44 protein-coding genes, 2 tRNA genes and 1 riboswitch are annotated in these 57,671 nt (G+C 40.8%); of the genes, 23 read left to right on the top strand and 23 right to left on the bottom strand.

Going from position 1 to position 57,671, the window contains the following annotated elements:
* Positions 1-1,395: tetratricopeptide repeat protein (locus tag M23134_RS25050; protein ID WP_045114307.1), on the bottom strand; the 1,395-nt coding region annotated here is incomplete at its 3' end.
* Positions 1,396-1,557: 162 nt separating this feature from the next.
* Positions 1,558-1,707, bottom strand: a complete 150-nt coding sequence (locus tag M23134_RS41340; RefSeq protein ID WP_002700884.1) for a hypothetical protein — start codon at positions 1,705-1,707, stop codon at positions 1,558-1,560.
* 346 nt (positions 1,708-2,053) lie between these two features.
* On the opposite strand from M23134_RS41340, the gene M23134_RS25055 reads away from it, so the two are divergent.
* A complete protein-coding gene (locus tag M23134_RS25055; protein ID WP_002700886.1) occupies positions 2,054-2,509 on the top strand; it encodes a lipocalin-like domain-containing protein in 456 nt (151 codons plus the stop codon).
* An 85-nt stretch (positions 2,510-2,594) separates the two neighbouring features.
* On the opposite strand, the gene M23134_RS25060 is transcribed toward M23134_RS25055, so the two are convergent.
* The gene (locus tag M23134_RS25060) at positions 2,595-3,176 is read right to left on the bottom strand and encodes a SiaB family protein kinase (protein ID WP_002700887.1); all 582 of its coding nucleotides are present in this window, start codon (positions 3,174-3,176) and stop codon (positions 2,595-2,597) included.
* 181 nt (positions 3,177-3,357) lie between these two features.
* Here M23134_RS25060 and M23134_RS41345 point away from each other — a divergent pair, with 181 nt between their 5' ends.
* The 4 genes from M23134_RS41345 (at position 3,358) to M23134_RS25075 (ending at position 9,065) form a co-directional block, all read left to right on the top strand.
* Positions 3,358-3,501, top strand: coding sequence for a hypothetical protein (locus M23134_RS41345; RefSeq protein ID WP_002700889.1), 144 nt, complete (start codon positions 3,358-3,360; stop codon positions 3,499-3,501).
* Positions 3,502-4,828: 1,327 nt separating this feature from the next.
* Complete coding sequence (locus tag M23134_RS25065; protein WP_157558635.1) at positions 4,829-5,218, top strand: hypothetical protein; 390 nt, start codon at positions 4,829-4,831, stop codon at positions 5,216-5,218.
* 907 nt (positions 5,219-6,125) lie between these two features.
* On the top strand, positions 6,126-6,959 hold the full coding sequence (locus tag M23134_RS25070; protein ID WP_002700896.1) for a M57 family metalloprotease: 834 nt from the start codon (positions 6,126-6,128) through the stop codon (positions 6,957-6,959).
* A gap of 462 nt (positions 6,960-7,421) precedes the next feature.
* Positions 7,422-9,065 carry a M1 family metallopeptidase gene (locus M23134_RS25075; protein ID WP_157558636.1) on the top strand — a complete coding sequence of 548 codons (1,644 nt, stop codon included), beginning with the start codon at positions 7,422-7,424 and terminating at the stop codon, positions 9,063-9,065.
* 419 nt (positions 9,066-9,484) lie between these two features.
* Here the strand turns inward: M23134_RS25075 and M23134_RS25080 are convergent.
* Positions 9,485-9,558 (bottom strand) — tRNA-His (locus M23134_RS25080).
* Positions 9,559-9,722: 164 nt separating this feature from the next.
* Positions 9,723-9,796: transfer RNA gene (locus M23134_RS25085), tRNA-His, on the bottom strand.
* A gap of 289 nt (positions 9,797-10,085) precedes the next feature.
* Here M23134_RS25085 and M23134_RS25095 point away from each other — a divergent pair.
* Entirely contained in the window at positions 10,086-10,670 is a 585-nt protein-coding gene (locus M23134_RS25095) for a tetratricopeptide repeat protein (RefSeq protein WP_002700904.1), read from the top strand.
* On the opposite strand, the gene M23134_RS25100 is transcribed toward M23134_RS25095, so the two are convergent.
* A complete protein-coding gene (locus M23134_RS25100) occupies positions 10,667-12,388 on the bottom strand; it encodes a sodium:solute symporter (RefSeq protein WP_002700906.1) in 1,722 nt (573 codons plus the stop codon). The two genes, M23134_RS25095 and M23134_RS25100, sit on opposite strands and share 4 nt — an antisense overlap.
* Before the next feature lie 429 nt (positions 12,389-12,817).
* On the opposite strand from M23134_RS25100, the gene M23134_RS25105 reads away from it, so the two are divergent.
* From M23134_RS25105 to hisF, 4 genes are all read left to right on the top strand, one after another.
* Positions 12,818-13,945 carry a leucine-rich repeat domain-containing protein gene (locus M23134_RS25105; protein WP_002700917.1) on the top strand — a complete coding sequence of 376 codons (1,128 nt, stop codon included), beginning with the start codon at positions 12,818-12,820 and terminating at the stop codon, positions 13,943-13,945.
* 104 nt (positions 13,946-14,049) lie between these two features.
* A complete protein-coding gene (gene hisH / locus M23134_RS25110; RefSeq protein ID WP_002700919.1) occupies positions 14,050-14,655 on the top strand; it encodes an imidazole glycerol phosphate synthase subunit HisH in 606 nt (201 codons plus the stop codon).
* An 86-nt stretch (positions 14,656-14,741) separates the two neighbouring features.
* Complete coding sequence (gene hisA, locus M23134_RS25115) at positions 14,742-15,461, top strand: 1-(5-phosphoribosyl)-5-[(5-phosphoribosylamino)methylideneamino]imidazole-4-carboxamide isomerase (RefSeq protein ID WP_002700921.1); 720 nt, start codon at positions 14,742-14,744, stop codon at positions 15,459-15,461.
* Between the two features lie 185 nt (positions 15,462-15,646).
* The gene (gene hisF / locus M23134_RS25120; protein ID WP_002700922.1) at positions 15,647-16,402 is read left to right on the top strand and encodes an imidazole glycerol phosphate synthase subunit HisF; all 756 of its coding nucleotides are present in this window, start codon (positions 15,647-15,649) and stop codon (positions 16,400-16,402) included.
* A gap of 76 nt (positions 16,403-16,478) precedes the next feature.
* On the opposite strand, the gene M23134_RS25125 is transcribed toward hisF, so the two are convergent.
* From M23134_RS25125 to M23134_RS25135, 3 genes are all read right to left on the bottom strand, one after another.
* A complete protein-coding gene (locus M23134_RS25125) occupies positions 16,479-16,832 on the bottom strand; it encodes an arsenate reductase family protein (protein WP_002700924.1) in 354 nt (117 codons plus the stop codon).
* A 208-nt stretch (positions 16,833-17,040) separates the two neighbouring features.
* Complete coding sequence (locus M23134_RS25130; protein ID WP_002700926.1) at positions 17,041-18,138, bottom strand: alkene reductase; 1,098 nt, start codon at positions 18,136-18,138, stop codon at positions 17,041-17,043.
* 77 nt (positions 18,139-18,215) lie between these two features.
* A complete protein-coding gene (locus M23134_RS25135; protein WP_002700928.1) occupies positions 18,216-18,641 on the bottom strand; it encodes a MarR family winged helix-turn-helix transcriptional regulator in 426 nt (141 codons plus the stop codon).
* Positions 18,642-19,102: 461 nt separating this feature from the next.
* Between M23134_RS25135 and M23134_RS25140 the strand changes: the two genes are divergently transcribed.
* Both M23134_RS25140 and M23134_RS25145 read left to right on the top strand, forming a co-directional pair.
* Positions 19,103-19,966, top strand: coding sequence for an ABC transporter permease subunit (locus M23134_RS25140; protein ID WP_002700931.1), 864 nt, complete (start codon positions 19,103-19,105; stop codon positions 19,964-19,966).
* Positions 19,963-20,760 carry an ABC transporter permease gene (locus tag M23134_RS25145; RefSeq protein ID WP_002700933.1) on the top strand — a complete coding sequence of 266 codons (798 nt, stop codon included), beginning with the start codon at positions 19,963-19,965 and terminating at the stop codon, positions 20,758-20,760. The genes M23134_RS25140 and M23134_RS25145 overlap by 4 nt, the downstream gene beginning before the upstream one ends.
* An 84-nt stretch (positions 20,761-20,844) precedes the next feature.
* On the opposite strand, the gene M23134_RS25150 is transcribed toward M23134_RS25145, so the two are convergent.
* Positions 20,845-21,432 carry a plasmid pRiA4b ORF-3 family protein gene (locus M23134_RS25150; protein WP_002700935.1) on the bottom strand — a complete coding sequence of 196 codons (588 nt, stop codon included), beginning with the start codon at positions 21,430-21,432 and terminating at the stop codon, positions 20,845-20,847.
* A gap of 385 nt (positions 21,433-21,817) precedes the next feature.
* A riboswitch (SAM riboswitch) is annotated at positions 21,818-21,928 on the top strand.
* 133 nt (positions 21,929-22,061) lie between these two features.
* Between M23134_RS25150 and metH the strand changes: the two genes are divergently transcribed.
* On the top strand, positions 22,062-25,868 hold the full coding sequence (gene metH / locus M23134_RS25155; protein WP_262492919.1) for a methionine synthase: 3,807 nt from the start codon (positions 22,062-22,064) through the stop codon (positions 25,866-25,868).
* A 284-nt stretch (positions 25,869-26,152) separates the two neighbouring features.
* On the opposite strand, the gene M23134_RS25160 is transcribed toward metH, so the two are convergent.
* The 3 genes from M23134_RS25160 to M23134_RS25170 all read right to left on the bottom strand — a co-directional run bounded on the left by M23134_RS25160 (position 26,153) and on the right by M23134_RS25170 (position 31,492).
* Positions 26,153-26,518 carry a DUF3244 domain-containing protein gene (locus M23134_RS25160; protein ID WP_045114309.1) on the bottom strand — a complete coding sequence of 122 codons (366 nt, stop codon included), beginning with the start codon at positions 26,516-26,518 and terminating at the stop codon, positions 26,153-26,155.
* Between the two features lie 109 nt (positions 26,519-26,627).
* A complete protein-coding gene (locus M23134_RS25165; RefSeq protein ID WP_002700941.1) occupies positions 26,628-27,314 on the bottom strand; it encodes a DUF2461 domain-containing protein in 687 nt (228 codons plus the stop codon).
* A gap of 257 nt (positions 27,315-27,571) precedes the next feature.
* Positions 27,572-31,492 carry a SpoIIE family protein phosphatase gene (locus tag M23134_RS25170; RefSeq protein WP_002700942.1) on the bottom strand — a complete coding sequence of 1,307 codons (3,921 nt, stop codon included), beginning with the start codon at positions 31,490-31,492 and terminating at the stop codon, positions 27,572-27,574.
* Between the two features lie 559 nt (positions 31,493-32,051).
* On the opposite strand from M23134_RS25170, the gene M23134_RS25175 reads away from it, so the two are divergent.
* Together M23134_RS25175 and M23134_RS25180 are read left to right on the top strand one after the other, a co-directional pair.
* The gene (locus tag M23134_RS25175; RefSeq protein WP_002700946.1) at positions 32,052-33,077 is read left to right on the top strand and encodes an SPFH domain-containing protein; all 1,026 of its coding nucleotides are present in this window, start codon (positions 32,052-32,054) and stop codon (positions 33,075-33,077) included.
* Positions 33,078-33,174: 97 nt separating this feature from the next.
* Positions 33,175-34,200 carry a diacylglycerol kinase catalytic domain-containing protein gene (locus M23134_RS25180; RefSeq protein ID WP_002700948.1) on the top strand — a complete coding sequence of 342 codons (1,026 nt, stop codon included), beginning with the start codon at positions 33,175-33,177 and terminating at the stop codon, positions 34,198-34,200.
* A 128-nt stretch (positions 34,201-34,328) separates the two neighbouring features.
* On the opposite strand, the gene M23134_RS25185 is transcribed toward M23134_RS25180, so the two are convergent.
* From M23134_RS25185 to folP, 4 genes are all read right to left on the bottom strand, one after another.
* A complete protein-coding gene (locus M23134_RS25185; RefSeq protein ID WP_002700951.1) occupies positions 34,329-35,201 on the bottom strand; it encodes a substrate-binding periplasmic protein in 873 nt (290 codons plus the stop codon).
* A gap of 164 nt (positions 35,202-35,365) precedes the next feature.
* Entirely contained in the window at positions 35,366-35,851 is a 486-nt protein-coding gene (locus M23134_RS25190; protein ID WP_002700957.1) for a shikimate kinase, read from the bottom strand.
* A 125-nt stretch (positions 35,852-35,976) separates the two neighbouring features.
* Positions 35,977-36,867 carry a diadenylate cyclase CdaA gene (gene cdaA, locus M23134_RS25195; RefSeq protein ID WP_002700960.1) on the bottom strand — a complete coding sequence of 297 codons (891 nt, stop codon included), beginning with the start codon at positions 36,865-36,867 and terminating at the stop codon, positions 35,977-35,979.
* 322 nt (positions 36,868-37,189) lie between these two features.
* Complete coding sequence (folP, locus tag M23134_RS25200; RefSeq protein WP_045114310.1) at positions 37,190-38,068, bottom strand: dihydropteroate synthase; 879 nt, start codon at positions 38,066-38,068, stop codon at positions 37,190-37,192.
* A 371-nt stretch (positions 38,069-38,439) separates the two neighbouring features.
* On the opposite strand from folP, the gene M23134_RS25205 reads away from it, so the two are divergent.
* Positions 38,440-39,627, top strand: coding sequence for a BT_3928 family protein (locus M23134_RS25205; protein ID WP_045114311.1), 1,188 nt, complete (start codon positions 38,440-38,442; stop codon positions 39,625-39,627).
* A 190-nt stretch (positions 39,628-39,817) separates the two neighbouring features.
* On the top strand, positions 39,818-40,870 hold the full coding sequence (locus tag M23134_RS25210; protein WP_002700965.1) for an ABC transporter permease: 1,053 nt from the start codon (positions 39,818-39,820) through the stop codon (positions 40,868-40,870).
* 113 nt (positions 40,871-40,983) lie between these two features.
* On the opposite strand, the gene M23134_RS25215 is transcribed toward M23134_RS25210, so the two are convergent.
* The gene (locus M23134_RS25215; RefSeq protein WP_002700966.1) at positions 40,984-41,997 is read right to left on the bottom strand and encodes a threonine aldolase family protein; all 1,014 of its coding nucleotides are present in this window, start codon (positions 41,995-41,997) and stop codon (positions 40,984-40,986) included.
* A gap of 161 nt (positions 41,998-42,158) precedes the next feature.
* Entirely contained in the window at positions 42,159-42,290 is a 132-nt protein-coding gene (locus M23134_RS42545) for a hypothetical protein (protein ID WP_002700969.1), read from the bottom strand.
* A 44-nt stretch (positions 42,291-42,334) separates the two neighbouring features.
* On the opposite strand from M23134_RS42545, the gene M23134_RS25220 reads away from it, so the two are divergent.
* From M23134_RS25220 to M23134_RS25235, 4 genes are all read left to right on the top strand, one after another.
* Positions 42,335-42,982 (top strand): leucine-rich repeat domain-containing protein, encoded by a 648-nt coding sequence (locus M23134_RS25220; RefSeq protein WP_002700970.1) that lies wholly within the window; start codon positions 42,335-42,337, stop codon positions 42,980-42,982.
* Between the two features lie 212 nt (positions 42,983-43,194).
* Entirely contained in the window at positions 43,195-43,890 is a 696-nt protein-coding gene (locus tag M23134_RS25225) for a hypothetical protein (protein WP_002700972.1), read from the top strand.
* A gap of 24 nt (positions 43,891-43,914) precedes the next feature.
* Positions 43,915-44,886, top strand: a complete 972-nt coding sequence (locus M23134_RS38875) for a FecR family protein (RefSeq protein ID WP_002700974.1) — start codon at positions 43,915-43,917, stop codon at positions 44,884-44,886.
* 53 nt (positions 44,887-44,939) lie between these two features.
* The gene (locus M23134_RS25235) at positions 44,940-47,591 is read left to right on the top strand and encodes a TonB-dependent receptor (protein ID WP_232296834.1); all 2,652 of its coding nucleotides are present in this window, start codon (positions 44,940-44,942) and stop codon (positions 47,589-47,591) included.
* A 487-nt stretch (positions 47,592-48,078) separates the two neighbouring features.
* Here M23134_RS25235 and M23134_RS25240 read toward each other — a convergent pair whose 3' ends face one another.
* The 3 genes from M23134_RS25240 to M23134_RS25250 all read right to left on the bottom strand — a co-directional run bounded on the left by M23134_RS25240 (position 48,079) and on the right by M23134_RS25250 (position 51,793).
* Positions 48,079-48,420 carry a hypothetical protein gene (locus tag M23134_RS25240; RefSeq protein ID WP_045114312.1) on the bottom strand — a complete coding sequence of 114 codons (342 nt, stop codon included), beginning with the start codon at positions 48,418-48,420 and terminating at the stop codon, positions 48,079-48,081.
* A 326-nt stretch (positions 48,421-48,746) separates the two neighbouring features.
* Positions 48,747-51,350 (bottom strand): PspC domain-containing protein, encoded by a 2,604-nt coding sequence (locus M23134_RS25245; RefSeq protein ID WP_002700985.1) that lies wholly within the window; start codon positions 51,348-51,350, stop codon positions 48,747-48,749.
* Between the two features lie 62 nt (positions 51,351-51,412).
* Positions 51,413-51,793 (bottom strand): PadR family transcriptional regulator, encoded by a 381-nt coding sequence (locus tag M23134_RS25250; protein ID WP_002700986.1) that lies wholly within the window; start codon positions 51,791-51,793, stop codon positions 51,413-51,415.
* An 848-nt stretch (positions 51,794-52,641) separates the two neighbouring features.
* Between M23134_RS25250 and dnaB the strand changes: the two genes are divergently transcribed.
* Together dnaB and M23134_RS25260 are read left to right on the top strand one after the other, a co-directional pair.
* Positions 52,642-54,261, top strand: coding sequence for a replicative DNA helicase (gene dnaB, locus M23134_RS25255; RefSeq protein ID WP_157558638.1), 1,620 nt, complete (start codon positions 52,642-52,644; stop codon positions 54,259-54,261).
* Between the two features lie 236 nt (positions 54,262-54,497).
* Entirely contained in the window at positions 54,498-55,187 is a 690-nt protein-coding gene (locus tag M23134_RS25260) for an SDR family oxidoreductase (RefSeq protein WP_002700989.1), read from the top strand.
* A 122-nt stretch (positions 55,188-55,309) separates the two neighbouring features.
* On the opposite strand, the gene M23134_RS25265 is transcribed toward M23134_RS25260, so the two are convergent.
* Positions 55,310-57,391, bottom strand: coding sequence for an acylase (locus tag M23134_RS25265; RefSeq protein WP_002700990.1), 2,082 nt, complete (start codon positions 57,389-57,391; stop codon positions 55,310-55,312).
* Between the last annotated feature and the right edge of the window lie 280 nt (positions 57,392-57,671).

The following is a 57,671-nucleotide window of genomic DNA, read 5'->3' on the forward strand; positions in this document are numbered from 1 at the left end:
CATATTTTCCCACATTACCTCACCGTTGCGGTCTATAGCGGTGAGTATTTGCCGGGCATCTTTACCCACCTTATCGTTGTGCAAAATAATACAAAAGTACTCGTTGCCATATACTAGCTTTGCCTTGATATAACTCTGGGTGCTTTGCCCTATTTGTTGAGTTGTTCTGGGGTTGATGCCACTGGTTTGTTTTTTCTTTTCGGTGTTATACCTGAGGGGGCTTATTTTGGTTTTCACCAGAGACAAACGGGTAGCATTGCCCGTCTTTTGTGTCCACCACAGGTACTCTTCTATGCGAAGGTTCGAGTCAGGGCGGGTGACCAATGTTTTGAAATAAGGCGAATAGTAGTATACTTGGTTAGTGCTGGAAGTAACCTTGAACCAATACCCCTCTTTGGCAATGGTACCTACACCTTTGACCAGTTCGGGCGTTGCTTCAATGGTTTCCATCAGGTCTTCGGTTACCTTGCCAGTGCGTGCGTCTCTTAGCTCCAGTATCATTTGATCGGCATTGAAGACCAATATTTGATCTTTTACCCGCATCAACTCAAGCCTACTGGTAATTTTTACTCCTTCGGCAATGGTGATTGTTGCTAACTTGCTTCCACTGGGATGCCCAATAATACGTGCCGTATAAGTGTGGCTCATGCCTCCCTTCATTACTATCCCTTCTTCTAATACCCAACTCACGAACCCATCTTTAGTGGCTACAACTTTAGTAGCCTTAGTTTGTACTCTGTTATGTTGAGGAACCCCAAAAAGTATGCTGCGCATGCTGTACCCCATGACCGATAATATGATCACCGGTAATACCACAAATATCCAACGGCTGCTTTTGCTGCTGCTACTGCTGGAGGTTTTCACGACTGTAGTAGAAGTGTGGGTATGGCTGGTAGTATGTGAGCCACGCATGGCTTGGTCAAACAACTCGTCAAAATCGAAATCAAAGCCTTGGTTTGCTTGAGCACCAGGTTGGGGTCTTTGCATCCGGTTGATGAGTTCATACGCTTGGGTATGGCTTGGGGTAACCTCCAACACCCTTTCGGCAAGCTTTATGGCTTTTTGCTTGTCAGTGTCATTGCCTTTTTGTTTCCACAAGCCCTCGTGCGCCAGCGCCAGCCCAAAAGTACCCTCTGCGTTTTTGGGCGAAATGGTGAGTAATTCTTCAAATTCTTTGCGGGCATTTTGCCAGTTTTGGTGGGCAAGGTGTTGTTTGCCACGGGTAAGGTAGTTTTGTTTGGCGGTTTGTAGGTCTTTGGCTTCCAGCCCCATTACCTGAGCTATTTCCCAAAGATCTTCTTCTGATAGTTGTTCGTCACTGGTCTCTTTTTTCTTTTGCAAGTTCAACACTTTTTTTACAAAGTCTTCCAACTTTTCATTGCCTTTATGTTCCATGGCTTAGCAGTATTTTGTTCATTGAATTACCTGATTGAGCGTAAACTTAACAAAAAAAGAGAGGATTGTAAGTGTTTGAGTGAATTGGTATGTAAAACAGGGCAGTTTTGATGGTATTATACAACAAAGTTATCCATCAGCTCAAGGCCCAAGGGTTTTATCTTATTTTGTATATGAATCATTGGGTACTACTTCTCCTGTGATTATAAACCCGCCCATTGGATTGGTGCCAAGTGGTGGGTGTGTCAAAACATATTCTTCTCCAGCAAGTTTTCCCTTTGATTTTTGTGTTTTTACTCCAAAGTAATCCATACCTTTGGTGTATTACAATAGTCCATAGCTGATTCGAGTAAATGTTCACCTTGTTAAATGCTGTAAACCAGTATTTTATATTAAGATTGCGTACTCACTTTATTTTTAAAAGTGTTTCGGTTTTACGCCCAAACACCCAATTAAATAGTTTTTAAATTCATCAATAACTGATAAACAGCAAACAACTTTGACTAAAATCACTGCGGACTATTGGTATTAAGTACTAAAATAAAATTATACAATTGGCACTTGTAATTAGCGTAGAATGAATAGTTAAACCTACTGGTCATTTATCGTTAATTGTTGGTTGCTGCTTATTTAAACAAGCTCTTAAACAGTAAAATCAATGCAAAAACGACTCAATATTCTTTTAGCAACACTTACCTTGTTGTTGGTAGTGCAAGTACAACAAGCCCAAGCCCAAAAAATAAGAAAAAAACACTTGATCAAGGTTTGGAAAATCTCACTGGAGTCAATTACTCAAAGTTTGCCGCCTGAGCAAAAGGAAAAGTATGACCAAATGAACGACACCGATAAGAAAGCTTTTGCGGCTTATATGGAGCAAATGATTGGTAAAATGCGCATTGAGTTTAAGTCTGGGGGTAAGGCGACTGTCAACTTATTTGGCGAAAAAAACAAAGAAGCCACCTGGAAACTCAAAAAAAATGTGTTGACTATGAACACTGAAGGCAAAAACAGGAAAATGACCATACTTGAGCTAAGCAACGAAAAATTTAAGTTTGAAGCTATTGATGACGATGGAAAAAAAATGGAATTGACTATGGTTCCTGCAAGTAAATAATGCTTGTATTGACCAGGCTAAAGTACAAAAGCCTTGAAATGACTTAGTCATTTCAAGGCCTTGGGGGTAGATGTTATGTACTATTTTAGGCTGTCTTTACCTCTGGTATTTCTTCTTTGGGTACTTTAATGATGGTCATGACATAAAAGAATGAATGATCTTCATCTATTGCCTCAAACCCAAACTGAAGTTTTTGCCCCGAACGACGCGCCATATCCAAAAAGCCTAATCCTGCGCCTCCCTTGCTCGATAGTTCCATATTTTGAACAATCTCACGGTAGAGTTTGCGAATTTCGCCTTTCTCCATTTCGTTTATATTCTTTAGTTTGTTGTTGAGTATTTCAGCGTCCTTATTGTTGATAGGGTTGCCCGATGCCAATATGTACTCGTCGGCTCGTTTGCCCATCAAGAATACTGGACTGTATATTTCAGGGTCGAGTTGAGGGGTGAAATTTTCTTGTTCATAATGGCGCACAATGTTTTGTAAGCACTCCACCATTACATTAATGATTTTTTTCTTAATAAAAAATACCTCTTCTAGAGCGTCCAGCTTACTGTTTGCCAATTTAGTAAGTGACACCATTATATCATGGGTAATGGTTCCTTCATAAATTAGAATCAGTTTTTTGTCAACCATTAACTTTCTGAGATCCTCTACGTATTTCATTTTTAGGAAGATTAAATTTTATGATCTGCAATTACTCAAAGCTTTGTGATGAGTATTTTGGCACTTTTTATGTAACTTTTATTACATCGGTACTTTAAAAGCAAAACTTTGATACAACTTTCGATAGACAATTTGTTACTTTAGCAATGTAGTACAAAACCCTAACCAAATTTATTAAAGAATGAAAAAGGATAATTTAAAAAGTAAAAAAATGGTACATTTCAGAAACCGTAAATTGTTTCGTTCAATGGATGTTGCCCCAACTAATTCTTCAACAAGTAAAGCACTTGCCAAACTGGAAGAACTAGTTGCTCGTCAAAAGTAAATAATACATCTTATGTCGTATTGTAATTTATAAGCCACTCTTTAATTGTTCAAATTGAGGAGTGGTTTTTTTATGTGATTACACATACTGTCTTTTCAGGGTTTATTCTATAACTATTCCCCCCAAACCAAGGCTTGGTGAGTTATCCCACACCTAAAACGCATATTTCACACATATATTGATACCCTAATATAATCATTTACCTGATACTATGAGTTTTGACTATTCATTTAGTACTTCAGGTAATGACTAAATATTAGATGTTTTACTGCCTTAAGTACAAAAAACTTTACTTTCCAACACATGCATTTACTGCCTGCATTGGGCAAAACCCCCAAGCTTAGACAAGCATAAAATTAACGGGGAATATTGAGTAATTCTCAAAAACAAATCATAGGCTAAACATCCACCTCAAGCAAGTAGTCCAGCCCATGTGTTGCCGCCAATAAGAAATCCTGTGAGTGCATTAAATCGCCGGGAGTAGGCTGTGACAGTATGTGTTGCCTTCAAGTTGTAATTTGGTAAAGCAATAAGTGGGTGGATTTGCCCTGCTTTCTTTAAGCCTTGGGGGTGTTGTATCTGCTTCTATCGTCGATTTATCATTCATGAATTGGCTAACCACTTGCAAGGCTTAGTGCTACCTTTTACAAATTTGCTGTAATATAAATTAGCTGATAATGAGCGAGTTATATTGAGATTTCATTTAAGTGAAAAATAAGTAAGCCCCTGTTTTATTAGATGTTGACGCTACATTTTATGGTGAGTGCTGGAGACAAAGTTGATAGATTTTTTTCAGGTGAAGTTATTAGAAAGAGATACTTTAAGAAAACAGGGAGTCAATAAGTGAAAGCTATGAGGTAAGCACAAAATAAAAACAAAGGGAATGATGAGGCGGGATTTGCCCTGAACATACCCTCAGTTAAAACCTGGGGCAAACAGGCAACGCCTAAGACAAATGCTGGGTTTTTAAAAGCAAGTAAGTAAAAATAAGGGGAGGGAATGTCTATGTATCCAATATGTAATAACCACTACAAATGAGTGTGAAAATTTGCTAATAAGTTTATTGAAAATAAAATAAATCATACAGCGTACTGTATAATGAATTGTAGTGAGTTATGAATGGTAGTCTCTCTCATAAAAAGACCAAAATAGTTTGACAATAGCGCACTTGGTGGCTGTTTCCTGGTGTTTAAAGCTTTTTTTGCCTAAAAGGTAAGGGTAAAACTTGTAACTCTCTTTGCATTATAGCTATATTTCAAATGTAAAAAACCTTGTCGAGATGGATCAAGAACCTCAAAAATCCAAAAAAAGTAAAAAGCCCCCTTGTATGATGAAACGTGGTTTTTTTGTACTACGTCAGTGCGAAAATCCAGCAGTGAGGCAATGTGCCATTACCCAAAAGCCTATTTGCGAAGATCACTCCGTACACTGGGAAGGCAAAATAGTAAGCACAGAAGCCTATGCGGAAGAAATGAAAAAGCAGGGTAAGAAACCATCCACCATCACGCGTGACTTGGCAACCTGGCGACCAGGCGAAAAGCGAAACTATGCCCTTTGGCATTACTATATGCGCGAAGATTTTTACGAACGTCAAAACTATGCACCACTTGTAGACTATGACGAGTTTGATGAGGCGGATGAAGCTGGATTTGAAACCGAAGCAGGAGAGTATTGGGATGAAGAAGATGGAGGCAAGGGAGGTTTTTATGATAGTTGATATATAGCCTCGGGTTTGAGTAACCTACCATACATAGAAGCTATCAACTTGTTCGCTTTTTTTATCAGGTCAAGGGGGGGGGTACAGCGACCCCTTGACTACATAGCACCCACAGGGGCAAGCTTCAAGCGACAAGTCGCAAGTCCTTAGATACCGATGAATATCGGTGCTAGACCCTGTTTAACTGCGTTGAGCTCATCACAGCAAATTGCTGTAGATTCGGTTCATAGGTAACTACACTTTTATATCACGTTGATTTTCAGTGACTTATAAAAAGAGTAGTTAAAAGCCTATCGATTTTTTTTGAGCAAAAATCAGTTGATTTTATTACCCAGATTTGCTCAGGTGTAGTTGTTTTAGAGCGCCTACCATTTTTTACACACAAGTCAACTTTTGCCGCCGTTGGTTTAGTAACATTCAATGTTTTGCTCAGGCATTTTATTGCAGCTTATGTTGGTCACTCACTTTTTTTAAGTACATAATTTCATTGATTAACTTCCCTGCCTCACCTGCTCCTAGCTTGCCCTCAGAGGGCAGTGTCTCCATGCCCGATCGGAACCTCGAACTTTGCAAGCTTCAGAGAGGTTTCTCATTTTTTATAAGAAGCCCTACTTTTTACAACACAAGTCAACTTTTGCCGCCGTTGGTTTAGTAGCATTCAATGTTTTGATCAGGCATTTTACTATCTCTTATTGCTTCTTGTATTGGTCAATCACTCACTTTTTTTCGCTTTTTTTTAGTGCATAATTTCATTGATTAACTTTTTGTATATCAATTAGTTGTATAATAAAACTAAATATTTAGGAACTGATCTAAAAGTTTAGTTTCAGAATTATATATTGACAGTGAGTGTTTTTTTAGTACTTTTGACGCATATATTACACTATTGTACTTAAAATAAAATATTATGAAGCTTTTAACAAAATTATCTTCGGTAGTTTTAATGACCGTCGTATTCTTTACCTTTTCCTGCCAACAAAAAGAGCAAGACAATACGCCTAAACCTGAGAAGGTTTCTGCCGAAGTCTTGACCCAAATCAAAGCCATGGGTTTTTCTACCGAAGGGGTACTCAAAACAGATGATGGTTATATTGTTGAAAATGATATTTTTATTCCTACCCGGCGACTAGGCGAAAAAGCAGAGCGTCGAGTTTTATTAAGGGCTGGTCAAGAAGAGCAGTACCGTACTACCAATGTTGTAAACTCTAATGGTGGCAGACTGATCAAGGTGTATATTGGTACCAATTTTAACTCTACTTATGTAGCTGCAGTAAACGAAGCGATTGCCCGCTATAATGAGTTAAACCTTGACTTAACTTTTCAGAGAACAACCAACAGCTCTGAGGCCGACATTAAAGTAACTCGCTTGAGCTGGTTCCTTGAACTTTTCGGGGTGTTAGGTTCAGCTGGTTTCCCCGAAAATGGGAATCCTTTTGGTGAAATTAAACTAAGTGGAAGGTTGTCTTATGGGGTAGATGGCATTGCTACGGTAATGGCACACGAAATGGGGCATTGCATTGGTTTCCGTCATACCGATTATTTTGATCGCTCTATCAGTTGTGGTGGCTCTACCAACGACGAAGGTGACGGTGGCGTAGGTGCTATCCAAATTCCGGGTACTCCTTCAGGAGCTTCTGTATCGGCTGGTTCATGGATGCTTGCTTGCTTTGCGGGGAGTAACCGTGATTTTAACGCTGACGATGTTACAGCACTTAACTGGATGTATAAAGGTAACTTCTAAGAATTTTTATAGGATTTATAGTAAGCTTATGTAGGTCAGTGCCCAATGTTTATTCTTAGACATTGGGCACTTTTGCTTTCTAAATGTTACAGAAATGCCTTGAATGGTCCCCAACTTGTATAGAAAAATGCATTGCTGCTGAACGCTGTCAGTGTCAGCTTTTTGGCAACTATTATCAAAATACTATCGGTTCTTGGTTTATTTCTTAACTTTCTTGATATTTTTTTAAATAAACCCACAAAACCGAATAAATTGCCTTTTATAGTTTGAAGTCATCTCGTCTTTTAGGGTGTTGATGAAAATGATTGCTTTTGTTTGCTAACGAAGCGTTTTTTTTGAAGCATAGCAACGCTACGGTGATAAAAAAACTCGAAGTTAACGAGCAAAATGAATCGTTTGTAATTCATTGTTAAAAGGCGAGATGACTTCTTTGCTCAGAAAACATTATAGATTCAAATAGATATGAAAATTCGTTTATCATTGGGCGCATTAATTATGGGGTTGTTTATTACCTCATTAGCCTATAGCCAAAAAAACCAATTTACCCGTCAAGATAGCCTTAAGGGAAGCATTACCCCCGAAAGAGCCTGGTGGGACTTGACCTATTATCATTTAAAGGTACAGGTTTACCCTGAAAAAAAGCGCATTGCTGGTTCTAACACGATCAGGTATAAAGTATTGAAAAACGGGCAACGTATGCAAATTGACTTGCAAGAGCCTATGAAAATTACCAAAGTCCAACAAAATGGCAAAGCCCTTAAGTATAGTCGCGAGGGCAATGTATATTGGGTAACCTTGCCGCCTCAACTTAAGGGCAAAACAGGCGAGATGACGGTGTTTTTTGAAGGAACCCCCAAAGTAGCACGCCGTGCCCCCTGGGACGGTGGCTTTGTGTGGAAACGTGACAAAAACAATCGTCATTTTATTACTGTAGCCTGCCAGGGCGAAGGGGCTAGTTTGTGGTGGCCTTGCAAAGATCACCCTTACGATGAACCAGACAATGGAATGATGATTAGTGTAACCTTGCCCGAAAACTTAATGGATGTTTCGAATGGTAAGCTGGTAAAAACCGATCATAACAAAGCTGCCAAAACCAAAACCTATCACTGGCAGGTAAAAAACCCCATTAATAACTATGGGGTAAACGTCAATATAGGCGACTATGCCCACTTTTCAGAAAAGTTTGAAGGAGAAAAAGGTACGCTTGACTGCAACTATTATGTATTGAAGTATAACCTTGATAAGGCCAAAAAACAATTTAAACAAGTGAAAAAAATGCTTACAGCCTTTGAACACTGGTTTGGTCCTTACCCTTTTTATGAAGACGGTTTTAAACTGGTAGAAGTGTCGTACCTGGGAATGGAACACCAAAGTTCGGTAACTTACGGCAACCGTTACAAAAACGGCTACTTGGGCTCCGACTTGAGTGGTTCGGGCTGGGGGCTTAAGTTCGATTTTATCATTGTTCATGAGGCTGGGCACGAATGGTTTGCCAATAACATTACCCACCAAGATGTAGCCGATATGTGGATACACGAAGGGTTTACGGCGTATTCAGAAAACCTATACCTTGACTATCATTTTGGCACAAAAGCCAGCCGCGAATATGTACTGGGTACCCGCCGCAATATACGCAACGACAGACCTGTCATTGGGGTGTATAATGTAGACAACGAGGGATCAAGCGATATGTATTACAAAGGCGCCAATTTGCTGCACATGATTCGTGTAATCATTGGGAACGATAAAAAATGGCGCAAGATATTGAGAGGGCTGAACAAAAAATTCTATCATCAAACTGTGACTACCCAGCAAATAGAAAGTTATGTTATTAAAAAATCGCGTAAAAAAATAACCAAAATGTTTGATCAATACCTAAGAACCAAGCAAATACCTACTTTAGAGTACAAAAAAGACAATGGTACATTGAGCTATCGTTGGACAAACTGCGTCAAAGGGTTTGATATGCCATTGAAGACAACCATGGGAGAAAAAACAGTTTGGTTGAAACCTACTCAGCAATGGAAAAGTACCAAGTTAAAAGGAGACTTTAAGGTAGTGCGTGATTTTTATATAAAAACCAAAGAAGTAAACAAGTCAAAATAAAAGCGAGGAGAAATAGTTGGAAGTAACAACAGGGACAAGCTTTAAGCGACAAGTCGCAAGTCCTTAGATACCGATGAATATCGGTGCCCCGCAAGCGGGATATTGGCATAGCCTCCACTAGGAAAACCCTGTTTAACTGTGTTGAGCTCATCACAGCAAGCTGCTGCCCCGATGAATATAAATCGGGATTTAGAAATAGATTCGGTTCATAGAGAGCTAATAAATTCATAGTATGCTTATTTTCAGCGGGTTATGAATTTGCTAGTTAGAAGCACTTAAGTAGTGAGAGATTTCTTTAAAAAAAATAAAGCTCCTGATGGTTTGAGTCAAATCATCAGGAGCTTTGTACTTTTTATGCCAATGTTTTGGTGATAAAACAAAACCCTCACAAAATGAAACACATTTATGAGGGTAAAATGGGCAACTGATCGGGATTGAACCGACTACCTCTGGTACCACAAACCAGCGCTCTAACCAGATGAGCTACAGCTGCCATTTAATATTTATTTCCCGTTTGGGTTGGCAAAGGTAATACTTTCTAAGTTAAAAAAGCAAGACCTAAACCCGGAAAATGGGAGAAAAAATAGCGAGCAAAACACAATGTTGTTTGCTCAAAACAAAACCCCCATAAAGCGAATACTTTATGAGGGCAAAATGGGCAACTGATCGGGATTGAACCGACTACCTCTGGTACCACAAACCAGCGCTCTAACCAGATGAGCTACAGCTGCCATTTAATATTTATTTCCCGTTTGGGATGACAAAGGTAATATATTATGAATTAAAAAAGCAAGGGCTTGCCGAAAAAAATATTTCAAAAATAAAAAACACCACTAACATAGCTATACAAGGCTGTAGACACAGTTTTTGCTCCTCCTTAAAGGTGATTTTACCTGAGCTTAAAGAGGTGCTTTGTGTACAGATAAAAGTTTTTGAAAAATAAAAAATGAATAAAGAACTTTCCTACTTCACAAATGTTTTGTATTTTATTTATGACAAACATCATTCTATTGTAACCTTATGACTTGGTATCAACTGTTGCTGACATTTGCTGCCCTGATTTTCTTTTTGGGCATTTACTTTATCATTCCTACCGTATATATTGGCATCAGGCTAATGTTGGGGCACCATATTACCAATACCATGCGCGAAAACGAAGAGTATAAACGTGGCATTGAGCTGGTAGACCAGGAGCGTTATCAGGAAGCCTTGCGTTTTTTTGACGCGGTGTTGAGTCATCACCCAAAAAGTGCTGTAGCCTGGGCACATAAAGCCTGGTGTAACTTTGCTATGGACAACCTGCACGAGGCAATGTATAACTGTGACAAAGCCATTAATTATGATTATAGCTTGTCTGACTGTTACCTTATCAAGGGCAAAGCATTATTTGCCTTGGAAGAATATCAATTGGCGCACGAAGAGTTTGCCAAGGCAGTATGGCATTTCAAAGATAAGGCAGTTCCCTATCGTTTGAAAGGGCGTTGCAACTATCATCTGGGCAACTACGACGAGGCAAAGGTAGACTTTCAGCGTGCCATTCGTTACCACGATGAAGATGCCAACTATTTGCTACACAAAATGGAAAATGAACAGGATGCCTTTTAACCTTCACGTTTGTTTTTATATTTACTAACAATACCAATAATTACTCCCCAAAAAACTACGCTCAGCGTACCAATGGGGTTGAGCCATAAATAAGCCAAAGCTTTTTTGCAAGTCTGTGTTTCATGTGTGCCAAAAAAATGATACTGCTGGGTATCAGTGTCTAGGTATAGGTTGTCAAACAAGAATACCGTAAGCATACCTAGTAAAAGCCCCACAAAAGCCCCGGAACCATTGGCTGGCTTGACCCAAATAAGGACAAAGACCCCTAGAATAGCCCCATAAAAATAGCTCCCTACTTTATTTACCAGCTCTACTATAGAATCGGTTTCGCCATAGGCAAGTGCGGCAAGTACCGCAAATATGCCCCAACCTGCGGTAGCTACCCGCGACGCATTGAGGTAATAATGCGTGGGCTTTTCTTTTGTATGTAAGCGTTTTTGCCAATCAATGACAGTACTGGATGCCAGCGAATTTAAGCCACTGTCTATGCTTGAGAGGGCTGCCGCCAAAATAGTGGCAACGATTATGCCCACCAAGCCCGCTGGCATTTGCGTAAGCACAAAGTAAGGCAAAATGTAGTTGGTGTCGTTTCTACGGATTCCCGTAGTTTTTTCTTGTCGTTTTATCTCTGCTTGTCGCAAACGATTGAGCGCTCTATCTTGCGCTATAAAAGCTTGTTTGGTGGGCTGGTGGTGTGGAGCTTTCAGGTATTGGTAGGCTGCCTGTGCCCGCAACTGATGAACTTTTTTATAAGTGTTTTTTGCTGTAGACGCTTGCTCGGTATGTGCTGCCTGGTTAGGAATAAAAAGCAGGGGAGCTTCTTTAAAAACATAAAATACATAGAGAAAAACCCCTAACAAAAGCATAAAAAACATCATAGGTATTTTGGCGAAAGCCGTCATCATAAGCGAACCTCTGGCGTCGTTGAGCGACTTGGCGGTAAGGTAGCGTTGGGCTTGAGATTGGTCGGTGCCAAAATAAGACAACATGAGAAACAAGCCTGCCAATAGTCCACTCCAGAGGTTATATTTTTCGGCAGCATCAAAGGTAAAGTCAATGGTTTTGAGTTTAGCGGTTGCCCCGGCAATTTGGAGCGCCTCAGTAAAACCTACTTCCTGAGGGAGTTTTGACCAAATCCAGACAAAGCAGAATACCAATCCACCCATCATGAGCACCATTTGTTTGATGTCGGTACGAATGACCCCGGTAATGCCCCCAAATACTGTGTAAACCGTGGCGCCTATGCCTATAACAATGATGGTGTAAGAGAGCGGTACCCGAAGTATAACAGACAGTACATACGCTGGGGCAGCAATGACCAACCCCATGGACAATCCGCGTGAAAGCAAAAATAAAAAACTGGTTAACAGCCTTACTTTTAAGCCAAAACGATGTTCGAGGGCTTCGTATACAGTAAATATTCTAAGGCGGTTATAAAACGGGAGCAGTGTAATAGATAGGATGATCATAGCAAGGGGAACGCTCAGGTATACCTGTACAAAACGCATGTCGTGCACATAGGCTTGTCCGGCGGTACCTACAAATGAAATGGCTGAAGCTTGAGTGGCCATTACTGATAACCCAACTGCCCACCACGGCATGCTACGGTTGGCAAGCAGCAAATCTTCTACGCTTTTTGTGCTTTTGTTTTTTCGCAAGCCATCCCACAAGGTAAAGGAAAAAAAAGCAATTAGAATGAGCCAATCAGTAATTGTCATGATATTGTATGTGCTTTGTTATAGGGTTGACTTTTTTTGAGTAAAAACGTCCAGGTTTTGGGGTCAGAGAACTTGTTAGTTCAATAGTAGTAAGCTGGTTTATGAGCTTGCAAAATAACGGCTAAACCAATACATCAATACAGGGTATAATATTGCACTGGCTAACACTGCCCAATACATCCATTCCCAGCGTTTGGTGAGAGTGTGCTTATTTTTCATCAGGGGTTATTATGATTATTTACTATCCAAACACCAAATCAGGGTGAAAGCGTTCAATGAATAGATTTGGTCTTGCTCAAATATGGTAAAAAAAATGTATTTTTGACCTATACATTAGATGACATAATAAAAGCAAAGCGGTGGTACAACACCCTAAGCATAGTAAATACCTCCAGATAACTATATTATTGAATTTGACCTGATGGCACTTTGAAAAACACAGACGCCCATACCCAAAAAATAAAGCAATTGCTTGAAAGCAACGAAGAAGCCAATTTTGAACTGGCTTTGCAATTGATAAAATCTGTATCATCCGACAACGAGGGCACCGGAATGTTGGCAGAAGTATTTGAAATAATCACAGAAACCAAACAAAAACGGATTGCTTGTTTGCAGAACGGAGTATACGCTGCTTTACGAAACAACACTGCCTTGAATTTTTCAGAGTTACACATGGAGCAGTTATTACCGGGGGTAGGCAAACTGACCGAGTTGCAACATTTATATTTGGGGCATAACAAGCTTGCCAACCTGCCCAACGACCTGGCACAACTTGCCCATCTAAAAACGCTCGATCTGAATGTAAATCAATTTCGTCAAATCCCTTTATCAATCACACAGCTTACCCGTTTAGAGCAATTGCTGATGAACTACAACAGTTTGGAAAGCCTGCCCGAAAATTTTAAAAAACTCACCAATCTAAAAGTGTTACAGCTCTACCAAAATCAACTAAAAGATTTTCCTTTAGTCATTACTGAGTTGCCCCACCTGGAAGTGCTCTGGCTGGGCGCCAATGTGTTTAGTACCTTGCCTGCCGAAATTAGCCTATTGCAACAGCTCAAAGACTTAAGCCTTTATAATGTGCCTATTCAGAATATTCCACAGCAAGTAGGGCGTTTGAGTAACTTGAGGGAGCTAAGTATGAAGTACAATCAGCTTCATATCTTGCCCTCAGAAATAGGCAGCTTGTGGCGCTTAATTGCCCTGGAGGTAGACCACAATCACATAGACAAGGTGCCCGAATCGATAGAGAATCTGCGTAAGCTGGAGTATTTGTCATTGCGCAACAACCAGCTCAAGAGTATTACTGGGGGCATAGGTCAGTTGCAAAACCTGAAAAGTTTGCACCTAGACAACAATCAGCTCACAGAGTTGCCAGAGGAAATAGGCAAATTAAAAAATCTGGAGGTGTTGTCGGTAGAAAATAACCAATTAAAAGCAGTTCCCCCTGCACTTTATCAACTTGATAAGCTCAAAACCTTTAACCTGCGTGACAATCAAATACCCCTGAAAAAGATCAGTGAAGTGCACCGTCAGTATCCCTTGATACAAGTTTGATTAATGCCTGTAAATTATCAATTGATAACTGAGAGTTATTGCTATTTCAAAGGCTAAGTAGTACCTTCACGTTTCTTTTTTTTACACACTCCCTACATTAAACTATGAAAGTAGCCATTCTGCGTTACAATGCAGGCAATACACAATCGGTGCAATACGCCCTCGAAAGGCTGGGTGTGACACCCTTAGTGACCGATGATCCAGCGCTGCTCACCTCAGCCGATAAAGTGATTTTTCCGGGAGTAGGGCACGCCTATTCGGCAATGAACTACCTCAAAAGCAAACAGTTAGATCAGTTAATTCCTCAGTTAAAGCAACCCTTTCTGGGGATATGTCTGGGCATGCAGCTGTTGTGTGAACACAGCGAAGAAGGTGATACAGCCTGTTTGGGGGTTTTTCCAGTAAAAGTGGTCAAGTTTGACGCGCACCTCGCCCAACAACAGTCAGCCAAACTCAAAGTACCCCACATGGGCTGGAACAATTTGCAAGAGATGAACGGGAAAATCACTAAAGGTTTGACAGCAAACGATTATGTATATTTTGTACATAGTTATTATGTCGAACTGGCAGACTATACCACAGCTCAAACCGACCATATTGTGCCCTTTTCGGCTATGCTTGAGAAAGATAATTTTCATGCAGCACAGTTTCACCCCGAAAAAAGCAGCCAACAAGGTAGCCAAATCATTCAAAATTTTTTAGAACTTTAAAGGACAGCGTCAAGTGACAAGCGATAAGCGTCAAGTAGTTTTTACTTGTTGCTTGGGGCTCATTGCTTGAAGCTTTATATATTATTATGATTCAAATAATTCCGGCAATAGATATTATCAATGGGCAATGTGTACGGTTGACCCAAGGTGATTACAGTCAAAAACGAGTGTATGACAAAGACCCTATAGAAATGGCACAAAAGTATGCCGACGAGGGGTTTCAGCGTTTGCACGTGGTAGACCTTGACGGTGCTAAAAGTGGGGCACCCAAACACCTGGCTTTGGTAGAGCAAATGGCGGCCAAAACCAATTTAACGATTGACTATGGGGGAGGGATAAAAACTACCGAGCAGGTGCAGGCAGTATTAGACGCAGGAGCAGCCATGGCAAACATTGGGAGCCTTGCTGTAAAACAGCCTGAAGTTTTCAAAGGATGGTTGCAAACTTTTGGCTCAGATAAAATACTGCTTGCCTCAGACGTAAAAGGCGAAAAAATAGCCATCAATGCCTGGCAAGACGAATCTGAAGTAAGTATTTATGACTTTATCGCCGATTTTATACCTAGTGGGCTTACCCAGTTTTTTTGTACCGATGTATCAAAAGATGGTTTATTACAAGGGGTTGCCCTGGAGCTTTACTGTAAACTTAAGCAAAAGTTTCCAACGATGACCATTATTGCCAGTGGGGGAGTAGCTAGTATGCAAGACATAGAAGACTTAAACAAAGAGGGCATTGATGGGGTAATTGTGGGCAAAGCCATTTACGAAAATCGCATTGCTTTAGAAGAACTTAAGCAGTTTGCCTAAAGTGTGACCATCTCATTAACTGAAGTTACGCAGACCTACTTATTTTAATGGTTATATGGCTTTATTGCTAAATGATTGGGCTACGCATCGCGCAACCATAAAACAATAAAGCTATCAAACAATATAAATAAGCAGACTTGGAAATTACTGCGTAACATCAGTCATTAAATAACCATTGAAAACTTATGATCACTAAAAGAATTATCCCCTGCCTCGACGTAAAAGATGGGCTTACTGTCAAAGGTGTACAGTTTGAGAACCTGGTAGTAGCAGGCGATGCTATAGAATTGGGGCGAAGGTATGCCGAAGAAGGAGCTGACGAGCTTTGTTTTTTGGACATTACCGCTACCAATGAAAAACGTAAAACCCTGGCGGCATTGGTCAAACGCATTGCTGCCAATATTAACATTCCTTTTACGGTGGGTGGGGGCATCAAGTCGGTAGACGATATTTCGGTATTGCTTGATTCGGGTGCCGATAAAATTACCATCAACTCGGCAGCTGTGCGCAACCCTGAGCTAGTGACCCAAGCCTCCAAAGAGTTTGGCGAACAATGCATTGTAATAGCTATAGATGCCCGCGAGGTAGCCGGCGAGTGGTATGTGCATACCCACGGAGGCAAACAAAAAACGGATATAAAATTGTTTGAATGGGCTAAAGAAGCCCAAGAACGCGGCGCAGGAGAAATTTTGTTTACTTCGATGAATAACGATGGTACCAAAAACGGTTTTACCCTTGAGGCTACCCGTCAATTGACTGAGGCTTTGACGATTCCGGTCATTGCTTCGGGGGGAGCAGGCGCCAAGTCGCATTTCAAGGATGTGTTTGAACAAGCCAATGCTGATGCGGGGCTGGCTGCCAGTATTTTTCATTTTAATGAAATAGGCATCAAAGAACTGAAAGATTACCTAAAGGCTGAAAATATTCACGTGAGAGGGTAATTTACTTATCATAATGTATTGTTACAATTAAAAAGCGATTGATGCCTGATCAGTCGCTTTTTACATCAATCGAGGCCTACTTCAGTTTTTCAGCCAAAGCCGCTACATTCTTTTTACTATTGCCAATAAATATATCATCGCCAATCAGGAACACTGGGCGTTTGAGAAAAGTATACCCGTCTAAAATGTATTGTTTATAATCGTCTTCGCTCAAAGTTTGATCCTTGAGTCCCAGCTCCTTGTATTTGCGCGAAACCCGGCTAAACAACGCTTCATAGCTTCCGGCAAGCTGGTACATTTCGTTTAATTGCGCCTCAGTAACTGGGTCAGCTTTGATATTTTGTTGCTCAAAACTATCGTCTACCCCCACCTCATTCATAATGCGTTTACAAGTATTGCAAGTAGATAAATAATATACTTTCCTTCTCATGTTGATTCAATTTTTCAAGTGTATTAAAACAAAACCACGAATATAAGCAACATTGGTTTAAATTGTCAAAAACCAACCATTTACTGAAAAGTACCCTTTGCATACAAAGCCAAAAATCCCATTGACTAGGCAAGCTTTTGCACAATCAATGGGACTTTCTGGGCATTATTTCATTTGGTTTACAGCGCGCTTTGGGATAAAGTAGCCTCTATTCAGCCGTTACTGCATAACGCTCGTAGTCAGTATACCCTTCCTTGCCAGGTGTATAAAAAGTATCTTGGTTTGGCTTGGTAAGTTCCCAGCCATTGGCAAAACGCTCTACCAAATCGGGGTTGGCTATATACGGACGCCCATAGGCAATAGCCTGAGTACGTTGCGAAGCAATTTCTTGCTCACCACTTTCTCCATCATAACCAGCGTTAGACACCAAAAAACCTTTGTATAGTTTACCAAAGTGTCCAATCACATCTTGTACAAAATAATCTTCTTTACCCAATTCCGTAAACGGACGACTCAAGTGTAAGTAGGCCAGGTTATAGTTGTTAAGACGCTTGATGATATACTCGAAAGTTTTGGCGGTTTGTTCATCCACTTTTTGCCCCATCATCTGGTGCAACATAGGGTTGAGTCGTACTCCAATGCGATCTTCTGGTACCACCTCTTTTACTGCGTCTAGTACCTCAAAGAAAAAGCGGGTCTTATTTTCATCATTACCTCCGTACTCATCAGTACGCAAGTTGCTGCAATTGTTAAAAAACTGGTGGATGAGGTACCCGTTAGATGAATGAATTTCTACGCCGTCAAAACCAGCTTTCATAGCATTGGCCGCCGCATTTTTAAAGTCTTGTACAATACCCTTGATCTCTTCTTTGGTAAGGGCGCGTGGAGTTTCGGTTTTGGTTTTTCCTTGAGGGGTAAATACTTCTTCATTGGGGTTGATAGCCGAAGGAGCCACGGGAGCTTTGCCTTCTGGCTGAAAGTGCGGGTGCGACATTCTGCCCACATGCCAAATCTGCATAAATATTTTACCGTCTTTTTCGTGTACAGCAGCAGTCACTTTTTTCCAGGCTTCTACTTGAGCTTCAGTATAAATACCCGGTACATTGATGTAGCCCGTGCCTTGCGGCGATATTACAGTACCTTCAGTAATAATCAAACCCGCTGAAGCCCTTTGTACATAGTACTCTGCATGAAGGTCGGTAGGTACTAGTTCCTCATTATTGGCGCGACTGCGGGTCAAAGGTGCCATAAATACTCGGTTGGCAAGGTTCAACGAACCCATTTGTACTGGTTTTAATAGTTCCATTTAAATGTTAGTTGTTTTATGGTTTAAAATAAGTTGATATATCAACAGTTATGTTTATAACTATTTGCGTAAAAAAATTACCCGTTTAGCATTTTTATCAGCAAGTGTTTAAGTTGTGTGATTTCCTCATCGTTGAGCCCTGTACACATTTCTCGGTGGGCTTGTTGCGAAAGGGCACAGCTCAAACTTTCAGCTTCTTTTCCTTTGCGGGTCAGGTAAATCCGGTAATTCCTTTTGTCCTTGTCATCCTGAATCCTCACAATGTAGTTCGTTTGCTCCAATTGCTCACAATAATTAGAAATATTGGGCTTTGCTACACAAGCCCGTTTGCTTATTTCTTGCTGGGTAAGCCCGTCCTCTTCCCATAGCCTGCTTAACACGATCCAACCCGCCTGACCAAAGTCCAGTTGATGTTCTTTCATCAACCGGGCGAAGTGAGCCCTGGTTCTCTTGGCGTTTTGCGTAAGCAAATAGGCTATTGATTCATTGACTTTAAACGGCATAATAAATTAGTTATGTTTATAACTGTACTTGAGTTGTTTTTGTTCAGTAAGTGCAGTTTTTTTTCAAACAACTTTCTCAAAAAACACCTAAGTCGTTGATAATTAAAAGATTATTCTTGTGAGTTATTTTAAAATGTGTTTTTTAAAAATAAAAAACCGTTGAGTATACAACAGACCTTCGGGTATTTTGTCCCCTTTTTAAAAACCTATATACCCCACAGTTTAGATATGTGTCCATAAACAGAGTAACTTCAAGCTTACATTTATTTAGTTTTATATTTACAAAGGTAATCAATAATCGGGGTTTTTAGGAGTAAAGATCAACCTTAGTGACGTATTCAAACAGGGCAGGATTTTTAAAGAGGTACAATGGTCAGAGGCATCTTTTGATGGAGTAGGTTATTTTTGTAGTTTTACTTAGAATTCCTGATAAGGTGCTATTACTGTGATGATAAAAGAGAATGAAAAATAGTAAGATTGCATATTTATGGAGCAAAGGAGGTGTAGTCTTATTTATTATGACCACCGTGTTGCCTATGGTGCTGGCGTTGGGGTATGCTTTATGTTACAGCGCAGGTTGGGTAGGTATCCTTTCTGAAGGGTTTACCCTTAGGTTTTGGCAAAAAATGTTGCCCAACGTCGAAATGTGGCAATCTTTAGGGTACACCCTTTATGTTACCCTCGCTTCGTTGTTACCTGCCACTGTTGTAGCCTTATTGCTTGCCACCTATTTTAGGCGGGCAATTGTAGGCGGCAAGCTCCATTACCTCATCTATTTCCCTTTGGCTATTCCAGCAATCGTAGCCGCCTTTTTTGTCATGCAGTTGTTTGCCAAAACCGGGCTGTTGTCGCGGATAGTTTATCAAACCGGGTTGATCGACCAGTTGGTGCAGTTTCCTGACCTGATCAATGATCAATATAGTGTAGGTATTTTGTGCGCGCACTGGTTACTTGCCACTCCTTTTTTAACCGTCATGTTTTTGGGTATGTACGATGGTGAGCGATTAGATGATTTGCAACAGGTAGCTACTACACTGGGAGCTACGCGTACCCAGGCGTATCTTCAAGTAATTATTCCGGCATTGTTGCGCAAAGGCTACCCCACAGTGGTGCTTTACGGCATTTTTATTTTTGGTGCTTACGAAGTCCCTTTGCTATTAGGGCGGCAGTCTCCCGAAATGATTTCAGTGCTTGCCACCCGTAAAATAAAAGACCAGTATGATTTATTGCAATTGCCCGAAGGTTACGTATTGGCAGTTATTTATTCTTTATTGATGATGATGAGTGTATTATGGCTACTTCGCAAACAAAAGAAACGGCTTTGAGTCAATCAGCAAACCGGTGGCGCATCATTCGGATACTTTTGGCGATTTGTTTGGTAGGGGTGGTATTGTTGCCTTTTTTATTACTATTGGGTTTATCATTGAGCCGTCAGTGGATTTACCCCCACCTTTTGCCTCAACAAGTAGGGTTAATGAATTGGACACAGCTTTTGGGGTATCAGCAAAACTTGTTATGGAGCCTGGGGTTATCGTTGGCGCTTTCGCTAAGTGTTGCTTTTATTGCTACCTGGGCAGGTTTTTTTACTGGTCGTATGCTTGCCTATCATCCTCGCGGCAGGCAATTGCTCAAACTGGCTTATTTGCCCTATGTCATTTCTCCTGTGATTTATGCCGCTTGCCTCAAAGTATACTTTATTTGGTTTGGTCTCGATGCCCGGTTTTGGGGAGTATTGTTAGCGCAACTCATGATTGCTTATCCGTTCAGCGTTATTTTGTTTAGTGAGTACTGGAGCCACCGTACCCAGGCACTAGAGCAGTTAGTGGCTACTCTGGGTGGTTCGCCTCGTCAAACTGTATGGAAAGTATTGGTACCGATTTCCCGAAATATATTGTTGGTGAGTTTTTTTCAAACTTTTCTTATATCCTGGTTTGAGTATGGGCTTACTCAACTGATAGGCTTGGGCAAAGTACCTACACTTACTGTCATGGTATTTGGCTATTTAAAAGAGGCTAATATCTATTTTGCTGCCTTGGCTTCGTGTTTGTTAGTCATGCCACCCTTGCTATTGTTGTGGATCAACAAAAAATACGTGTTAAGCGGGAGAGGAAGCCATTAAAAAACCACCCCCTAAGCAAACATACAAGGGGGGTGGCAAGAAAAGCATTAAAAATATTTTTTTGGGATTGACATAAACAAGCTCTTATTGAAACTCAACATCAAAAGTCAAGATGCCATAATCCTTCATTGCTAACTGCTTGTTAATGGCTTTTTTGTCAAACTTAGAAGAGTACAAATCTCCTCCTAACCAATCTTTCATTTCTTTGTGCTCTGGGTGTTTAGGGTTTTTCATGATCATCATCAGATCCATATAACCCCAAGGACCGCCACAATCTTCGGGTGGGCAGGCATTTTTACCGCTGACACACACCGGATACGTTCCTCCTTCTGTGGGGGGGTGTACCTCTTCCAGCACCACATTGTGTTGCCAGCTATCGCCAAAATCATAGGTGTAAATGAGCTTGTCATTCTCCTTTTTTAGTAGTTGACCGAGCTTCACATCCCGATAATCTTCGCTTTCCATTTCTCCCCAGGGAGTAGGTGCTGCGTAAAAATTGCGTTTGTGTTCAAACTGGTGTAAGTGGCTGTTTTTCCACCCCATCGCAGTTTGAATGACCTTGTGTAGGTCGGGTAACAAAATATCTTGAGGTACTTGAATTTTCCTCCATATTACTGGGGTTACATCCATCAATGTAACCTTCAATTGGTATATTTTATTATTTGTGCTCATATCAATCTTGGTTTAAGATGATAAAGATTTAGTAAATAAAATCACACGTTGTTTATTGCCAAAAAAAACGTAAAAATGAAGAGAAGGTTGTACTTAATTAGAATTAAATTTTAGCCTCGTTATTGGGCAAATTTTAGGCGGTGTTTTTTGAAAAAAAAATCGAAGGAATAAGCTTGACGTTGTGTATTTGGGCAAGCAACTTATACGGCTACTTGATATTTTTTCTTGGTGAATAATTACTTTTTATAAAAATAAGCATATAACAGGCCTACAAAAACTATAATAAAAATTACTTGGCTTGGCATAACCAAACATTTATGCCTAACTTGCGTAACTAAAATCTAAGTCAATTCACCTTCTCACTCACTTATAGTAAGAAGTAATTGATTTATAAAGAAGTGCAGAGAGATTGGGCTCGCAGAAGCACTGGCAACCTACTTACCAAAAGAAAGGTGCTAAATCCTACCTGACTCGGTACGATCGGGAAATATAAATTGAATTACAGAAAAATCTAAAAATTCATTTTGAAGTGACCAAAGTATATACCCATACCTCAATATATGGTTATGTGACAACACACATACACATGAAGAGGTAAGCCTATGTTTATTGGCTTATAATATAAACAGCTGAAGGACGACTTTTTATATCATAACGAATTAGAACAAAAGGATAGAAAACAGATGATGATTGAGCAATTGTTAAAGAAGCGAATTTTTGTACTTGATGGGGCAATGGGTACAATGATCCAAAGATATAAATTTACTGAGGAGGACTACCGTGGCGAGCGATTTAAAGACTACGAACATCCTTTGCAGGGTAATAACGACTTATTGTCTATTACTCAGCCCGAAGCCATTAAAACAATTCATGGTAAATTTTTAGAGGCTGGAGCCGACATTCTGGAAACCAACACTTTTAGTGCTACTACCATTGCTATGGCAGATTACCACATGGAAGATTTGGTATATGAGCTCAATTATGAATCGGCAAAAATAGCTAAAGAAGTAGCCACTGAATTTACCAATAAAAACCCTAATAAACCTCGCTTTGTAGCGGGCTCTATAGGACCTACCAACCGCTCTGCCTCATTGTCGCCTGACGTAAACGATCCTGGCTTACGTAACATTACCTTTGACCAGTTGGTGGTAGCGTATTATGAACAAGCCAAAGCATTGGTAGAGGGTGGAGTAGATATTTTACTGGTAGAAACCATCTTTGATACGCTCAATGCCAAAGCTGCCCTGTTTGCTATAGATAAATACTACGAAGACACCAACAAACGCCTTCCCATTATGGTGTCGGGTACCATCACCGATGCAGCTGGTCGTACCCTTTCGGGGCAAACCATCGAAGCATTTTTATATTCGGTATCTCACATGCCCATTCTAACCGTAGGGGTTAACTGTGCCTTGGGAGCCGACCTGATGCGTCCTTATATTCAATCATTGGCAAAAAATGCCCCTTTTTTAGTATCAGCTCACCCCAACGCAGGTTTGCCCAATGAGTTTGGCGAATACGATCAAACTCCTGAAGAAATGGGAGCCATCATCAAAGAATTTTTAGAAAGTGGTTTTCTTAATGTAGTAGGAGGTTGTTGTGGTACTACGCCAGAGCACATTGCCGAAATTACAAAAATAGCTGCGGAATACTCGCCTAGAGTAATACCAGAGCAAGAGCGGTTGGCTACTTATAGCGGAATGGAGCCTTTGAAAGTAACCAAAGCCATCAACTTTGTAAACATTGGGGAGCGTACCAATGTGGCAGGGTCGGCTAAGTTTCGCAAACTGATTAAAAACGAACAATATGAAGATGCCCTCGCCATTGCCTTGCATCAGGTAGAAGGTGGTGCTCAGGTGATAGATGTAAATATGGACGAAGGAATGATTGACTCAGAAGAGGTCATGACTATCTTCTTGAACCTGATTGCTTCTGAGCCGGATATTGCCCGTTTGCCTATTATGATCGATTCCTCTAAGTGGACCGTGATAGAGGCTGGATTGAAAGTGGTACAGGGTAAATCTATTGTAAACTCTATTTCGCTTAAAGAAGGCGAAGAAAACTTTAAAAACCAGGCAAACCTGGTGCGTCGTTATGGAGCCGCAGTGGTAGTGATGGCTTTTGATGAAGTGGGGCAGGCAGACTCGTACGAACGTCGCATCGAAATTTGTGAACGTGCTTACCGTATTTTGGTAGATGAGGTAAAATTTCCACCTGAAGACATTATTTTTGACCCCAACATTCTGACCGTTGCCACGGGAATGGAAGAGCACAACAACTACGCAGTAGATTTTATCAATGCTACCCGTTGGATCAAAGAAAACTTGCCGTATGCCAAGGTGAGCGGAGGGGTAAGTAACATCTCGTTTTCGTTTAGAGGCAACAATGTCATTCGTGAAGCCATGCACTCAGCATTTTTGTACCATGCCATCAAAGCTGGTTTGGACATGGGGATTGTAAACGCCGGAATGATTGAAGTATACGAAGACATTCCTAAAGATATGCTTACGTTGATAGAGGATGTATTGCTTAACCGCAATGCTGATGCTACAGACAAACTCATTACTTTTGCTGAGCAGGTAAAAGGCAAGGGAAAGGTGCAGGTAAAAGACACCAAATGGAGAGAAAATCCAGTAGAAGAACGCTTAAAACATGCTTTGCTTAAAGGCATTACTGAATTTATAGATGAAGACACCGAAGAAGCACGTTTGAAATACGACCGACCACTACACGTGATAGAAGGACCTTTGATGGATGGTATGAGTGTAGTAGGAGATTTGTTTGGTCAAGGAAAAATGTTTTTGCCTCAAGTAGTAAAAAGTGCCAGGGTGATGAAAAAATCGGTAGCGCACTTGATGCCCTTTATGGAAAAGGAAAAAGAAGAGGCCGTGGCACGGGGTGAGTTGAATACCAAGGGGGTAGGTAAAATATTGATGGCGACCGTAAAAGGTGATGTACACGACATAGGAAAAAACATTGTAGGAGTAGTGCTGGGGTGCAACAACTATGAAGTGATTGACCTGGGAGTAATGGTGCCCGCCCAGAAGATACTTGACACAGCCATTAAGGAAAAAGTAGATGTGATAGGCCTGAGTGGTTTAATTACGCCTAGCCTTGATGAAATGGTAAATGTGGCCAATGAAATGGAGCGTTTGGGCTTAGACATTCCTTTGTTGATTGGTGGTGCTACTACCTCAAGAATACACACTGCAGTAAAGATTGAACCTAAGTATAAAGGATCTGTGATTCATGTATTAGACGCGTCGCGCAGTGTACCAGTAGTAAGTAACTTATTAAGCGACAATAACCGCGAAAAGTTTGCGCAGGATATCAAAGACGAATACGCCCGCATGCGCGAAGGACATGCCAATCGTAAGCAAAACAAGAAATTTTTGACTGCAGGTGCAGCCCGGAAAAACAAATTTGCCATTAACTGGGACGAAACCAACGTAGTACGCCCGCAGTTTTTGGGAACCAAGGTGTTCGAAGACTACCCACTGGAAGAAATTGTTGACTATATTGACTGGACGCCTTTCTTTCAGACCTGGGAGCTACACGGCAAATACCCTAAGATTTTGACCGATGAAGTAGTAGGGGAGGAGGCCACCCGCTTGTTTGCTGATGCTAAGGAAATGCTTCAAAAAATTGTGACCGAAAAATGGCTTACGGCTAAATCGGTATTTGGTTTTTTCCCGGCAAACACAATAAACGACGATGACATAGCGGTGTATGCTTACCAAAAGAACACTGTAGAAGCGCTTGCCAATGGTAATGCTACCAACACCAATGATTGGGGCTTTGCCGAAGACCGTACCCAGACTATAGCATTGTCTCACGCATTGAGGCAGCAAGCCCAAAAAGCCAATACTGTACCGAATATAGCCTTGTCAGACTTTATAGCTCCTGCCGAAACGGGTATTCAAGATTACCTGGGTGGTTTTGCGGTATCGGTGTTTGGTGCCGAAGCCATCGCTAAAAAATTTGAAGAAGATCACGATGACTTCAACTCTATTATGGTCAAGGCGCTTGCCGATCGTATGGCAGAGGCGTTTGCTGAATTATTGCACGAAAAAGTGCGTAAAGATTATTGGGGGTACGACCAGAGCGAAACCCTGTCTAATGAAGAACTGATCAAAGAACGTTATAAGGGCATTCGCCCGGCTCCGGGGTACCCTGCTTGCCCTGATCATACCGAAAAAGTAACTTTATTTAAACTATTAGATGCGCCAAACTCTACCGGAGTAGCCCTTACCGAGAGTTTGGCAATGACTCCGGCAGCATCGGTATCTGGCTGGTATTTTTCTCACCCTCAGTCCAAATACTTTGGCTTAGGTAAGATAGAAAAAGATCAGGTAGAGAGTTATGCGGAGCGCAAAGGCATTTCGGTAGAAGAGGCTGAGAAATGGCTTAGCCCTAACCTGAATTACGACCGTTAATTGGTCTTATTTTGACTGTGATTGTAACACAAAAGTTGCCGGAAGTTTTTTCGGCAACTTTTTATTTTATACTGTACTCAATGTGTATTCTTCACAAGGATTGCCATCAATTACTTTGTAAGAATTTACTGAAATATATAGAGTTGTAGTAGAGTGAATAAAAAAATGCTGTAATTTGCAATAAACCTAAAACAGGGCAATTATGCGATATAATTGCCCTGTTTTAGTGGCGATATTTCGTGTATTTATTACGATTTACCGTCAATGAAGAAGTGGGTGGTTTTTTATCTTTTAGAAAATTCGTATGTAATAAATTCCTTGTTTTTGGTAGTTATTGCTAATAAGTAGTTTCCTTTGGGTAAAATCCTTAAGTCCATCTCAATATTTTGCTTGCCCGCCTTACAAGTATAAGATTGATGAGGAACGCCTGCTGTATTTTTTATTTTAACATTATAAATCTTATCCTGAGAGTTGGTTGTATTAATAGATACCCGTTTACCTTCCGAGTGCAGGGCAGCAGTTACAGGGGTAGCTTTTACTACCTTATCTGATGCTTTTACACTAATCCTTTTTAAGTTTGATTGAGCCTGCGCAGTGTACCCTATAGTTGCCAAAATCATTACCAATACTACGTGTATAAACCTTTTCATAATATTCAATATTTTATCTCTTAATTTGCCTGATTTACTATTATAAGTCAACCCTTTTAAGGATGTACTGTGCCTGGTTAGAAAAGTTATGACGTGGGTGTAAGGTAATCTAGTCTAATAGAGAAATTCCGTTTAAGTCGGTCGTAAGGTAAGTAGTCATCACATCAAAAAAGGGGAGCATGCGTAGCAACCCTTCAGCTAGTTTCTCTACGAAATTTCGTGATAAAACTTCGGCATCACTAAACTGGTGAGTCACTAAAAACTGTTTATAGCGAATGAGGTCTATATTTTCGTTGTCTTTTTTGAACCCCTTAGGAGCCGTTTTTACCTGATTGCCCTGTAGTTGCCCAAAGTACTTCTTAAAAGATGTATTTTCCAGTACTTGTCGCAACGGGTCAGCATCAGCGTCTATTTGTTGCCTGATCAGTAGCAGATCGGCAGCATTGGGACCAAAAAAACCTCCAGTAATAGAAGAATTGCCCGGAGCTAGCTCAAAGTGATACCCGCCCCGGCGATCAGCTCCCAAACGCTCTAGGTGTCCGCCCCAATAAGTTTTATACGGCACTTTATTTTTTGAAAAACGCACATCACGGTAAATGCGGTAAATACTTTTTTTGCCCGACTCATTGACAATCCGATCCTTTTTGTTCATTAAAAAAATCAATTCATCTGCAAAGTCAATCATTTCAGCTTTAGAAGCCTCATAAACTGCTTTGTTTTGAGCAAACCATTCGCGGTGGTTGTTATTCTGTAAGTCAGTCAAAAACTGAAAAGTTTGTGGAGATATTTGCGCCATTTTGTAGTGTTTTTTTTAGAAACCAGCAATACTTTGTACCAAACAGCGCTTAGGTAAGCAAAAGTTCCACGCTTAAAAATTACGTAGTTCAGGCTCCGGTAGGCATCAGAATTCAGCAAGCGAACTATGCGCTTTTTGGGGAGTACATCAACCGCCAAAATTCATCTTAAATTATTGTATACGTAGCGAGAGACTAAGGCACAAGTACCAACCGTTCAAATAATTTTTTAATCCTGTAAAAGGGCAGTGTCAGGTATTTATAGCCTTACGGCAAAAAGTGTCATGTCATCGCGGGGTTCTTGAGTACCAAGGTGTTTTTCAAAAGCAGCCTCAAATATTTGCTTTTGTTCGGGTAAAGGTAAATGAGCGTGTTTTTGGATCAACTTATGTAGCCGTTTAGTTCCAAAACTTCGTCGGTTTTGATTGGGCATGTCACGTATGCCATCTGTGGTCATGTACAGTACCACCCCTGGTTGTAATATAAGTTTGGTGTGGGTAAACTGTTTGACTACATTTTCAAAAAAACCACCAATGCCGAGTCTGTCACCTCTGAGCACCTTTGTGTTTTCGTCTTCTACCACTATCAAGTTTCTTTTGGCACCACTATAGATCAACTCTATCGATCCATCTGGTAATGACTGCAAGCGGCACATCGCCAAGTCCATACCGTCCGAATTGTCAGAGACTTGTTGTTTAAGACTTGCCACCACCAAGTCATCAAGTACCTCAAGAATCACCTGGGGCTCTATAATACGCATTTGTTTTACAATCTCATCTAATAGTTGGTAGCCAATCATACTCATCAAAGCCCCCGGTACCCCGTGCCCAGAGCAGTCTATTACCGACAAAAAAGTATATACCTCGTTGGTTTGCGGGTGATTGGTTTGTACTACCCAGTAAAAATCGCCCGATACGATATCTTTAGGCTTGTAAATTACAAAGTGTTCTTTAAAACAATTACTCAGCATTTGTTGATTAGGCAAGATAGTTTTCTGTATGTTTTGAGCGTATCTGATGCTATCGGTAATCTGTACATTTTGAAATTGAAGTTTCGAAAAACTATTGGCATTTTTGAGCGCAATGGCAATGTAAATGGTCAAATTGCGTAGCAGGTTTACCTGGTGGTCGCTGTAGGCATTGGTATAGCTACTTTGCACGCTTACTACCCCTATTACCTCATTACTTGCCATCAGTGGCAAACAAACCAATGAACGCAACAAAATATCATCCTTGTAATGATCAAGGTTATCTATATAATTGCGGTACTCTCTAGTTACATCTCCTATGACGATCTCTTTTTGGTGTTGGACACAATGTACCACAAAGCGATTTTTTTGACTCATTGGTATAAACATCGAAGGCAAAACATCACCTTTGTATACACTACTATCAAAGGCAATCAGTCTTTCTTTTTCGAGATATAAGCCAATTCCAAACTCCTCTGTGTCCAGCAAATATTGAATATTTTTGTATACTATTTGACTAATGTCCTGGATAGAAAAAGTGGCGGTGATTTCTTTGCCTATTTCACTCAGTAGTTTTACATTTTTATAGGCTTGGTCTAACTGGTCTCTCTGCATGACAATCTCTTCGTTGGCTTCCTGCAGAAAATCAGCCTGTTCAGCCAGGCTTTTTGCTTGCTCGCTTATTTCACTTTTTTGGGTTTGCAGGGTAGCATTTTTTTGGCGAATTTCCAGTGTTCGTTCATTGACTACCTGCTCCAGGTGGGCTTTTTGGTGGCTCAAACGCCTAATATTTAAATGTACAATGCCCCAAATTACCAATGCCCCTATGACGCCAAAAAGTAAGTAAGCCCACAAGGTTTGATACCAAGGAGGGGCAATCTTGAAACGATAGGTAGTTTCAGCACTTACTTGCCCGTAAACATTGCGTGCTTTTACCCTCAGCACATATTCGCCCGCAGGCAAGTTGGTATACTCTTTTTTACTTTCGGTACTCCAGCCAACGTATTTTTTGTTGAAGCCGTCCAGAAAATACTGAAACTCAATTTTATCTGTTTCTTCGAAATAAACGGTGGCAAATGAAAAACTAAGGTTGTTTAGTCGGTAAGGTAAAGTAGGTACCATGTGGGCAGGTTGGTCACCTACAAATTTGTAAGCGTGCTGATGGGTAAAATTACCTCCAAATATGATGGAATCCTTCTCTGCCCTGGTCTTCACGTTTCTTATCAATACCTGAAAAGTCTTTTTAGTCAATTTTTTGATATGACTGTTGTAATGTACCACACCTTCTCTGGTTTCAAACAACACATTATTTGCATTGATTGGAATAATGTGAGGTGCCATATAATTGGCAAACAGTTCTTTGTACTTATTAAATAATTTACGCTCAAGTACATACCCTTGTCCGGCATCTTTTCGGGCAAAAATAACCCCTGCCTTTGTCCATAACCATATATTTTGTTGTGGATCTTCTTTGATCCATAAAATATACTCACAGAGCCCCAATTGTTGGGTAAGTACAGGGTGGGGCAGAAACTTGTCTTGCTCAGAGTTGTACACATACACCCCCTGGGTAGTGCCTGCTACCAATTGATGGTTGCTTAACCCAAACACCCGGTTATGAATTGTCTGAGGCAAACCTTGTGCTTTAGCATATAGTTTTTTGCTTATTACCTGATCAAATTCAGCCGATAAAGTAAGACGGTACAGCCCATCTACTGTAGTTACCCATACATTGCCTTCTTTATCTTGGTGCATATAGCGGTTGTAGCTTGCATACCCCTTGATGGCTTGTTTGTATACCCACGTGTCTTGTTTTTTCTCAAGCAAAAGTAAGCCTTTACTGGTACTGGCAAGAATGTAACGGTTGCCTGAGGTATGCAAATAAATGAATGAATATACCGTAGTACTGGTGGCTACCAGTTGAGTAGCTGTAGTGTCTTTGATCAAGAAAATACCGTGTTTGTGGGCACATAGTACCCCTTCGGGAGTAGCCAACAGGTAAAACACAGCGCCTTTGGTAGCGGTAATGAGCTTAAAGCGTGACTGGGGACTAATGGGGTTGATGTAATTGTCGTTTGCTCGATAAAAGACCCCCTGAGACGTACCCACATAAAACTTGTCTTTATAAAGTTGGGTGGCAATGTGATTGACCGAACCTTCGAGTCCCAGGTGTTTGTTCCACAACGAAAACGGAGAGTTGGTTTCTACCCTCGCGATGCCGTTGTCAAGTGCAAGCCATAATGCTTGATCTTTGTCTATAAACAAATCATGTACATAATTACTACTGATGCCATTGCGTTGATTGATAAGTTGCAGGGCTTGACCAGACTGATCAATGATCAGCACCCCATTATGTTCAGTGCCTAACATTATTTTATTGCCATTGGCAATGGCACAACTGAGCTGATTTTGCTGTAAAAAGCTGTTGGCAGGGATATCCCAGGGAGTCACTTCGTTTTGATTGATGAGATACAACCCGTGTTCATAAGTAGCAATCAGTTTTTGATGATGGCGATAAGGCAGTATAGCTGTGACACTTTTATCGGCAAAAGTTTCACCTTTAGCCACCAATTGCCATTGGTGTTGGTGCGATGGATGGGTGAGTTTCATCAGGCCAGTACCTCGTTTTGTCATGAATAGCTCATCGTTGAACACCATCAAAGGGCGTAAAAACTCCGGTGACAGCGAAATAACATCCATTTGATTATTTTTATAAATAAACAAATACCCTGTTTTATGAAAAGCCACCAATTGCGAGGTTACAATTATTTTTTGGGTAGGCAGACCAGCCTGTTTTTGATAATCTTCGGGTACCAGATTTTTCAGTGACTTGTACTGTAAATGCCCCTTACTATCGGCCTCAAGGTACCCAAAGGCAGTGTATATACGTCCTGATTTACTTTTCGCTACCTGGTAGTTTTCTACTGGCAAGCGCCGCCACTTATTACCATCATACTGCAATACCCCACTCATATTGCCTACATACATTACCCCACGTTTGTCTTGAGCAAAACTCCAGTTTTGAGCGTGCCCTTTATAATCGTTGGGCAAGTAATTGGTTGCCTGAAGTAAACCTTCGTTTTTTATTGGAAAATTGTTCTTTTTTTGGGCATAAAGATACGCCTGGCATAACCACAAAAGTACGGTTATAAACAGTATTTGGCGGCTTGTATATATGTATGAGGTTGACTTGATGGCAAACGACTTTAGCATTGTTAAGTTGTAAAAACCAAGGTGCTTGGTGTTGACTGATTAAAAAATAAGAAGGTGTATGTAAACTTTAATGATTTTGAGTAGCAGTATGTGTGTTGCCTGCTTCGTCAAAGTTTCGGTTACTTTCTCTTAAATGCTTGTATAAGTTATGTTTTTTGAATTAAAAACCCAAATAAAGGAAGGGGAGGCTTTTTAAAAAGAGCAAAAAAAAAGCACGCTGAATTGTCAGCGTACTTTTACTAAAAATATTGAGGGAATTATTATTACTTTTGTTAAAGCTATACTATTTATTTTTTGCCTGATGTGTGCCCCTTTCGGGAAAACTATTATTTTTTTTGCCTGATGATTAATGTCTTCACTAATAGGTACATTCAATAGGGTAAATCTCTCCCCCCCCTAGAGGATTTTTTTATAAATAAGGCTGATTTTATAGCGTAATAATTTTATTTGACTGATTTACAGTGTGTTATAAATCACTGATCGAGAGATTTTTTTTTATTAGATATAAACACCCCAATCTTTTTATATTTGTTAGCTTACAAACTGAACCTAATAAAATATGCTTGGAATAAAATATATCAAGTTTGACTCGATGACCTACGTGATCCATTATACCAATGGTAAAATAAGAAAAGAGGGGAGAGGGCTATCGTTCTTCTATATGGCAATGAGCTCTTCTATAGTGGCTATTCCTATGGGCAGTAGCGATATTCCGTTTATGTTTACAGAATCTACTGTCGACTTTCAAACGATTTCTATTCAGGGGCAAATCACTTATAAAGTAACCAACCCCAAGCAATTGGCAGAGTTACTGGACTTTAGTGTAGACCGCCGGGGCAATTATAAAAGCAACGATGCCGAAAAAATTACTCAACGACTCACCAACGAAGCACAAACTGCTACTTCTTCTTTTATTCACGGGCTACAGCTCAAAGAAGCCATTCGGAGCGCACCTGATATTGAGAAAACTATAATCAAAGGTATTAGAGAATCGGAAACGGTAAAAATGCTGGGTATTGAGCCGTTGAGTGTGAATGTAATGGCAGTAAAAGCCACCCCCGAAATGGAAAAGGCGCTGGAAGCCAAAACCCGGGAGGCTTTGCAGCAAGAGGCTGATCAGGCAACTTATGATCGTCGTAACTTTGCCGTAGAACAAGAGCGAAAAATCAAAGAAAGTGAACTGAATACGGAGATTGCGGTAGAAGAAAAACGCAAACAGATTGTAGAGAAGCAAATGGAAACCAAGATTTTGACGGAGGAGAATAACCGCAAAATTCAAGACATGCAGCTGGAAACCGACATTGCCCTGGAAGAAAAACGCAAGCAATTGGTAGAAATGCAAACAACCAATGAACGCAAACAGGCAGACACCAAAGGTTATGTATTAGATACTACCCTAAAACCTTATAAAGACCTTGACTGGCGTACTTTGCTGGCAATTAGTGGCAACAATAGCCCAAAGCTCAACATTGCCCTGGCGTTTAGAGAGCTTGCCGAAAACACAGATAAAATTCAAAACCTGAATATTTCGCCCGATTTATTAGAGTCTTTGCTCAACGATGAATCTGAAGAGCAAAACTATTGATTGCCTAAGTATCTCAAGTTTACCTGTGGCTAAAGTATGGCAATAAGTAGCACCGTACTTTTGGGTACTAGACCATCTATTAATCAAGCAACAACCTATGAAAAAAGTAGATCAGGGTAAGATTGTTATTGTGCGCAACAAAACCCAGTTGGAAGAACTCCGGGAGCAGTTTAACACCATTGCTCAAGCAAGTTTTTTTATTCAGCAACAGCGTAACAATGTGCAGGCAAAATCAGGGTTTTTGTCTAAAAAGCAAAAGAAAGTATGGTCAGAAAACCGTGCCCGTAAAAAAGAAGACATTGGATCGTGGGAAATGGACGATTTTAAGCGAGAGCAAGACAATTACGATGCTACGCTCGAAACTGTAAAAAATCGCGCTGCCAGGTTTATGAAAATCAAAGTGCTTGAAACAGCGTATTTGCCTTCTTACTTGTTTTCGCCCAGCGACATTGTCATTGTGGTAGGACAAGATGGCTTAGTAGCCAATACTGCCAAGTATGCCCGCAATATTCCCATTATCGCCATTAATCCTGAACCCCACCGTTTTGACGGAATATTGTTGCCTTTTACCTTACAAAATTTTGAGATGGCATTGCAAAAAGCAGTATCGGGCAAGCACCAATACAAAGAGGTAACAATGGCTGAAGCACTGCTCGATGATGGGCAAAGTTTGTTGGCTTTCAATGACTTATACATTGGCGTAAACTCTCACATATCTGCCAAATATCAAATCACTTATGGAGGATCTACCGAAAACCAATCGTCAAGCGGAATGATTGTGTCTACTGGTGCTGGGGCTACCGGCTGGATGAGTTCGGTGTTTAATATGGTCAAAGGTGTTAACCAGCTTTTTGGCGAAAGCCCGCAAGTGACGGTACCTTCATTGCCGTGGGACACCAACCGACTTTTATTTACTGTGAGAGAGCCCTTTGCCAGCAAAACCGCGCAGGCAGGCATTGTGTCAGGGTTTATAGAAGAAGGTGAAGAGTTGGTGATAGAGTCTATGATGCCCCAAAATGGCGTGATTTTTAGCGATGGTATCCAGTCTGATTATTTACGGTTTAATTCTGGCAGCATCGCCCGTATTGGGCTTGCCAGCCAAAAGGCTCAATTGGTGGTTTAGTTACAAAGTATAAAATATGGTCTTAAATTCAAAGAAAACAGCAAAGCCCTGGCGTAAACCAAGGCTTTGCTGTTTTCTTCGATGATGTCAAAAAATACTTACTTGCATAAGCACTTTTATAAAACACGCTATTTTGATACGTTAAGTAAGCGATAAGCCCCTGAACCTAAGTGCTTAACCAAGATTTTTTTATAAGCCGTAGTACGTACAAACCTACTTAAGAATTGATTCCAAACGCCCTGCCAGTCACTAGTGGGAGGCATAATCATTCCAAATTCTTCCCCTCCTTTTTGGTCACCTACCGAGTGTCTTTTGATGGGCAAACCTCGCTGCAAAGCCGAGGCATAATAGTTAAAGTCAAGTGAGGTAAACGAGCGAGGGTCACTAGCGACTTTTCTGAGTACCTCTACACTAGAGGATAAATAAATAATCCGCAGGTTGGGGTGATAAAGTTGCTTGAACCGTTCAATGGTTTTGGCGTTGGTAGAGGAGCGCAATGTGTAGGCTTTCATATGGGCGAAGTCACGTCGCATGTTTTTCAAGTTGCCCAAAGTAGGCACTTTGTGGTGGGTCATCAACACCGACACATTGTAAATAAATGCAGGAGTAAACTTAAACTGTTTTCGGCGCTTAGGGGTAATCGTAATGTTACCCAAACCAAACACTCCTCCTTTGCCTTGTTTTACATTACGTAAAAAAATAGGAAAGTGGTCACTGCGTCCTTTCACTCTAATACTCAACTGCTTGACTCCTCTGGTAGTTTTGAGGTATTTTACAAATTGTTGTACGATGTCTATACAAACTCCAGTAAGTTTTCCGTTCGCATCGCGGTATACCAACCCAGGAGTATCTATATAGGTAAGCACTATAGTGCCCGACTTGCTTTGGTTTACCTTAGCCCAGGTATCGCCCACAAGCTGAGTTTGGGCTTTTAGCCGGGGGGTGTATGCCAATGCAGTCAGTACAAGTACCCATATTTTTATCTGTAAATTATAAAACATAATTAATCCATTTTCAAAGTTTAAGGGGACAATAAGCACAGCTTATGACAATTTGTATAGGCTATATTGTTTATCCCCTATGGCAGTTTTTCATATTAACACCATGAAAAATAGCTTAAATAGTTGTTTTTTACAACAAAATACTGAAAAAATACCAACATTGGCTAAGAAGGTACGGACAACTCTGTTGCGCTTAAAAATATATTGGCTTGCCAGTAAAATTGCTTTCGTTGCCCAAAAGTATGGACAAGCTTTTGGTACATAGCGTCGTAGTCTGCTTGTTGGTACAGTGGGCGATCCTGACTTTTGTTGGTCATTCGTTGGGCTATAGTGTACAAAGGAGTGTCGATAAATACACTGGTACCCGCCCGGTTTATTCTGTCCATATTGTCGAAAAAACAAGGAGCGCCTCCACCTGTAGCGATTACTTGGGTAGTGGGTGGTTGAGCAATTATTTCGTGCAAAACGGCTTGTTCAAGGCGACGAAAATGTGCTTCACCATCTTGTTCAAAAATAGTGGGAATGCTTTTTTGCGCTTTTTGTTCTATCAGCTCATCCATATCTACAAATGGAATTTGCCATTCGCTGGCGAGTTGTTTGCCCACCGAGGATTTGCCTGAACCGGGCATTCCTATCAAAAAAATTAGCATGGAATTATCAAAAAAGGTTTGAAAGTAAATGAATATTCTAACAAGTGAACTTGCTTGGTTTGACTAGAGCCGATAGAAAAGCAAAGTGTTTGGTCAGGGATTAAAAAACTAAGATGAGCATAGCATTACCCTTCAAGTGATTGGTTAGAGGCGTTGTTGTCAGGTTGAGGCATTTCGTCTGGTTTTACCTCTGTTTTGCCTTCTTTTTTGTTAGAGTTATCTTCGTTAAGCAGCAAAGTAAGCCTTTGTGTCATGGCTTTGGGGTCAAGGTTTCGGTAAATTTTACCATTGCGTACAATGGACATTTGCCCGGTTTCTTCTGACACCACCACCACCACCGCATCGGCTATTTCGGTGAGCCCAATGGCTGCTCGGTGGCGCAAACCCAGCGAGGCAGGCAGCGAATCGTTTTCTGACACAGGCAAGATACAACGGGCGGCTACCACCCTACCATCCATGCTTATGATAACAGCCCCGTCGTGTAAAGGGCTAAACTTTTGAAAAATAGAAATCAGTAAACGCTTAGATACAATGGCATCAATTTCGTCGCCTGATTCGGCGTAAAACTTTAGTTCAGAACTGCGAGAAAAAACCACCAGTGCTCCAGTAAGCGATGCGGACATTTCTTGTGCGGCTTCTACCACCGCGTTTATCTTAAAGGTATTTTCTGACGAAGAGGTTCTGCTCCAGAAGCTTTTGATAAAACTATACCTGCCAAAAGGGGTAGCCTTGCCTATTACCAGCAAAAACTTACGTATTTCTTGTTGAAACAAGATTATAATGACCAACACCCCTACACCCATAAATTGCCCCAAAATAGTACTCAACAATTCCATTCCGGCGGCAGATACCATCAGGTAAAGTGCGTATACTGCCAGTCCTCCCAACAAAATACGCGAAGCAACACTTCCCTTTACCAAATTATATAACTGATACATGATAAAACTCACCAACAAAATGTCTAAAATGTCGGCAAAGTTCATGTCCAGAAAACCTATGGAAATAAGAAATATCATAATTGATGCAATCCTTTTAGAGTAGTTTTTACCGTGTAAATATAAAATAGAGTGATTAGTATAACCAATTAATTGGCACTAAAGCATAAGTTTATTTTTTGTTCAGCGGGGTAAATGTACAGTTTGGTACACTGGAGGTTAAATAAACACAGAATAAGTTCAAGTGTATTTTGCTTGCGAATGAACTTGAAAAATTAAGCTAAAGACTGTAGTAGGTAACAAGTAAAAAACGCACCAATATTCATTGGTAAAGACCTGGAAATCATCTTTTGAGCAAAGTTCTTCACAAGAGCGTTTTTTTACACCAATGCTCTTTGGTCAACTATTCATTTTCGGTCAAACAAAACCTGTTCAGCGCCTCTACCATCGCTATAGCATCTTTTGCCGCTTTTACATCGTGTACCCGTAAAATATTTGCCCCATTTTGCAATGCTACTGTATGGAGTGCAATGGTGCCATACAATGCCTCGTCTGCTGAATTTTGCAACGTTTTATAGATCATAGACTTGCGGGAAATACCTGCCAGCACGGGCAAACCCAGCGTCTGAAACATACGCAAGTGTTGTAGCAAGTGAAAGTTTTGAGGGATGTTCTTAGCAAAGCCAAAGCCTGGGTCAATGATTACATCGTGTACACCCAGTTGTTTGAGTTTGGCTACCTTTTGCTGTAAGTCGAGCAATACCTCCGATACCAAGTGTTCGTATTCATTGAGGGTGGTCATTGTTTGGGGAGTACCCCGCATGTGCATCAATATGTATGGTACTTGTAAACGTGCTACCGTGTCGAACATCTGATGGTCAAGGTTGCCCCCCGAAATATCGTTGATGATACAAGCCCCGGCATTGACTGCTTCTGAGGCAACACTGGCTCGAAACGTATCTATTGAGAGGTAGGCGTGTGGGTAGTTTTTAAGAATAAGTTCAATTGCCGGCAGTACCCGGTCGATTTCTTCTTGTGTTCCAATGTCATCAGCGTTTGGACGCGACGAGTATCCTCCAATATCGATGATATCAGCTCCTTCGTCCAAAAAACGGGAGACTTTAGAAAGTATTTGATCACTGAGCTGATGCCTTCCCCCATCATAAAACGAGTCAGGAGTCACATTTAAAATCCCCATTACTATTGGGCGGTTAAGTAACATGAGTGTCCCCTTGAGACAGAGTGTTTTTTTTGAGTAAAATATTGTACCTTTCGCTTGCATTCAACAAATTTGCTTAGAGCTTGTTTAAATTTTGCCCGGATTATAATTTTTACACAGGCTTTTGGGTGTAAATCAGGGATTTGATATAATGTTCAACCCTCAAACTTTTCGGTTTTCACTCGAAACAGAAACTTTATACATATTCTTATGTAAAATTGTAGTGCATTAAAAAAAAAGTTGAAAAATGAATGATTCTTTAGAGTTTGTTTAAAATTCATCATAAAACCTGCTGTAAACGAAAGTTTAAACAAGCTCTTATCCGTTTCTCAACCAATATAGGCAGATCATTGTTTTACGCAAAAATGTAAGAGGTAAAAAATACTTAAACAACCACGCGTGGTGTTTGTTTGATTATAAAAAATGACCAACTCATGAAAATCCTGAATAGAACTATAAGCTTTTTGGTAGGTGCCCTTTTTATTTTTTCAGGGCTGATTAAACTCAATGACCCTACCGGAACCGAGATTAAACTACACGAGTATTTTGAAGTGTTCAAAAGTGATCCTTACCTTGGAAACCTGGGTGCTTTCTGGGAGTTTTTGGCACCCTACAGCCTTTGGCTTGCCATTATACTTACCGTGCTAGAGGTAGTGCTGGGTTTCAACTTGTTGTTACACCACCGTGCCAAAACTACACTAAGGTCGTTGTTGGCTTTGATTGTCTTTTTTACCTTCCTCACCTTTTATTCCTGGTTTTTCGACAAAGTAAAAGATTGTGGTTGCTTTGGCGATGCTATTCCACTGACTCCTTTCCAGTCATTTATGAAAGATGTCATACTTACCGTCATGATTGTGTGGTTATTGATCCAACGTCATCAAATTACCCCTATGTTATCGGTGAGGGTAGGGTCGGTGCTGTCTATACTTGCTACCATTGGAGCCACTGTATTTGGTTTTTATACGGTACGTCATCTTCCAGTGAAAGACTTCAGAGCTTATAAAGTAGGTGCCAATCTGCCTGCCAATATGAAACCCAAAGAAAAGCTTAAGTACGGCGAAGAATTATATATTTATAAAGATCTCAAGGAAGGCAAAGAGTTGAAGATCAAGGGGACAGACTATACCAAAGACTGGAAAAAATATTCGGATACTACCCAATACAAGTTTGTAAAACTGGAAAAACCCTTGCTCAACCCTGAAGCTTTGCCCAAAATCACCGATTTTAAGGTGTTCAGTACCGATGGAACAGACTTTACCACCCAAGTGTTGCAGGGCACCAAAATGTACATCGTGATTCCTGACGTATACAAGATCAAAAACGGACAAAAGGTAGTGGTAACTGAGGCAAGCGCGTATGTCAAAATAGGTGCATTGGTAAAAGAACTGCGTCAAAACAAAATTCAGCCTATAGTGCTTACTGCTGCCGGAGCTCAAGACATAGAAGAATTTAGACATAAGGTACAACTTGCCGTTAGTTATTATTTTGTAGATAAGAAGGTGCTCAAAACAATGATAAGGGCCAACCCTGGCTTGATGTTGTTGAAAGATGGTACCGTAAAAGGTAAATGGCATCACAACGACACCCCAAAAATAGAGGCAGTGACTCAGTTGCTGAAGTGAGTTTATAAGGTGAAAGAATAATAATTTAAAATAGGCTGTTATATTTGCAAACAAAAATGATAACTTAGCAATGAGCTTGCTTAAGGTTTTTTCTTTGCTATCAAAAGAATTATTTTAAGACAAGCTCAACAATAAATAGCCAAAATAATGTACATTGGTGAGCCAATGTAACAGCCCTAAAAAAGAATATATGATTGGTTTTATCTTACGACGACTTGGGTATGGGATAATGGTAGTGTTGGGGGTAGTCTTTGTCGTGTTCTTCTTGTTCCATGTGTTACCCGGCGACCCGGTAGGGGTGTTGGTAGGAGAGCATGGCTCTAAAGAAGTGCGTGAGAATATTACCAAAGACTTGGGGCTTAATAAAAGTTTGCCAGTGCAATTTGCCTATTACCTCAATGACCTCTCGCCTATATCGGTACATACCGACAATAAAGCACACCAGGAAAAGTATAAATATTTCACCTTATTGCCTGTCGGTAAGCGTACCCTGGTAGTCAAGTATCCTTACCTGAGGCGGTCGTATCGAACCAACAAAAAAGTGAGTGAAATACTGATGGAAAACATAGGCGCTACCTTGGTATTGGCGGTCGTTTCTATGTTTTTTGCTACCCTTATAGGCATTGTATTCGGTATTTTTGCCGCACTCAACCAAAATACTTTTGTAGATTACTCCTTGGTTACTATTTCAGTACTGGGAATTTCTACTCCATCTTTTGTCATGGCCATTACTATTTCGGTCATCTTTGGCTATTACCTCAAAGACTACACCGGGCTTTCGCATATTGGGTCGCTTTGGGAAACCTCTATTGAGGGTACCACTCTAAAGCTCAAAAACCTTATTTTGCCCGCCACTACACTGGCACTTCGTCCGTTGGCCATCATAGTACAACTCACCCGAAGCTCTATGCTGGATGTTATGTCGCAAGACTACATAAGAACTGCTCGTGCCAAGGGTTTGCTCTTTTACAGAGTGGTGGCAAAACATGCCCTCAAAAATGCATTGAATCCAGTAATTACAGCAGTGTCAGGCTGGTTGGCTTCACTGATGGCAGGTACATTTTTTATTGAATATGTGTTTGACTGGAAAGGCTTGGGGTATACCATTATCAAGGCGGTAGAAGACCGCGACTTACCCATTATTATGGGAACCACCATTTTTATTGCCTGTATTTTTGTTGTGATCAACATTCTGGTAGACATTCTCTACTCTACCATTGACCCACGAATTAAGCTGAAGTAGAGCCAAAAACTGGGTTCTATCTGAAGCATTCATTTCACCTCTATTTTGAAAAAATGAAGCTGCTTCTTATTTAAAATTACCCAATACCCAGTTCCCAGCACCTAATGCCTTATTCAAAACAAGTCCAACACTTTCAGAAACTGCTCCAGCTGATCATCGTCAAAGTCGAGGTGAGTTACAAAACGCATGGTGAGTTTGTCCATCATTCCAGCAAGAATTCCGTGGTTTTTAAGGTGAGCCAGCAAACGCTCTACCGTATCGTGGTTGGGCAAATCAAACAATACAATGTTGGTTTGGACAGGTATCAGGTTTAGCACATAACTTTTAGTGGTCAGGTGTTGGGCAATGGTTTGTGCCCGTTGGTGGTCGTTGCTGAGGCGTGCCACGTGATTGTCAAGGGCATAAATGCCCGCTGCTGCCATATACCCCACTTGGCGCATAGCTCCACCCAATACTTTGCGGCTGCGCTTGGCTTTTTTGATCAACTCATGACTACTCAGCACCAGCGAGCCTACCGGACACCCTAGCCCCTTTGACAAACAAATAGAAATGGTGTCAAAATACTGCCCATAGTCTTGAGCTTTGTCGCCAGTAGATACTAAGGCATTGAATACTCTTGCCCCATCCAGATGCGTTTTTAGTTGGTGTTGGCGGGCAGCAGTAGTTACAGCCTTGATCTGGTCTAGGGTATAACAAGTGCCACCTGCCCGGTTTACCGAGTTTTCGAGCGCCACTACACTTGTGGTTGGGTAGTGAATGTTGTCATCGTTTACATTGTTTGACACATCGGCAGGGTGCAATATGCCATTTTGCGAGTGTATGAGGCGGGTACTTACTTGCGAATTATACGCCAGTCCGCCTCCTTCATATTTATAAATATGTGCCCCATTGTAACAAATAATTTCGTCTTGTGGTTGGGTCAAAACCCGCATGGCTATTTGGTTGGTCATTGTACCAGAAGGACAAAAAAGAGCGGCTTCCATGCCAAACATGTCAGCTGCTTTTTGTTGCAACTGGTTTACGGTCATATCTTCGTCGTACACATCGTCGCCTACTGTTGCTCCCCACATTGCCTCAAGCATAGGTGGAGTAGGTTTAGTTATGGTGTCGCTTCTTAAATCTATCATGCAAAAAAATATAATTTGAAGTTGTTGTTTTACAAATAATCTGAATCACTTCGCGTTTTCGAATTGGCAGTAATTTATCCATACAGTTAAAACAAAAACAGGGGATTAAAGCATTCCTTGGACGCTTTTGTGCGCCTTTAAGTATTTTGTTATACTAAGCTTTAGGCAAGCTTTGCTTGATGAATGCCTATAGAATGACTGTTTACCCAAGTATAGTAGTGTATGGGTCTCAGTAAATTCATCGCAAAACTTTTCGAATACAAAAACTTAAACAAGCGTTGTTTATGTTTCATTCGCAAATTAATTATTTATTTTGCGTAAAATAATATAAAAATCTATGATAAACGATCGTAAGTCATTCATTCTGATATTGAGCTTTTTGGGCATCATTGTTTTTTCGGCCAATGCCCAAAAAGAAAAACCCAAACCATTTGAATACGCAAAACTCTTTACCGAAAAAGAGTTGAAAACCAAGCGACTTTACGCTAATTTGGGAGCAAGTACTATTAAACAATATAAAGAAGTTTTTAAACTAAGACTTCGAAGTATGGGTGGTTTTCATGGCAAAATAGATGCTATTCCATCATTTGTTGATACGCTCAAAAACCTTCAGTACTTGTATGTGCGCGGAGAAGCACTGACCACCTTGCCATTGTCAATGGAAGCCTGCAAAAATATGCAGTTTTTACATTTGAGCAGTAATAGATTTACTGAAATACCCCAGGTTATTTTTACTTTCAAACATTTGAAGTTATTGGATTTGCGCGCCAACAGTTTCAAGGAGATTCCTTTTGATATAGGCAACTTTTCCGAGCTTGAGTACTTGTATTTAGGGCAAAACTCTGCGCTTACGTTATTACAATTAGATGCAATGAAAAAACTAACCAAGCTCAAAAATCTTGACCTTACGGGTACCAACATCCCTCTGCGCCAAGCTAAAGAAATTCAAAAATTGCTGCCCAATTGTAAAGTATTGCATGATTGATAAAGGGGCTAAATAGCCGTACCTGGCAGGTATACAATACAAAGAAAACCACTTTTGAGTGGTTTTTTTATTGTTATAAAGATTAACATAATGTTTTGTTATGAAAATGTGCATCAATGCCCATATTATCTTGGTCAAGTTGTTTTTGTAGTTTTACTTAATAGTGGGTAAAGATTTTGTTGTAAATTGAGTATCATCTATTTTTACAGTATATGAAAGTCCTTATTTACTCTTTTTTGTGCTGGGGTCTTTGGGTAGCTTGCCTTCCGGCACAAGCACAAACTACCCAGCAGCAGTTTGTAAAACGCTTGAGAGGCTATCAGGTAATATTGGCAAAGCAATACATCAAAGAAAGTGGTGGAATGTTGCCCGATACTACCTCACCTGCTGCGCTTATTGCGAACGAAAAAATAGGAATATTTGCCAAAATGAACAGCCAAACGGCAGAGTTTATATTGGGTGGTCGTCCTTATGCTTACAATGTGCAGGTAGTACAATGGTCAACCTCAAGGGGCAAAAAGTTTTGGACAGTTATTCGCTACCTGGCAAATTACGGAGAACCATCTAAACCGATTCGTTTCAAGGATTTCAAAATCATTGACCTTCAGTTTAGAAATATCAAAGCACAAGTGTTGCCCAAAACTACTATGACCCGTTGGCAACAAGCTTATGAGGCGAGCATTAAGAAAAATTGCGATAATTATAAGGGACAAAAAATAGGTTCGCTGGACGATCCTGTTTCTGAAACTATGACCTTGTCGTTGGGGTATGGAGGCACTACAAACGATCGGGCAATGTCTTTTACGGTACGATTGCGTTACAAAACCCGTTACACTGTATGTACATTGTTTATGGGTGAATTGATGTTTAACAAGACAAAGGGTATATTTGAATTTAAAGCGTATTGATCTATTTAAAAACTGTAGTATATCATGGAGGATTGGGATGAGTTATTAGCGAGGTATTTTTCGGGGGAAACCACCGCTAATGAGCAAGAGAAAGCAGAAGCCTGGCTAAAAAAACACCCACAAGAAGGGCAAATACTGAAAAAAGCCTGGGAGGTGAATACAGTACCTACATTTGCCCCAGACGTAAACCTTGCCTGGAGCCAGGTGCAAAGCAAAATTACTCCTGTTCATCATAAAGAAAACAAGCTAAGAAACTTCAACCTGCGTTGGGCAGTTGCGGCGGTGTTGGTGTTGGCAGTAGGGCTTGCCTGGTGGATGTTGACAGACAAAGATACGGATAGTTGGCTTACCAAAGAGGTACAAAGTAAGCAAACCACTCCTTTGCTATTAAGCGATGGTACCAAGGTATGGCTCAATCAACAAACCAAACTGCGTTATCCTTCGTCTTTTGACGCTGCTCAGCGCGAAGTATTTCTTGAGGGTGAAGCCTTTTTTGAGGTAAAGCCCAACACACAAAAACCTTTTGTGGTACATGCAGCAAAAACTACTACTCAGGTATTGGGAACGTCATTTAATGTAAAATCACCTGCCAACGAAGCCAACATAGCGGTAACGGTCACTTCGGGTAAGGTGGCTTTTTTTGCCAATGCTTACCCTGATAAACGACTAGTGTTGAATAAAAACCAACAAGGAGTATTTACCAATGCTACCCAGGCTTTGACAAAAAATCCCCGCTATGATGCCAACTTACTTGCTTGGAAAACAGGCATATTGCGTTTTGAGCGGGCTTCTTTGGCAGAAGTAGCCGCAGTATTGAGTAAATACTATAACAAAACTATTAAAATAGAGAATAAAACACTCCGCAATTGCGTATTGACTACCACGCTTGAGAAGTTGTCGTTAAAAGAGGCCATAGAAGTGATAGCCCTCACCCTTAATATTGAATATACCATCGCAACGCAGCAAGTTGTATTGAAAGGAAAAGCTTGTAAATAGTTAATCAAGGAGGAGGTAAATTCCATTACATCAGACTGAATTTTATTAGAAAAATGCCGAAGTTGTACCTGACCGTTTTTGTTTTATTGGTTTTTTTGGGGGAGGCATTAGGGCAACCTTCTACCCTCTTGCAAACCCCCATTCAGCTAGAGCCAGGGCAGTATACCGTTGCTCAATTGCTCAAGCAAATCAATAATCAAACTGGAGTACATTTTTCTTACAGCCGTTCTTTAAACATTTCCAAAAAAGTGTTGTTTACTGATAAAACACTTTCTATCAAGCAAATAGTCGATCAGATGCTTGCCCCACAAAAGCTAAAATATTTGCTTAAGGGTAAAATGATTATTATAAGAAAAAGTTTTCCCAAAATAGCTACTCCTACGAGCACAACAGCTTCGTTTACTACTCAACCCCGTTTTTACACCATCAGTGGTACCATCACCGACCAATCAAATGGAGAGGCGTTGATTGGAGCCACCGTGTATATACCTTCTCTGGGCAAGGGAATCGCTACCAATAGTTATGGCTTTTTTGCGCTTAGATTGGCTCCTGGCAAATACAAGGTACAAGTGTCTTACATTGGTTTTCAGAGCAAGCATTACCAGATAAACCTGGAAGCCTCTAAAACCTTGAATGTAGAATTACCTGTGGACAAAAACGAGCTTGCCACAGTAGTCATTACCGATCGGGGCATCAACGAACACGTCACAAGCCTGGAGGTGAGCACGAACCGCCTGGACATAGAAGAAATAAAAAGCATGCCGGCTTTTTTGGGCGAAGTAGATGTATTGCAGAGCATCAGGGCATTGCCTGGAGTAAGTAGTATAGGAGAGGGAGCGTCGGGTTTTAACGTAAGAGGAGGAGCCGCTGACCAAAACCTAATATTGCTCGATGAAGCCATTGTATACAATTCAGCGCATTTGCTGGGTTTGTTCTCAGTGTTTAACCCTCATTCGGTAAAAGATGTCAAAATCTATAAAGGTGCCATTCCGCCCAATTATGGTGGTCGCTTATCATCGGTGTTGGACATTCGCCAAAAAGAAGGCAATACCAAAAGGTTTAGCGGAGAAGGAGGGGTGGGTTTTGTTACTTCGCGACTAATGTTGGAAACGCCCATTGTCAAAGACAAAAGCGCGTTGTTGGTGGCAGCCCGCCGTTCTTATGCCGACTTGTTTCTTAAACTTTCCAGTGATCAGGACATACGCGATACCCAGTTGTATTTTTATGACCTCAACCTGAAATTTAATTATGCAATTGACAAAAAAAACCGACTATATGTCTCAGGGTATTTTGGAAGAGATGTAGCCAAAATTGGCAAACTGTTTTCGTTTTCGTGGGGCAACCGTACTGCCACAATTCGGTGGAACCATTTATTCAACAGTCAATTGTTTTCCAATGTAAGTTTGATTTTCAGTGATTATAACTATAAGCTGGGTGTGCTACCGACAAACACAAACGGTTTGGAGTTTGAATGGGTGGCAGGTATTTCCAGTTATCAACTCAAAAACGATCTTACTTGGTTTATCAACCCTCGGCATACCCTCGATTTTGGTATAAGTGGTATAGGATACTATTTTCAACCAGGGCAAGTAGATTCTGAAACCAGTTCAGTAAAAACTGCCAGTGAAAGGGCGTTAGAAACAGCCATTTATGCCAATTATAAGCAACAAATCAACAAAAAACTAACTTTAAGTTATGGTGTGCGTTTGTCTGCTTTTTTGAGCTTGGGCGAGCGCAATGTACGTACTTATCTGCCTGGTCAACCACGCCGCAATGCAACAGTGATTGGACAAAGGCGGTACGGTAATAATGAGGTGGTCGCCAATTATTGGGGGCTGGAACCCCGCCTGAGCCTCCGTTGGCAGTTTAAACCCAAAACTGCTCTCAAAGCCAGCTATGCCCGCAATCGTCAATACATTCACTTGGTATCTAATACTACTGCTCCTCTGCCCACCGATATTTGGAAATCGTCTGATCCTTATATTCGTCCACTTACCTCAGATCAAGTAGCATTGGGTATATTTCACGTTATAGCTTCGCCCGCGCTTGAGTTGTCAGCAGAGGTGTATTACAAAAAAATGTACGACTTGATTGATTACCGAAACGGAGTAAACCTGTTGTTGAACGAATACCTTGAAACGGAGTTGTTAAGTGGCGATGGGCGCGCTTATGGACTAGAACTGATGGTAAGAAAAAATACAGGGAAGTTTCGTGGTTGGTTAAGTTATACTTTGGCAAGGTCTGAGCGTAAAATCGACAGTGATTTTCCGGAAGATAGAGTCAATAACGGGGCGTATTACCCAGCAGACTATGACAGAACCCACTTATTGAACCTAACGACTACTTATGATTTTAACAAAAGAGTAAGCCTTTCGGCAAATTTTACCCTGAGTACGGGACGTCCAGTGACTTTTCCGAGTGCTAAGTATCAGTTTATGGGTTCTACCGTGCTAGACTATAGCACCCGCAACCAAAACCGAATCCCCAGTTATCACCGACTAGACCTTTCTTTGACTCTCAAGGGCAAGCCCAAGCGTAAGCGACGTTGGAAGGGAGAGTGGGTTTTTTCGGTGTACAATGTGTATGCACGCAGAAACGCTTACTCAATCTATTTTATAGGAGACGGCACTGCCCAAAACGAAGCGACCCGTCTCTCTATTTTGGGAGGATTGTTTCCCTCTATTACTTATAATTTTAAATTTTAGAGAGAGAAGCCCCAAACCAGCCCTTGTTGGTTATAACTTGTAGCCCAAGGACGCACTATACCAATATGTGTTGGCATCCAAGGACTTGTTACTATTTTGAGAATTTGGTAAAACTTTATAAGTAACTGATAATTAGTTTCTTTGAATTGTTGATTTATTTTATCAAGTATCAAAAGTGTTTGAATAACAGCGTCTTCTATTCCGCCTTAGTTTGTTAGCGTTAAGAAATTTACGAAATGGAGCCGTTAAAAACAGATTACCGAACGAGGAACGAGTGAGTGTTTGAGCTGTTTAGGCGTAATGGAGTAAATTTTAGCGATCAAACTACAGCGGCGGCTTTTTTTGGTTCGTTTTTTTAGCTAAAGAAAATCCATGATCCCGAACTTGATTCGGGGAAATGAACGGCTGCTGAGGTTCCTGAAACTTGATTTCCTGTCAAAATCTTGCTGATTATATGGCTAAAATGACTTTTACCAAGTTTTCAATACTATTGAGTTTGCTTCTTGTCACAGCCTGCCTTTCGTTGCAAAATATAGTTTTCCCAACCTTTACAGAAAAAAAAATCTTGTGTAACATTGATGGGCAGGGGTAATTTTTGAGCTTCAGGGTGTAGGTGAAAGTAGACATGGCACCTTTCAAGCTCTTGGCAAAGACAGACAGTATTGCGACTACTGTCGATTTCTTCGATCAGCTTTTTTAGTTGTAACAATCTTTTTTCAATATCGGTAGAGGAGGTTTTGTACCCTCTTTTTTGTTTTTCTATTTCCTGGTGTAAATACACCCTTTGATAAGCTTTGATAACTTCTTGTTTTAATAGAACAATGTTCATACGATTATAAATTTTTGTCAAAAATGCCTGATGAAAGACCAATAGTATGTACCTATTTTAGCTGGTCTTTTACTAACAAAGAGACAAAACCGCTCATTTTAACCCTTAAAGTGTACAAGTTTTTTTTGCTAAAAGTAAGAAAATACAATTAAATAAATATGTAAATATTTGATTATTAATTGTTTAGTGATCAGTGAAATAAAAAAACACCTGCCACTGACAGGTGTTTTTAAGTTAGGTTTTTATATGGAGTGCATAATAGTTATATGGTTTACAGATTCAATTCTCTTGACAAAGTCATCAGCATCAACTTTTGTCCACGTGGCTTAGTCCGCTCTTCTTACAGAACTTACGCCAGAGCTATTGCTTTGCAAAGTAGGGTTGCCTTTGTAACGTACTTTTGAGGCGCCACTGGCTTCAACCGCAAGTTTGTTGGCTACCTGTACATATACCTTACTGGCACCCGAAAGCTCCAGTTCAGCATTTTTTACAGCAAAGTCATACGCCATAATTTTGGAAGCACCACTTATGTTTAGTTTTACATTGTCAGCGTTGCCGTCTTTTAGTTCAACTTTAGAGGCTCCCGATATGTCCAGATTCATTCGTCCTTCGCTAAAACCTCTGGCAGTAAGCTTGCAAGCTCCCGACAGGTTCAAAGCTTCAAGGCTTGGAGTGCTTATTTCCAATACAATGTTACGGTGGCTGCCTCTTTTAAGGCTCAGTTTTACTTGCTCACCATTTTGGGTCAGCTTTAACTTGTCCAAATCTGTTTCACGCCCCTTAGCTACTACCTTGGTTTCGTTGCTTTTTACCAGTTTTACCTTGAATACACCACCAATGGTTAATTTTTTGAAATTATTTACCTTAAATGCCCTTGTTCCATCACCTTGGTTTTGTTCTTCGTGGCTCACGCGATTGTCATTATCATTGTAATATCCACGTCTGTTTTCATAACGGGCAATTTTTTCTTCATCGGGGCTATGCTTACAACTTATACATACCAAACGACCACTCTTTTTAAACTTCCACACGTTTTTTCCATCCATATCGCGAGCACTGTACCCATTTTTGTTAATCGTATTATAAATAATGTGACGCAGGCTATTGGTCATTATAAACTCCTTTTCGTAAGGAATGTATAGTCTCATTTTGTTACTTTGTGCCCTAAACTTGGCCCCAGACTTAAATGTAAAGTTTCTGTCGAAAAGTAACGTGTTATCTTCCTTTGCTACCCCATACTCAATCATTTGTGCATTATTGGCAGCATCCTGGTAACTCTCTCCGGCAGCGCCAAAGCTATGCTCTAGTTTAAAAGCGGCTTCGCCATAACCCTGCAAAGTCAACTTACTGCGTCGGTAGTCTTTCATTCCATTATTTGGGTTCATGTCCAACATTACAGGAGCTTTTCCTTCAAAAGTATAATACTCTACTTTGCCCGATGTGTTGGTGTAGCCAAAGTTGTTGATGTTGGGGGGCAACGCTACACCCAAGCCAATCAGACTGACTACCCAAAGCCCTGCCATTGTCCAGCCAAAACGAGACCGAATAACCCAGCGGCGTAACAATAACGAAATGCCTAAACCTATGATAAACAAACTTGGTATGAGTAGGGTAAAGTACATACTAGTAGCAAGCAAGGCGGGTAATTCCATACTATTGTAGTAAAACCTGGCAGGTACTGGTCCTAAGTACATTCCTTCAAAGTGAAAGTTACCCAAGGTAAAAATAACGGCAATGGTTAAGCCCACTGTCATGCTCAAGCCCATAATAAAAGCCAAAAATCCCCCACCAATGCGAATACTTTCGGAGGCAAGCACAAAAAACGGACGAATCAAAGGACTTAGACTATTGATGAGTACTCCAGCCATTTTGAAAGGAAACATCACAACTTGTCCGGCTTTGGTAGTACTGTAGTTTCTTTGTTCGGGTACTCTCATTGTTTTACGTAGGGTAGAATCAATATTTTTGAGGGTAATGGGCTCACCTTCCATTTTCATACGGTCGGTAATGGTTTTTGCCTCAGGCGAAATGATCCAGAGAATAATGTATAGTAAAATACTGGCACCACCCAATGCAATACCCAATACAAATAGTAAACGCAATAGGGCAAGCTCTATGCCTACATAATGCGATAGCCCGGCAACTACTCCACCAATGGTAGAACGGTTGCGGTCGCGGTAAAATCTTTTGATTTGAGGGTTTTCTTCCAGCTCTTTGTTCAAAGGCACCACTGCCCAAAGGGTAAGGTAACTGATCAGCGTAAAAGCAGGAATTGCCGGGGCAAAGAACAGCCCAAAGGTAAGTACAATCAGAATAAGACGCACCCACATGGCATCCATGTTAAAGTAATGGGCAAGCCCTGAAGCCACCCCACCCAAAATCTTGTGGTTGCCATCACGATACAAGCGCTTACCACGGGTTCGGCGTGGCACCTGACTAGCCACAGCTTGTGGCACATGTTCGGCAGTATGGCGGTGGTTGTCTTCTACATTGAAGTTCAAGTCCTCTGCGTATGCTTTTTCGGTCTGGGTGGCTTTTTTAACCGGAGGGTTCTTTGTCGGCTGTGCCTTAAGCGACGCCTGGTACTCGGCTTCGGTTTGTAGCTCAAGCCCACCATCGTTAAACACTGGGTTAGAAGCAATGGGTTGGTAGGCAGGGTCGTCTTCCATTGCCTGAAAGTCGGCAACGCTCCCCATGGTAGTGATCAGATGGTTTACATCCTCTTGGGTAATCACTTGCTTGCCACTATTGAGGGTTGACATAAAAATTTCAGCCATACGGTTTTCTATGTCTTCTATAATCTCCTTACTGTCTTCAAACGAGGCAAAATACTGCTCTACCGAAGAGAGATAGGTTTTGAGTTGCTCGTAGGTATCTTCTTCTATGTAGAAGATGATCCCACTAATGTTGATGCTAATATTTTTTTTCATGGTTATATGTGCTGAGTTTATTAAGTGCTTGTCTAAAGTCGATTGATGGTTTTAATTAGGTTTTATTTCTTTTTGAGTTTTATCTCTTCCAGTGTTGGTATCTCAATGCTTTCTCGCTTATTTTGAATAATCTTATTGGTAGACAATACCAGTTCGTTCCACGTAATATTTAGTTTTTGTAAAAACTCGTTGCCTTTTTCGGTCAATGTGTAGTGTTTTTGTGGAGGACCAAGTTTTGACTCTTTCCAGCTATAAGCCAGTAAGTCAGCTTTGCGTAAGCGAGTCAATAAAGGGTAAAGTGTGCCTTCTACCACAATGATTTTTGCATCTTTGAGCTCCTTAAGAATATCAGATGCGTAAATCTCGCCACGCGAAATGATATGGAGAATGCAAAATTCCAGAATGCCCTTACGCATCTGTACTTGTGTGTTTTCTATGTTCATAATATTATGATAAATGTTAACATTGAGTAAACTATTTACTTTGATTAAACATATACACGTCTATCAAAGGTTCTATGTAATACCAAGTATTGGAATAAAAAAATATTTTTTCTCTTAGTTACGACAAAAATAATAGAAAGTTCTATGTAATGCAAGGTATCTTATAAAAACCTGAACCTACAGGCTAAATTACATTTCATTTGCAGTGTACCCAAGACACTAACCAGAGGGAAAGGGGCGTTAAATGTTTTTTGTGTGTTAAAGTACTGATAGTGAGGTGAATATGAAAAGTGTCCAGGTGGGCTTAGGTGCAGCAGCATCGAAAAAAACGATTGAACAAGCAAGTAAACTTCTACAAAAATACTACAATGATTTAATCAACTCATAGCCAAAACCTTAGACTTTTTTAGTAAATATTTTTGATTTGACCCTTCTGTTATTAGTAAATTAATATGTATTTTTGTTTAGTAATCCCTATACAAATCATACTGAAGATGTATGCCTGAACTTAATCATACATCTATCCATTGATTAAAAAATAAGTTGCAAAAGATAATATATTAACTAAGTTATACACCAAATTTCTTTGGTAGTAGGTGGGTTCATGTCTTGAAAAACTTGTACACTCATAACCAAAAACCTGTAAGAGTTTGAGTGTTACTTTAGCTAATTCAGAATTAAAAAAATCGCAATTACTTATCTACTGCAAAAAAAGGGTATACAAATGTTCCGTAGGGGAGAATTATTACAAGTGTTGGGCTGTGTTTGGTAAGCAATGGGTAAGTATCACCTGTTGATTATTATATTCAAACAAAGCGTTTTTTGAACACCCTAAAAACTTTACAAAATTGACAGACAATAGCAAAAGTAATAATAAACCTGCCAAGAGTCGAAATTCCCAAAGTGCTTATTTAGCCAACCAATTGGGCAAAGTACCCCCTCAGGTAATAGAGTTAGAAGAAGCTGTGTTGGGGGCGTTGATGATAGAAAAGGATGCACTGACCGATATTATAGATGTATTAAAACCGAATAGTTTTTATAAACCTGCTCATCAGGAAATTTACCAGGCAATTTTTGAGCTTTTTTCAGAGTCGCAACCAGTAGACATGCTCACTGTGACCCAACAATTGCGTAAAATGGCCAAGCTCGAAATGGTTGGAGGACCTTCTTATATCATGAAGCTGACCTCTATGGTAAACTCGGCGGCCAACATTGAATACCACGCCCGTATCATTACCGAGCAAGCCATCAAACGTGATTTAATTGCCATATCTTCCGAAATTCAAAAAGAAGCTTTCGAAGACAGTTCTGACGTGTTTACCTTGCTTGACAAAGCTGAACAAGCCTTGTTTGATATTTCTGAAAATAACATCAGAAAAAATTACGCAGACATGCGCACTATCATGCAAGATGCCATCAAAGAATTAGAAGAACGCCGCGACCAAAAAGATGGGCTTACCGGTATTCCTACTGGACTTACGGCGCTCGATAGGGTAACAGCAGGTTGGCAAAAGTCTGATTTAGTAATCTTGGCAGCAAGACCTGCGATGGGTAAAACAGCTTTCTCGCTGACGGTTTTGCGCAATGCAGCAGTAGACTTTGGCAAACCTGCGGCTTTCTTTTCACTGGAGATGTCGGCAGTACAGCTCACCAACCGTCTTATATCGTCGGAAGCCCAGATAGAAAGTGAAAAAATTAAGAAAGGACAAATGGAACCCCATGAGTGGGAAATCTTATATCAAAAAATTGCCACTATTTCTGAAGCCCCCATATTTATTGATGATACCCCCGCCTTGTCTATCCTGGAGCTGAGGGCAAAGTGTCGTCGTTTGAAAGCCCAACACGACATTCAACTGGTAATTATCGATTACCTACAGCTAATGACTGGTAACACGGGTAAAGGAGGGGCGGGTAACCGTGAACAAGAAATTGCTTCTATTTCGAGGGCGTTGAAACAACTCGCCAAAGAACTGGATGTACCTGTAATAGCCCTGTCGCAGTTGAGTCGTGCGGTAGAAACCCGCGGAGGAGACAAAAGACCTCAGCTGTCAGATTTGCGTGAATCGGGCTCAATAGAGCAAGACGCCGATATGGTAGCTTTCTTGTATCGTGCCGAATATTACGGCATTACCGAAGATGCCACCGGAAACTCTACAGCTGGAGTAGGGGAGGTCATGATAGCCAAACACCGTAATGGTTCGCTGGCTGATATTCCTTTACGTTTTATTGGAAAGTATACCAAATTTGAAGACCTCGAAACCGATACTTTTGGTATGGACATGGGAGGAGGCTTTCCTTCTGGGGGTTCGTCTGAGTTTGACATGTCTGGCGCCATTACTTTAGGTAGCAAGGTAAATGAGCCAGGACCTCCCACCCCGCCACCCCCTGCCGATGATTCGCCCCGCCCCGAAGAGAGCACGGGCAGCATCTTTCCTCCAAGCAATTTAGACGATGATCCACCTTTTTAACGGGCTTTATAGGTGTGTCCATCACGTGCCGGAATGCGAATTTATCCTGGAAGTATTGTTTGATGGTTTGCGAAACTACCATGTTTTGTGGACTGTCGGACTCCAGATATAAGCTTAGAGTTTGAGTGTGTTTAAACATCTGGTACTAAATTATCGACCTCATTGGATTATGCAAGTTTTTGCCGTAGATTCGCCCTTCTTCAAAATTGTTTGTTTCAACTTTTAGTCTCAAATTTATGACACCTGGCAAAATTATACTAGTTACTGGTGGCAATCGGGGCATAGGCTTTGAAATGTGCCGCCAGCTTGCTACAATGGGACATAAAGTCATATTGACCGCGCGTACTTCTGACAAGGTGCAAGAAGCAGTAGTTCGTCTTGCCAACACGGGATTAAAAGTACAAGGTGAGGTGTTAGATGTGAGCAAAACAGGCTCTTTTAAGGTGTTTGCGCAACGTATTGAAGCAAAGTATGCCTACTTAGACGTGTTGATTAATAACGCAGGTATTTTCTTGAAAGAAAGTTTGCAATCGCTTACTGAGCAGGTACTGGATGAAACCCTCAAGACTAACTTGTACGGCCCGATATTTTTTAGCCGTGAGCTCATTCCATTGCTCCATAACAGCAAAGGGGGGCGCATTGTGAATGTGTCTAGTTTTTTGGGAACCATGAGCGACATGAACCGCAACTACACTGCCTATCGTTTGTCTAAAGCTGCCCTCAATGCCTTTACTTTACACCTTTCGGTAGAATACCCCTTACTTAAAATAAACGCTTGCCATCCAGGGCATGTACAAACCGATATGGGAGGGGTAAACGCCCAACGTACCATAGAAAAAGGTGCCGAGACCCCAGTATGGCTTGCTGTCCACACTGAAATACCCACTGGTAAGTTTTTCTTTGACAAGCAGGTGGTGGGGTGGTAGTTTCTGCAGGAGCAAGCTTTAAGCGACAAGTCCTTAGGTGTTGATGCATATCTTTGCTTACGCAAAAAACAGGTTTGATTGAAAACAATATTTTTTACGCAAGCAAAACAACATATATAAGATTAATCAAATACTTCCTCTCTTACCTTGTGTTTAAATACATCCTGAGGGTAAAACCAAGCATTGCGGAGCTTTTTCTTAGAAAACAAAGGCAGCTGATCGCCATAATGCTTGGATGTTTTTTGGGTAGAGTTGCCATAACTTAATAATACTTTGGCTTTGACAGTTTTGCCAAACTCAATCACCCCTACCCAAGAGTCCCCCCCACCTACATAATTGATTCCTTGTTTGTCGGTGTAGCCCTCCCAAGCCACTCTAAATACTCCAATGCCCCCCGCCGAACCATTGGCAGGCAAGTTATACTTGCCGTATTTCAGGCGGTGCATCTTACCCCAGGCAACGGTGAGCTTGCCGTGTTTTTGCTTAAGGTAAGTCGCCACGGCATTCAACATTTTTACTGCTTTTTTGGGCTGAGCCAAGCCATCAGGCGTAGTACGAGGCTGAGCCGCATTCCAGGGGGTTTTGTACATTTTACTGCGCCAAAATCCCATTTTAGATGCCCAAGCATAGAACAAATAAGCGCCCTTGCTATCATTGTCCAAATGTCGGTTCCAGTTTTGTAATACCTTTTTGGCTTCTTGGCTCAACGCATTGCCGTGTTGGTCTATGGCGGCAAACAAATCGTCTAAAATGCGGTCAGCCAGTTCAGAGCGGGTAGAGTGTTTGTAGGCAACCAGTTCGTCAAAAGTAATCGACGTATCTTCAGCCAACATTCGGGCAGAGCGTTGCGGACGGAAACCCATTCTGATAGGCGCCATATAGGGGGGATAGTTTTTGGGTATAAGCAATGGTGGAAAAGTAACCGACCAAGGTGGGTCATTGGCGTTTTGGAGCCAACCTTGTGGTGGATTTTTCACTTGAGGCATCTCTTTGTAAGCATGTATTTTATGCCATAGAGTAGCTGTTGTATTGCCTTTTACTACATTGTTCCAAAAAACCCAATCGCCTTTAGAACGCACTGGTACTCGTCCGTTAAATAGATAGAAAATATTCCCTTTTTTGTCGGCATACATCACATTCCAAAACGGAATTTGCTGCATTTTGAGGGCTTTTTCAAACTGGCGAAGGTTTTTGGCAGTAGCCATTTTCCACCATTGTAAAGCCATATTGGGGGCATTGGTGCCTGCCATTTTTATTGCCAAAGCCCTGCGTTTGCTCATTTTTACTACAGGACCGTGCTCCGAGGCAAGCAAGTCAATGGTTTTGCGCTGAAACTTGCCCTCTTTGGTTTTTATCCGGATGGTCGTACGGGTTTTTACAAATGGCTTGACTGCTCCATCCATTACATATCCCCCATCTTTGAGTTCCAGTTCGTATGTATCAGCATTGTCTATAGTATTATCTGTATGGCTCCAGCCCAGGTGTTGATTAAAACCAATGGCTATGCCTGGCAAGCCTACCAGGTTTACCCCATAGGTATTATGACGGGGGCTTATAAGGTGCATTTCGTGAAACAAAAACTCATTGCTCCACGGCAGGTGAGGGTTTTGCACCAACATGGCATTTTTGCTTGCCGACCGGGAAGGAGCTATGGCATAAGCATTGGAGCCTTTGTCGGCCCATTTTTGTACTCTGCCTAGTTCGCTACCTCCCACAAACCGTGTAAATACTACATACATCAAATGTAGGTGAATGTCGTTAGTGGTTACTGGAAGGACTACTTTATATTTTTTGTCAAAATGATTGGGATGTGCCTGGGCGTATTTGTTCATTCCCTTGACAAAGGCCTCAATGTGTTTTTTTTGGGTAGGGTGTTGTTTTTTTTGCCATCGTTTTGCCAACTGCGGAAATTGCAGCGAGTGGATGAGCTTGTCATTGTGCAGGTAGCGCATTCCCCAATATTCGGCGGCTTTGCCCCGTGACTTGCCATACATTTTTAGTATGAGGTTGCCGTGGTTGTGCATGTGTGCCCAGCCCATAGCCATAAACAGGTCTTGGTCGTTTTTAGCGTAGATATGAGGCACCCCCCAGGTATCCCAGATGATACGGGTTTGTTTGAAGTTTATTGATTGGGTGTTTTGTGCCTGGCACGACAACCCCAGCCAACTAATGAAAAACAAGGTAAATAAGTTTCGTATGGTCATATAGAATGAGTGTTGATGGTAATATTAGGTAAATGGCTAAAGAAAAAATAATTACTAATCAATTTAAAAAGTAAAGCTAAAAAGAGGACAACATCAAGCTCTTTTTTTTTACTTTTTAAGCCATCACTTGTTGTAAGTATTTGATTAATAAGTTGTTAGTGATACTGAGGGAGAGGTTTGAAAATTGTTGGTTTTTTTTAACACAAGCATTTGTTTTTTGCTAACATTGTTTTATATTTGCCAAACAAATGAGCAAGAAAGTGTTTATAAAAAGTTATAA

This window comes from Microscilla marina ATCC 23134 (assembly GCF_000169175.1).
GTDB classification, from domain to species: Bacteria; Bacteroidota; Bacteroidia; order Cytophagales; family Microscillaceae; genus Microscilla; species Microscilla marina.

What these genes read in the sequence shown, in the direction of transcription:
- M23134_RS25265 (WP_002700990.1), bottom strand. Translation starts at nt 57,391, where the DNA reads ATGACCATACGAAACTTATTTACCTTGTTTTTCATTAGTTGGCTGGGG.
- M23134_RS25165 (WP_002700941.1), bottom strand. Translation starts at nt 27,314, where the DNA reads ATGGCGCAAATATCTCCACAAACTTTTCAGTTTTTGACTGACTTACAG.
- M23134_RS25260 (WP_002700989.1), top strand. Translation starts at nt 54,498, where the DNA reads ATGACACCTGGCAAAATTATACTAGTTACTGGTGGCAATCGGGGCATA.
- M23134_RS41345 (WP_002700889.1), top strand. Translation starts at nt 3,358, where the DNA reads ATGAAAAAGGATAATTTAAAAAGTAAAAAAATGGTACATTTCAGAAAC.
- M23134_RS25235 (WP_232296834.1), top strand. Translation starts at nt 44,940, where the DNA reads ATGCCGAAGTTGTACCTGACCGTTTTTGTTTTATTGGTTTTTTTGGGG.
- M23134_RS25240 (WP_045114312.1), bottom strand. Translation starts at nt 48,420, where the DNA reads ATGAACATTGTTCTATTAAAACAAGAAGTTATCAAAGCTTATCAAAGG.
- M23134_RS42545 (WP_002700969.1), bottom strand. Translation starts at nt 42,290, where the DNA reads ATGAAACATAAACAACGCTTGTTTAAGTTTTTGTATTCGAAAAGTTTT.
- M23134_RS25180 (WP_002700948.1), top strand. Translation starts at nt 33,175, where the DNA reads ATGAAAAAAGTAGATCAGGGTAAGATTGTTATTGTGCGCAACAAAACC.
- M23134_RS25160 (WP_045114309.1), bottom strand. Translation starts at nt 26,518, where the DNA reads ATGAAAAGGTTTATACACGTAGTATTGGTAATGATTTTGGCAACTATA.
- M23134_RS25170 (WP_002700942.1), bottom strand. Translation starts at nt 31,492, where the DNA reads ATGCTAAAGTCGTTTGCCATCAAGTCAACCTCATACATATATACAAGC.
- hisF (WP_002700922.1), top strand. Translation starts at nt 15,647, where the DNA reads ATGATCACTAAAAGAATTATCCCCTGCCTCGACGTAAAAGATGGGCTT.
- M23134_RS25215 (WP_002700966.1), bottom strand. Translation starts at nt 41,997, where the DNA reads ATGATAGATTTAAGAAGCGACACCATAACTAAACCTACTCCACCTATG.
- M23134_RS41340 (WP_002700884.1), bottom strand. Translation starts at nt 1,707, where the DNA reads ATGGATTACTTTGGAGTAAAAACACAAAAATCAAAGGGAAAACTTGCT.
- M23134_RS25055 (WP_002700886.1), top strand. Translation starts at nt 2,054, where the DNA reads ATGCAAAAACGACTCAATATTCTTTTAGCAACACTTACCTTGTTGTTG.
- M23134_RS25245 (WP_002700985.1), bottom strand. Translation starts at nt 51,350, where the DNA reads ATGAAAAAAAATATTAGCATCAACATTAGTGGGATCATCTTCTACATA.
- M23134_RS25140 (WP_002700931.1), top strand. Translation starts at nt 19,103, where the DNA reads ATGAAAAATAGTAAGATTGCATATTTATGGAGCAAAGGAGGTGTAGTC.
- hisH (WP_002700919.1), top strand. Translation starts at nt 14,050, where the DNA reads ATGAAAGTAGCCATTCTGCGTTACAATGCAGGCAATACACAATCGGTG.
- M23134_RS25070 (WP_002700896.1), top strand. Translation starts at nt 6,126, where the DNA reads ATGAAGCTTTTAACAAAATTATCTTCGGTAGTTTTAATGACCGTCGTA.
- M23134_RS25100 (WP_002700906.1), bottom strand. Translation starts at nt 12,388, where the DNA reads ATGACAATTACTGATTGGCTCATTCTAATTGCTTTTTTTTCCTTTACC.
- M23134_RS25095 (WP_002700904.1), top strand. Translation starts at nt 10,086, where the DNA reads ATGACTTGGTATCAACTGTTGCTGACATTTGCTGCCCTGATTTTCTTT.
- M23134_RS25205 (WP_045114311.1), top strand. Translation starts at nt 38,440, where the DNA reads ATGAAAATCCTGAATAGAACTATAAGCTTTTTGGTAGGTGCCCTTTTT.
- M23134_RS25220 (WP_002700970.1), top strand. Translation starts at nt 42,335, where the DNA reads ATGATAAACGATCGTAAGTCATTCATTCTGATATTGAGCTTTTTGGGC.
- M23134_RS25175 (WP_002700946.1), top strand. Translation starts at nt 32,052, where the DNA reads ATGCTTGGAATAAAATATATCAAGTTTGACTCGATGACCTACGTGATC.
- M23134_RS25125 (WP_002700924.1), bottom strand. Translation starts at nt 16,832, where the DNA reads ATGAGAAGGAAAGTATATTATTTATCTACTTGCAATACTTGTAAACGC.
- cdaA (WP_002700960.1), bottom strand. Translation starts at nt 36,867, where the DNA reads ATGATATTTCTTATTTCCATAGGTTTTCTGGACATGAACTTTGCCGAC.
- hisA (WP_002700921.1), top strand. Translation starts at nt 14,742, where the DNA reads ATGATTCAAATAATTCCGGCAATAGATATTATCAATGGGCAATGTGTA.
- folP (WP_045114310.1), bottom strand. Translation starts at nt 38,068, where the DNA reads ATGCAAGCGAAAGGTACAATATTTTACTCAAAAAAAACACTCTGTCTC.
- M23134_RS25250 (WP_002700986.1), bottom strand. Translation starts at nt 51,793, where the DNA reads ATGAACATAGAAAACACACAAGTACAGATGCGTAAGGGCATTCTGGAA.
- M23134_RS25135 (WP_002700928.1), bottom strand. Translation starts at nt 18,641, where the DNA reads ATGCCGTTTAAAGTCAATGAATCAATAGCCTATTTGCTTACGCAAAAC.
- M23134_RS25190 (WP_002700957.1), bottom strand. Translation starts at nt 35,851, where the DNA reads ATGCTAATTTTTTTGATAGGAATGCCCGGTTCAGGCAAATCCTCGGTG.
- M23134_RS25130 (WP_002700926.1), bottom strand. Translation starts at nt 18,138, where the DNA reads ATGGAACTATTAAAACCAGTACAAATGGGTTCGTTGAACCTTGCCAAC.
- M23134_RS25225 (WP_002700972.1), top strand. Translation starts at nt 43,195, where the DNA reads ATGAAAGTCCTTATTTACTCTTTTTTGTGCTGGGGTCTTTGGGTAGCT.
- M23134_RS25185 (WP_002700951.1), bottom strand. Translation starts at nt 35,201, where the DNA reads ATGTTTTATAATTTACAGATAAAAATATGGGTACTTGTACTGACTGCA.
- M23134_RS25065 (WP_157558635.1), top strand. Translation starts at nt 4,829, where the DNA reads ATGATGAAACGTGGTTTTTTTGTACTACGTCAGTGCGAAAATCCAGCA.
- M23134_RS38875 (WP_002700974.1), top strand. Translation starts at nt 43,915, where the DNA reads ATGGAGGATTGGGATGAGTTATTAGCGAGGTATTTTTCGGGGGAAACC.
- M23134_RS25150 (WP_002700935.1), bottom strand. Translation starts at nt 21,432, where the DNA reads ATGAGCACAAATAATAAAATATACCAATTGAAGGTTACATTGATGGAT.
- M23134_RS25210 (WP_002700965.1), top strand. Translation starts at nt 39,818, where the DNA reads ATGATTGGTTTTATCTTACGACGACTTGGGTATGGGATAATGGTAGTG.
- M23134_RS25060 (WP_002700887.1), bottom strand. Translation starts at nt 3,176, where the DNA reads ATGAAATACGTAGAGGATCTCAGAAAGTTAATGGTTGACAAAAAACTG.
- M23134_RS25075 (WP_157558636.1), top strand. Translation starts at nt 7,422, where the DNA reads ATGAAAATTCGTTTATCATTGGGCGCATTAATTATGGGGTTGTTTATT.